This is a genomic window from Psychromicrobium xiongbiense (genome assembly GCF_030271165.1).
Lineage (GTDB): Bacteria > Actinomycetota > Actinomycetes > Actinomycetales > Micrococcaceae > Renibacterium > Renibacterium xiongbiense.
In genome coordinates this window covers 56,814-113,958 of record NZ_JASSZH010000014.1, presented here as the reverse complement: position 1 = coordinate 113,958, position 57,145 = coordinate 56,814, and the positions used below count along the sequence as shown (strand labels likewise).

The window sequence follows — 57,145 nt, the reverse complement described above, 5'->3', positions numbered from 1 at the left end:
AAGAACCCGGGTGCTCCGTCGATCCGGCCCGAGGGTGCGGCATACTGTGCCAGCTGAGCGGCGGTGAATTCCTCCAATGGCAGTACGGCGTGATCCCAGTCAAAAGTCATCCGCTGGTTGATCAGCAGGCCACCCAGAATGCCCTTGGCCTGGCCCAGCAGGTGGCCGTAGTTGATCCGGCCCAGGTTTTCCACCAGAATCTCCACGGTGGCCCGCTCACCGGTGCCGGTCAGCGTCAGCGGTTCATGCACCTCGGCTTCGAAGACCCCCACGCGGGTGCCATTGACGAAGATCGTGGCCCGGTCATGCAGCCCGGCAATACGCAGAGTGAATTCGCCCGCCGGGAGGATCGGCCGGGCACGGTAGAGCACTGCACCGCGCGGACAGTCCAGTTCCTCAAAGCTGAGCGGGGTGCGGTGATTGGCCGCCACCGGAAGGCTCCGCAGGAACTCCAGCAAGCTCACGCCGGGGACCACCGGCAGACTCTGCGCGGGAAGGACTGCCTGCGGTGCGAGCAGCGCCTCAGGAATCTCGGGCAGCTCCCGTACCCGGCCAAACACTTCGCGAATCGCATGGAACTTTGGGGTCAGCGTCCCGTCCTCCGCAATCGGAGCATCCGAGTCATAGCTGGTCACCGTCGGCTGGAGGACGCGGTCATGATTGGCCCCGGCGCTCAGGCCGAAGTTTGTCCCGCCGTGGGCCATGTAGAGGCAGACCGAGCCGCCGCCATCGATGATCTCCGCGACGGAGGAGGCCGCTTCTTCCGGGTTGCGGGTGTGGTGCTCCTCGCCCCAGTGGTCAAACCAGCCGTTCCAGAATTCTGCGGCGATGAAGGGCTCGCCTGGCCGACGGCGACGCCAGGTCGCTAGGGCCTCGGTGCCGCCACTGCCCAGCGTCCCGGTGGCCAGCATGCTCTCGATCGAGCCGCCGTCGAGGTAGAAGTCGTTGGCGCCATCGGCGCTGAAAACCAACTCGGTGACTCCGCGCTCCAGAAGCACTTCCCGGCTCCAGACGACGTATTCCGGATCGTCGCCATAGCTGCCGTATTCGTTCTCCGCCTGGAAGGCCACGATTGGGCCGCCCTGGGAGGCCTGCAGAGACGTCAGCCGGGGCAACAGCACATCAAGCCAGCGTTCCACGGCGGCTTGGTAATGCTCATTCGTGCTACGCAACTCCACCCCCGGCATCGAGGTAAGCCAGGCGGGGAAGCCGCCGTTGTCCCATTCAGCACAGATGTAGGGCCCGGGACGCACCATGACGTCCAGCCCCCGTTCACCGGCCATCTCGATGAAACGCACCACGTCCCGCCAGCCGCGGAAATCCGGCTCCTGGGCCTTGCGCAGCTGGTGGAAGTTCCACGCCACATAGGTGTCCAGCGTGTTCGCGCCCAGTGCGACGAGCCGGTCTAGCCGGTCCGCCCACTGGCTGGGATGAACGCGGAAGTAGTGGATGGCGCCACCGAGGAGCCGGTGCTCGGTTCCGTGACGGAGAAGCCGCCCATCGGCATAGCTGAGCGCGGGAGTGGATTCAGGCATGGCACGATGCTACCGGCTTACCGGGCTCCCGATTCAACGATGCACCACCGGCATGCCGTCGCCCGGAGTGGCGGGCTCGAAGGTCTCATCGAAGGGCATGTCGTCGAGGTCCAGATGCGGGTTGTCATCCTGAGTGGCCACCAACTCGCGCGCCTCCTCCACTGTGTCCACACTCGGCATCGACCCCGGGAGCGGGCGCTGCGCTGATTCCTGCAGGAAGAAGATGGCCACGCCGCCCGCCAGGGAAGTCGCCATCAGGTAATACGCGGGCATCATGTCGTTGTGTGTCAGCTTGAGCAGACTCTCGATGATGAACGGTGCGGTGCCGCCAAAAATTGCCACCGCAAAGTTGTAGGCGATGCCCATCCCTCCGTAGCGGCTGGACGTGGGGAACAGTGCAGGCAGCGCGGACGCCAGATTGGCCACGTAAAAGGTGACCGGAAAGGCGATGAGCGCCAGGCCAAGCACCGTGGACCAGATCTCGCCGATGCCGATCAGCAGGAAGGCCGGGATGGCCAGCACGATGGTGGAGATGGCGCCGATCCACAGGACGGGGCGGCGGCCGATCCGGTCCGAGAGCCGGCCGGTCAGTGGAATGCACAGGCTCATGATCACCAGTACCGGGATGGTCAGGAGTGTTCCGTGCAGTTCGTCGTAGCCCTTTGCCGTGGTCAGGTAGGTGGGCATATAGGTGGTCAGCGCGTAGCCGACGGTGTTGGCGGCGGCGACCAGAATGATGGCCAGCACGATCTGGCGCCAGAAGGCCTTGACCAGACCCACCGGGCTCTTGGCGGCATCGTCGGTGTTCTCTTCAGTGGCGGCCTCATGGGCGTCCAGAGTGGCCTGGAACTGGGGAGATTCCTCAATTTTGAGCCGGAAGTAGATGGCGACGGCACCCAGTGGCCCGGCGACCAGGAACGGGATGCGCCAGCCCCAGTCCTCCATGGCGGCCTGGCCTACGGTCAGTTGCAGCGCAGAGACCAGGGCGGCGCCGATGGCGAAGCCCAGGTAGCTGCCCATGTCCAGGAAGCTGGCGAAGAAGCCGCGGCGTTTGTCCGAGGCGTATTCGCTGACGAAGGTGGTGGCACCGGCGTACTCACCGCCCGTGGAGAAGCCCTGGATGAGTTTGACCAGCACCAGCATGATGCAGCCCCAGATGCCGATGGTGGCATACCCCGGGATCAGGCCGAGGACGAAGGTGGAGGCCGCCATCAGAATCAGTGTGGCGGCAAGGACCTTCTGCCGTCCGATCTTGTCTCCGAGCCAGCCGAAGAACACCCCGCCGAGCGGTCGGGCGAAGAACGTGGCGGCGAAGGTGCCCAGCAGGAACAGGTTCCGTACGGTGTTGTCCGCCTCAGGCAGAAAGACCGGACCCATCGTGGTGATCAGGTAGCCGAACACGCCGACGTCATACCATTCCATGGTGTTTCCGACGATGGTGCCGCCGAGTGCTTTTCTGAGCATGGGCTTGTCCACCACGTTGACGTGATCGACCGACAGGCGCCGCTTTTTTAACCGGGGAAGGCGCCGGGATTTAGTGGCATGCCCCGCTTGAACGAGCGGTGGCATCGTGCTGTTGTCTGTGGGCATTTGGGCATCTCCTGGGGAGGTCATTTGCTTGCGACTCTGAGCCGTACTGCATCGGGGAGGCCCCGGGCAGGCCTTCAACTTTAGTCATTGCTGACGTTCGGCCCGGGAAAAATCAGTGGTTGAATCGCTTGCTTTGAGCAACCTGTGATGGCTACATCCCAGCAGTCCCAGTGCCTGTAGCGTCGTTATCTGATCGTTATAAAACGAGGCCTTCGGGCACTGGGCTTGGACGCATGACATCCTTTGAGCCCACTCTCCACAGTGCGCCCTCCGGCCACCCTGTGGAACACCCGCAGCTACGCCGCCGACGGCTTTGGCCTCTGGATCATAGAGACGCTCGATGGCGAATTCATCGGGGATTGCGGGCTGACCTGGCAGGAGGTGGACGGCGTGCGCGAGGTCGAGGTGGGGTACCATGTGCGGGCTGATCTCCAGGGGCAGGGCTATGCCACGGAAGCGGCTCAAGCCTGCGGACTTCGCCCGGGAGCGGGGCGCTATCGAGGGACTATCACCCACAATGCGAACCACAACGGAAAAAGCACCCGCAATCGCAGGTGCTTTTTCCGTTGTGGTTCGCGAAAACACATTCGCGAAAACGTGCTGGCTCAGGCGTCGTGGTCCGTTTCGAGGATCTTGACCAGGGTGTCCAGAGCCTCATCGGCACCGGCGCCCTCGGCCCGGAGCACCACACGGTCACCGTGTGCGGCACCGAGGCCCATCAGCGAAAGGATCGAGGAGGCATCGAGTGCTTCCTCCGCGGGCGTCCCCTCCGGGGCGATGGTCACCTCGACCGGAAGTTCTGCTGCGGCCTCAGCGAAGATCGCTGCGGGACGGGCGTGCAGACCGACGCGGCTGGCAACGGTGGCAATACGTTCTGACATGGGTTCTCCTCAGTGCTGGATGAGTGGGGATGAATGACGTGGTGAAGGGGCTTCAGAGGCCGAGTTCGTCCAGGATGGGCAGCTCGGCGCGGGCAACTTCCCGGGCCTCGGCAGCGCTTTCTGCCGCCAGAGCCAGGGCGGCGATCTCCTGTGCGCGCGGCAGCGTTACAGTGGCCAGAACGGCGGCCACGGCAGGCAGCGCCCGGGCGGTCATCGAGAGGCTGTTGACGCCCAGACCGGCCAGCACGACGGCGAGTGCCGGGTTCGCGGCGGCCTCACCACAGACGCCCACCGGGCGGTTGCTGCCCAGCTCGGCGCTCGCCTTGGCGGCCCCCGCCGTGCTGGCCGCAATCAGGGCCAGAACCGCCGGCTGCCAGGGATCGTTGAGCTCGGCGAGCGGGCCGAGCTGGCGGTCCGCCGCCATCGTGTACTGGGTCAGATCATTGGTCCCCAGGCTGGCGAAGTCCACCCGGTGCAGCATGCTCCGCGCGCTCAGCGCAGCGGCAGGAACCTCAATCATGACCCCTGGGGTCCGGAGACCAGCTTCCCGACAGAGTTTGGCGAACATGGCGGCCTCGGAGGCGATCGAGATCATCGGGGCCATGACCCAGACGTCTGCCTGTGCTCGCCCGGCGGCCGTGGTAATCGCGGAGAGCTGGCGTTCCAGTACTCCGGGCGAGGTCAGATCGGTCCGGTAACCGCGGACGCCCAGAGCCGGGTTCGGCTCCTCCGAATTGGTCAGGAACGGCAGGGGCTTATCAGCACCTGCGTCCAGGGTGCGCACCACGACCTTCTTGCCCGGGAAAGCTGCGAAGACGCCGTAGTACGCCTCAACCTGCTCCTCCACGGAGGGCTCGGAATCCCGCTCCAGGAACAGGAACTCGGTGCGGAACAGGCCCACGCCCTCGGCCCCTGCCGCAGCGGCATCGCGCGCCTGAGCGGCATTGCCCACATTGGCCAGCAAGGGCAGCACCGTGCCGTCAGCCAGAACTCCAGGCCCTTCGAACTGCGACAGGCTCGCGGCCCGCTCGTGCCACAGGGCTGCAGCCTCGTGATCGCCCGGGTTCGGCTGAGTACGGAGCAGCCCGGCCGCGCCATCGACGTAGACCTCCGTGCCGTTCTCCACGTCGGTGACACCGGCGGCGGCCACCACGGCGGGCAGGCCCAGAGAGCGGGCAATGATCGCCGTATGCGACTGGGGGCCGCCACCGGAGGTGACCAGTGCGAGGACCAGCGCCGGGTCGAGCGTCGCAGTGTCAGCGGGCGCGAGGTCCTCGGCCACCAGCACGTAGGGCTGGGGAGAGTCCGGGATGCCAGGAGCAGTGACACCGCGCAACGCTGCCACGATCCGGGCTCGCACGTCGTAGACGTCGTGGGTGCGCTCTGCCATATAGCCGCCCAGATTGTGCAACATGGTGGCTACTCCCTCGGCAGCCTCCCACAGTGCACGCTCTGCTGAGAGCCCGGCATCGAGCTTCTTCACAGCCGACTTGAGCAGCATGGGGTCGGTGGCCATCAGCGCTGTGGCCTCCAACACGGCCTGGGCGTCAGCCTTGCCGTTGGCAGCGGCCCAGGCGGCACGTTCCCGCAGGCTGGTCTGCACCTCCGCTGCGGCGGCTTTGAGGGCTGTGGCGGCATCCTCCGCAGAGGTACCGGCAGGTAGCGGCTCGCCGACAGGCGGTTCAGCGATGGGCGGAGGCATCCGGAGCACGGTCCCCACCACCCGGCCGGGGTTGACACCAACCCCCTGGTACAGCGTTGTTTCCTCGGTCATCTGTGACTCCTCCTCAGGCGCTCACGCTAGCAGCCTCAGCCGTCGTCGTGCCATCTGCGTCGGCGCCGATCGCGGATGGGTCATCGTCTGAGGACCGACGAACGGCCCAGCGCTTGAGCGCCAGCAGAGCGAAGGCGCTGACCACCATGCCGGCCAGGATTGCGAGGACGAACATCAGCACATTACCGATGGCGAAGAAGACGAAGATGCCACCGTGCGGGGCCTTGGACGTGACGTTGAAGGCCATGCAGAGTGCACCGGTGAGCGCACCACCGAGCATCGATGCCGGGATCACCCGGAGCGGGTCGGCAGCGGCAAACGGGATGGCACCCTCGGAGATGAAGGAGGCGCCGAGTAGCCAGGCTGCCTTGCCGTTTTCGCGTTCGACGGCGGTGAAGGACTTCGGACGCAGACTGGTCGCCAGTGCCATCGCGAGCGGCGGAACCATGCCTGCTGCCATGACGGCGGCCATGATCTGCCACGGTGCCTGGTTGGCCATCGTTCCCGCACCCAGACCCGCAACGGCGAAGGCGTAGGCCACCTTGTTGACCGGGCCACCGAGGTCGAAGCACATCATCAGGCCGAGGATGATGCCCAGCAGGATCGCGGAGGCTCCGGTCATCCCGGAGAGCCAGGCACTGAGCGCATTGGACAGAGCGGCGATCGGGCCACCCAGCACCAGGAACATCAGTCCGGATGCGATGATCGAGCCGAGCAGCGGGATGATCACCACCGGCATCAGACCACGCAACCACCGCGGGACCTGCCAGGAACCGATCCAGTAGGCGGCCAGACCAGCCAGCAGACCGCCCACCAGACCACCGAGGAAGCCGGCGCCCATGAAGGATGCCACCGCGCCGGCGGTGAACCCGGGGGCAATGCCGGGCCGGTCCGCGATGCCGAAGGCGATGTAACCTGCCAGCGCCGGGACCAGGAAGCCCATGGAAAGGCCACCGATCTTGAAGGCCACAGCACCCAGGTACAACGCCAGATTGCCATCCGGCAGGTTGAACAGCGTGTTCTGCGCCAGGATGTCATTGGCCTTGGTGCCGAGCGCGATGTCGTAGCCGGCCAGCAGGAAGCCGAGGGCGATCAGCAGACCTCCACCGGCCACGAAGGGAATCATGTAGCTGACGCCGGTGAGCAGGACCTTCTTGATCTTCTGGCCCAGGTGCTCATTCGCCACGGCGGATTCAGAGGCGCCCTCGGATCCGGCGCTCACCCGAGGAGCGTTGGGATCCTCGGTGGCGGCAAGAGCTTCGCTGAGCAACTGCTCCGGTTCTTCGATGCCACGCTTCACGGGCGCGTTGATCACCGGTTTCCCGGCGAATCGTCCTTTGTTCCGCACATCGACGTCGACGGCGAAGATCACCGCTTCGGCATCGCGGATCACAGCCGGGTCCAGCGGGGTCACGGCCCCGGAGCCCTGAGTCTCCACCTGCAGCTCGATGCCTGCCTCCTTGGCGGCAGCGAGCAGCGAGTCAGCGGCCATATAGGTGTGCGCGATGCCGGTGGGGCAGGCGGTCACGGCAACCAGCTTGCGGACTCCTGCCGCGGCGGGCGCGGCGTCAGCGGCCGGAGCAGGGGCTGCCGGAGCCGGGTTGACGGCCGCCAGGACCAGGTCAACCACCTCCTGCTCGGTGCTGGCTGCGCGCAGGGCCGCGGTGAAGTCCTTGCGGACCAGGGCGCGGGCCAGGGCGGAGAGCAGCTTCAGGTGTGCCTGGTCGGCGCCTGCCGGGGCGGCGATGAAGAAGACCAGATCGGCCGGGCGGTCCTTGGCCCCAAAATCCACCGTCGCGGATTCGGGCAGCCGGGCCATGGCGAAGGTCGGCTCCAGGACTGCGGCGGAACGGCAATGCGGGATGGCGATGCCGCCGGGAACACCGGTGGCCGTTTTCTGCTCGCGTGCCCAGGCATCGGCGAAGAGGTCCTCGGCAGCGGTGGCGCGTCCGGCGTCCGTGATGCGCGCGGCCAGCGTGCGAATCACTTCTTCCGGCGTACTCCCGACTGCTGTGTCGAGACTGACCAGCTGGGGTGTGATGAGTTGGCTCATGAGAGTTCTTTCAGGGAGTCGGTCGCCGCCGTGGCGAGCGGGGTGGAAGGGAGGGGTGTGACGGTGATGCTCTGTGGTGCGGTCTGCTCCAGCGTCGGAACGGTGGAGCCGGGCAGCTGAGTGGCAGCCGCCCCGTGGGCGACGGCCTGGGCCAGGCAGTCCAGGGGTACTTCGCCCTGAGTGTGTGCGTAGAGGTAGCCGGCAAGGGCGGAATCCCCGGCCCCGACGGTGCTGCGGGCAATGATCGGCGGCCCCTGGGCGAGCCAGCTCCCCTCACCGGTCACCAGGAGGGCGCCGTGTGCGCCGAGGGTGACCAGTGCTGCGCCGACGCCATCGTCGATCAGTCCGCGCGCGGTCTGTGCGGCCAGGGCGGGGTCTGCCTCGAGGTCTGCGCTGGAGCCGGTCAGTTCGGCCAGCTCTTCCGCATTGGGCTTGAGCAGATCCGGGCCGGCAGTGACCGCCTCACGCAGTGGAATCCCGGAGGAGTCGACGGCGATCCGGGGAGCATCGGCACCCCAGGCCTGCCGGACGGCGCGGATCACCGTGGCGTAGAAATCGGGTTCGATGCCGGGTGGCAGCGAGCCGGCCAGGACCAGCCAGGAGGCACCCCTGGCCTTGTCCACGCAGAGCTGCAACAGCCCATCGCGCTCTGCAGCGCTGAAAGTGGGGCCGGGTTCGTTGATTTTCGTGGTGGTGCCATCGGGCTCGGTCACCGTGACATTGGAACGCAGCGGGGCGTCCAGTGGCAAGGTCTGATGCGGGATGCCGCTGCCACGGAGGGCGACGATGACGGCATCCTGATCAGAACCCGGCAGCAGGGCCAGGGTGTCCACCTCGGAGGCAACCAGCGCCCGGGAGACGTTTACGCCTTTGCCGCCCGCCTCCTGCTGGGCACCGACGGCGCGCTGCACGGCTCCGCGGCGAAGCTCGGCATCGAGCTCAATGGTGCGGTCCAGGCTGGGGTTGGGGGTAACGGTCACAATCATGCGATCACCACGTCTACTCCGGTTTCTTTGAGGGCGGCGGTCAGGGAAGGTCCGGGTGTCTGGTCCGTGATCAGGACGTCGATCTGGTCCAGGCTGGCAAAGCGGACCAGGGTTTCCTGATCCAGCTTGGAGGAGTCCACCAGGGCGACGACCCGCCGGGCGGACGTCACCATGGCGGTTTTGACGGCCGCTTCGAGGGAGTCGGGGGTGCTCAGACCGAACTCTGCATGAATGCCATTCGCGCCGATGTACGCAATGTCTGGCCGGAGCCCGGAGAGTTGGTGGGTGACACTGGAGCCGACGGCGGCACTGGTCAGCCCCCGGATTCGGCCGCCCAGAATCTCCACGGACCAGGCCGGATTGCTGCTCAGTCGGTAGGCGATGGGCAGCGCATTGGTGATGGCGAGCAGGCTCGCCCGGTGCAGCGTGAAGGACGGGGCGGCGAGGCGGGCGGCGAGAAGTTCCGTGGTGGTGCCGGCGTCCAGAATGACCGAAACGGAGGATGCCGTCGCGGCGGTATCGGTCGAGTCGCTGGCCGGGATGTAGGCCAGTGCAGCCTCAGCGATGCGGTTCTTCTGCTCGAGATTGCGGCTCTGCCGTTCATCGAGGCTGGGCTCGGCCAGGCTGAGTCGCTCGGGCGAAATAGCGCCACCATGCACCCGCCGCAGCACTCCGGCGCTTTCCAGCTGGTCCAGATCGCGGCGCACCGTTTCCTGGGTGACGTCCAGCAACTGGGCAAGCTCCTGGACGCTCACCTGGCCCTGGCGGGCCGTCAGCGCGGCAATGCGTTCCTGACGTTCGTGCGCGAACACTCATCCTCCTTGATGATGATCGGCAATCCCTGGTCATCATTATGATCCACATCACAGGTATGTGGATTTCCATGACTTTATCTGTGTTTATCTTTGATTGTCAAGAAGATATCTGTGAAATTCTGTGGTTTGGCGTGCCGGGGGTTCTCTGATCCGCCACCAGGTCCCGGTTCACGGGGCATTCCGCCGGGATCTGCCACCAGATCCCGGTTCACGGGCCCATGAAGCGGGACCTGGTGGCCGGGTATGCTGCAGAGCGCGGTGAACCAGTGCGATGAATTCCATGGGGTGGTGAACTACCAGCGCATACCCGACCCGGAGAACCGGAATCCCGGAGACTGTGTACTGGTTGAACCGACGGAGGTCCTCGGTGAATGCCTCGGAGGACAGGTGGTAGGCCTTGCCCATCAACTCGATGGCCAGCACGCCGTCCACCAGCTGGTCTGCGCGTCCCAGGCCTGGAATATAGACCTGGGATGCCACCTGATAACTGGCTTCCTCGAGATGAAAACGGGACACCACCTCCAGTGCGGATTCAGAGTGGACATCCAGCCGAGCCAGTACCTGCCGCGCCTTTGTGTGGTTGCGGCCCGTGAGTTGCTCGCGCACCTGAGGTACTCTCACCTGCCCGAAGCGAACCACAGAACAGAGGACGACGAGTGCCTCCAGCACTGAAGCACAGTGCAGAACCTGGAGGACGACGTCGAGGTCGGTCAGCGGTAATCGGGCTCGATGCCACCGGATGGGGCTGCGCAGGAGCGCCTCCAGGCAGGCCTCGCGATAACCGTGGTTGGCGGCAAGATGTGGCCGGTCCGGAGTCTGTAGCACCCACATTCCGCGGGTGGCGGCCGCGCTCAGACAGGCTGGGGCTGCGCGAGAGCGGGCGATGGCGAGCTGGTGGACACCAGCGTCTGGCAGGCCGTAGATTCCGTAGCCATAGCGGCGAATGGTCCCGGTGCGAACGGCAGTTCTGATGGAGGGTGCAGGAATCCCCTCGTCAATCAGCGTGCGCCATCGAGCGACGCCGCCGTGCCGGGCAAGAACGTTCAGAAGATCAGTCAGGCCGTGAGTTAACTACCCCTGAGTGTGGTGGAGTGCGGCCAGGGGCAGCCTGGCAGCATCTTGTGGGGAATGCCCCCAAGTTGGCGGCGTGGGGAGGAAGACACTCCTGGCCTGCGGGTGTTGACCTGTCACCAGGTCCCGGTTCACAGCGTGCTCAGGTGGGAGCCGCCACCCGGTCCCGGCACAAAGGCTCGTGAAGCGGGACCTGGTGGCGGAACCCTTAGGCTATTGGCATGCTTACTGCGATCTGGTCCCGGCCCGAAGCGGAACGCACGGGCACCGACCTGCTGGTCATGCTGCACGGTTACGGTGCGGATGAGACGGCCATGTCCCGGCACTTCAGCGCGATGCCGCCCATGATGACCTGTGTGGCGCTCCGGGGGAGCTTCGAGATGGACGATTCCTACGGCTGGTTCCTGCTGGATTACTTCCTGAACAACGACTTCGCTCAGGTGGTGGCCGCGGCCACTTCCGTGCTGAGTTGGCTGGACGCCGCCCAGGCCCGCTACGGTTTCGCAACCACCAGCCTGCTGGGTCACTCGCAGGGCATGGCGATGGCCAGCACCCTGCTGAGGCTGCGTCAGGACCGCTTTGCCGCCGTCGTCGGCCTGAATGGTTTTGTGCTGGCCAACCCGCTGCTGGCCGCGACCGAGCCGCTGGCCAGCCGTACCCCATTTTTCTGGGGCCGGGATCGGGCAGACCTGGTGATTCACCCCGATGCCGTGTCATTCACCCGGGAGTGGCTGGAGGCTAATACGGCTCTGCAGAGGGAAGAGTATCCGGGCATGGGGCACGGGATGGGCGCTGCTGAACTGATGGATGCCAGCGCCTTCCTGAGCATGCGTTTACCGTTCCGCTCAAGTATGTAGAAACTGCTAAAGTACAGCCATGATTGTCTGGTCTCGGTGGGGCATTTTTGTGGTGTTGTGTGCAGGCGTCGGGGCGCTGATCATGATGACCGTCTTTTCTCTGGTGGATCGTCAGCCCTCGCACTCCGGCATCTGGGCCGGCCTCGGGCTGGTTCTCGGTGCCGTGATCAACTGGCTCTTCGCCAGCTATCTGCTGCCCAGGATGGACCCACCCAAGCCGGTGCTGTTCCGTCAGCCACTGGCGCAGCCTTATGCCAACGAGCACGGGCAGACGGTGACGTTCCATGTGGTTCAGGCTGTTGACCCCGCGACCGGTCAGCTGGCTTTCTACACGCCGCGGTCCTCGCTGTTTTTCATTCCGGTGAAGTACTGGACCTGGATTCTGGCAGCCGTGGGCCTATTGATCGCTACGCTGTCTCTTGTGGGCAGTCTGGTGGCCAGGCACTGATCCCAGCCGCTGGAGACCCACTCAAGGTTCGGAAACCGAGTAGAGGAGCGATACCCATGGCCCGACCATTGACGAATCAAGCTCTGAAGATCGCCACGGATGCTGCCATCACACCCCAGGGGATGCCGCAACCTTTTCTGAACGGTCTGCTCGAGCGGGCCATTGAGAGCCAGCGCCCTCTGGTCCGGGCCAATCTGCGACGGCTGCAGAAGCGTCCGGACGTTTCTGTGGCACGCGTGGCCCGAACTCTGGACCGGGACTACCTCAGCGCGGTCAGTGGCACGGGTGCGGCGATTGGTGCGGTGGCCGTGATTCCTGGCCTGGGTACCGTGGCCTCTCTGGGTGTTTCTGCAGCGACCACGTTGGTGTTCCTGGAGGCGACGGCCCTCTACGCCCTGTCCATGGCTGAGCTCCACGGGGCTCACCTTGATGATCCGGACCGGGCCCGCGCCGCCGTGATGGCGATCATGCTCGGCGAGGAGGGCGCGGTGCTGATGCAGTCCCTTGCCGGGCGCGCGATGACGGGAGCAGGGACCCCGATGACGGCCTGGGGCAATGCACTGGGCAAATCCTGGGGGCGGAAGGTGCCGGCGAGTGCGGTGAAGCTGGTGGTCTCTCAGGTGCAACGCAGGTTCATTCGCCGCTTCGCTGTTGAGCAGGGTGGCGCAGCGCTGGGACGATTGTTGCCCTTCGGCGTGGGCGCGGTGATCGGGGCCGGTGCCAATTACCTGATGGGCCGGTCTGTCGTGAAGGCCACCAGACTGGCCTTCGGTGAGGCGCCGATTGTCCTGGAGGCTCCCGGGGTGCCGGAGGGGCTGACCTAAATTCTCTTGTTGAGAGGTAGAAGATGATGCGCAGGTATCGATGGCTGACGAGCTATCAGTCTCTCGATGTCAGACTATCTCTTGTGCCTATCCATTCTTAGGACTAGCTTGGCTGATACATACTTAAATTTTGCTGGAGGTGTCAAGAATGATCCTTTCAGATTCTTTAGGAGTGTTGGCGTGACTCCTAGACGGGTGACTCGTCTAGGGCTGGTCGCAGTGAGCCTGGCAGCGCTGTCGCTGATGGCTAGTGCTGGGGTGGCTCAGGCGGGAAGTACGACTAGGGCAGTTGGGTACTGCAGCGCAGGTGGAATTGACTATAACGACTACGTGGGCCTGTAGACGTCCACTGGACACGTGTATGCATTCACCAACAATGGCCCCACTTCTCAGACTGTGGGTGCAGGTTATGTGGCGCAGAGGGCACAGATATTCGATGCTGGTGGGTCTCTGACCACCGAAGGTGCAACAACCTACAACTCATACGACATCGGCCCGAATCAGTACTGGAGTGCAGACATTTCAATTGATGCCTACGGCACTTGGTATAGCTGGGGTGTGGTCTATGGCTGGAACGGCGGCGGCCATGATGCGTGGTACACGTTCCGGACTCCCGATCAAAGTTCGTAGTGGTACAGGAGGCTGAACGATGAAAATTTCTTCGACCAAGGCTCGTTTGATTATCGGAGCCGTAGGGCTGGCGGTGCTTCTGAGTGCAGGTGGATTTGCCGCGGCGAACGCCTCAGGGCGGTCTGATGCCGTAGCTGGTCAACAGCAGGTCAAGCCACACTTTGCACAGAACCAGTCAGGGAAGACCTATGGCTCTGCAGCTTCTGCCTCAGCTCCGAATGAAGAACCAGATTTGATTCAGGTCAAGGCAAGTAACGGTCGCGTCGGCTATGTCTATAAGACCGAGTTGGACGCAGCCTCCGGGGACCCTCAGCAATTGCATTTCAAATCCCCCGCGGAGGCCCTGGCGTGGCAGGCCAAACATGCAGGAAAGACTGAGCATCTTGCGGTCTATGAGGCAGACGGGACCACCAAGATCGGTGAGTTTGTGATCAACCCCAGCCAGGGGCAGTTAGCCGGAAAGCCCTGAGCATTCGCCCGCCTAACCCAACACCAGCTGGGCCAGCGTAAAGATCGCCAGACCGGCCAGGGCGCCGACTACCGTGCCGTTGATCCGGATATATTGCAGATCCCGGCCCACCTGAAGCTCGATTTTCTGCGAAGCCTCCTGGGCGTCCCAACGCTCCACCGTGTCCGTGATGATCGAGGCGATGTCGTGCCGATAGGTGCGGACCAGGTATGCCGCAGTCTCGGTGATCCAGCCGTCCACCTTTCCCGCCAGCTCGGCATCGTCGGCCAGACGGTGCCCGAAATCCAGGATGATCGCCACGAACTTCTGCCGGAGCACTGAGTCAGGATCATCCACCGCGGTCAGCAGGGCATTCTTCACGGTGGCCCAGGTGCTCCCGGCGAGTTCGCGCACCCTGGGGGAGTCCAGCACCTGTTCCTTGATGCCCTCCGCCCGCGCGATCATCGCGGGATCATGCTGCAGATCATCGGCAAGTTTCTTCAGATATTCATCGAGCGCCCGCCGCACCTGGTGCTGCGGATCGGCCTGAATGGCACGGACGAACCCGCGCACCTCGGCGTAGATTCGGTCGCCGACCAGATCATCGACAAAGCCGGGAACCCACGATGGCGAACGGTCGGACACCACGCGGGTCACCGTGGCGCGGTTCGCGTCCACCCAGTCAGAGGCCCGGTCCACCAGCAGATCCACCAGTTTGCGGTGGTGACCGGCAGCGAAAATCTGCTCGGCCAGCCGGCCAACGGGCGGCCCCCACGGCGGGGCGAGGACGTAGTGCCGGACCAGGGACTCGATGACTGCCTGGACGTCATCGTCCCTGAGTACCGCCATCGCGCCTCGAATCGCGGTGGCGCCTTCGCTGGCGAGCCGCTCCGCGGAGCCGGGTTTGAGCAGCCAGAGGCCCAACCGGTGGCTCATCCGGAGGCTGGACAGCTTCTCCCGGATAACGTCTTCGGAGAGGAAGTTACTCTCCACGAAGTCGCCCAGGCTGGCCCCGATGGCATCCTTGCGCTGCGGAATGATTGCGGTGTGCGGAATCGGCAGGCCCAGTGGACGGCGGAACAGCGCAGTGACGGCGAACCAGTCAGCCAGAGCGCCCACCATGGCGCCCTCGGCGGCAGCACGCACGTAACTCAGCCACGGGTACCTGGCTTGCAGGGCGAACGACACGGCAAAGGCGATGGCGGCCAGCACCAACAGCGCCAGGGCGATGGTTTTCATCCGACGCAGCCCGGCCCGTTTGAGCGCATCCCCGCTGGCTGCGTCCGCGCTGACTGGGCGCGTGCTTGCCGGGGGTGCAGGGCTCAGATCAGCGGACATCATGGTTCCACTCTTTCACTGCCCACCGACATTTGCCTGCACGTATCCTCTGGTCCCGGCCAGGCCTCCCTTCGCAACCCCTCGGTCAGTTGCTGTTCATGCGCGCGTCGTGTGGGTTTTGGCCCGGTGTCAGCCATCGGGGTTAGCGTGGTGTCATGACAGCAACCAGGCCCCTGATCTACGCCCATCGTGGTTCCAGCGCGCAGTACGCCGAACACACCCGCTCCGCCTATCTGCAGGCGCTCGCCGATGGCGCCGATGGCGTGGAGTGCGATGTCCACCTGACCGAGGACAAACAAGTGGTCCTGCTGCACGATTCGACTCTGGACCGGACGTCCAACGGCACTGGCCCGGTGGCTGAACACACCCTGGAACAACTGCGGGATCTCGATTTCAGCTCCTGGAAGGGTACGGAGATTCCTGAGGAATTCGGCAGTCTCTCCCAGCAACTCCTGACTCTGGATGAGCTGTTGGATCTTCTGGAGGAGGCCGGGCGGCCAATCGGCCTGGCAATCGAGTTCAAACATCCCACTCCCTTCGGGAACCAGCTGGAAGAAGAGACGCTGAGATTGTTGGTGGCGCGGGGATGGCTGCCTCAGAGTTCGACCCTGAACGAAATTGCGATCTCATTCATGAGCTTCGATCCTGAGGCCATTGACTATCTGCGCGAGACCGTCCCTCCGCGCCATCTGTGCCAATTGGTGGCCGAAGTGGAGGTGGAGAACGTCCGCAACGATCTGGGTCTGGGGCCTTTGGCTGCCGCTGGGGTCGCTGTCGCGTTGCGCAATGCACTGGCTGAGGGGGAGAAGAACCTGGATGAGGGCGATGCGGAACTCGCCGGTCCGGGGGTCGATTACCTCCAGGCGCAGCCTGAGCGGGTGGCGTCCTGGATGGCTGCTGGCCGGATTTTCCGGGTCTGGACGGTGGACAGCCCAGAGCAATTGCAGGCCTGCCTGGATGCTGGGGTGCAGGAGGTCACCACGAATCGGCCCGCGCAACTGCGTGCCCTGCTGGACGGACGGTTCGCCGCTGTCTGAGCTGTCTGCCCGGCATCGCTACAAGAATGGGTGTCAAAGATTTAGACATTTACCACTCGGCGATGCGAGCGAATTGCCGGATTCACGGGGTTTTTCTGCGAGCGGGCCCCGGTAAGTGCTTAAAACGTTGACGCCGTCCGGCTGCTGGCTAGCCTTCTGAGGCTTCGATGGCTCGCTCGAGACGCTCCACCTTGCCGGTCAGTTCACCGGTGAAACCTGGACGGATGTCGGCCTTCAGTACCAGAGAAACCCGGGAGCCGTACTCGGCGACGGCCGCGGTGGCGCGTTTGACCACGTCCATCACCTCGTCCCAGTCCCCTTCGATCTCGGTGAACATGGAGCCGGTATGATTGGGCAGGCCTGACTCGCGGACCACTTTCACGGCAGCCGCGACGGCATCGTGCACCGAGCCGTCTTCGCGGCCATTGCCGGACGGGGACAGGGAAAAAGCGACGATCATGAGTTCTCCTGAGATGGTGGTGGTCTTCTCAGTCTGGCCTATATATGGGGAGTTGTCCCCATTGCCGGACGCCCCGTGCGCCATCTAGGTTGTACGCATGCCTTTTCGCGATGCCCTGAGTTCCCTGCTTCTTTCCGGCGGGATGCTCGGCCTGCCTGCTGTCACCAGCAAGCCACCAGTTGATGCCGGAATGCTCGGACTGATCATTCTGCTGTACTTCATCTTCGTGCTCTTCATCTACCTGATGAGTGGCGTCATCTGGATGGGGGTCTTCCGGAAGGCTGGCTATCCGGCCTGGGTCGGCTTCGTCCCGCTCTACAACACCTGGGTGATCGTCAAGATCGGTGGCCGCCCGGAGTCGAACTTCTGGCTGATGTTCATCCCCTATGCGGGTCTGTACTGGATGGTTCTCTCCGTCAACAGCATGGTCAAGTCCTTCGGTAAGGAGTCGTCCTACACCGCGGGAGTCATCCTGCTGCCCTGGATTTTCGTCTCGATGCTCTCCTTCGGTAAGGCCCAGTATCTTGGCCCGAGCTATGTCGATCCCTACCCCGGCTACCCCGGAGCCAACGGACAGCAGCCGATGGCGCAGCTGCAGTCATACCCGCAGCAGGCACCTCAGCCGGGAGGGTATGCGCAGAGCGACGCCCAGCCCGCCCCACCCCAGGGCTACTACGCCCCGGCAACCCCACAGTCCGCGGAGCCGCAGGCCACAGCCCCCCAGCCCCCTGCGGCTCCGCAACCCTTCGGCCAACAGGCACAGCAGGCCCAGCAACCCTACGGTCAGCAGACCCAGGGTCCCTACGGATGGCAGCAGCCCTACGAGCAGCAGCCGAATAACCAGCAGCTTGGCGGACACGGCTACTGAGCCGCGCGGCCTGGAGCCGCGTAGCCTAGAGGTATGGACCTCGCCCCGACAGCCACGCTCGTGGTGAACTTCGTGGTGAACACCGTATGGTGAAGCCCGTACCTCAGCCTGTTGCTGGCCAGTACGCCATCGAATCCGGGCTAGCGGAGCTGGAGCCGGAGCCGGGCAACTCCCTCGGCTGGCTGCTGAAGATCAATGGCATGCAGTCCTCCCACGTAGATCTGGGCGATCCGTTCCGTTTGGACTTTGAGTACATGCGCTGGATCATGGCGCTGGTGGAGGACCGCTGGCCGCTTGCCGGCTCACAGAACGCCGGCTCACCGAACGCTTCCGAGCGGCTGCGTGTGCTGCACCTCGGGGGTGCCGCCTGCTCGATGGCCCGCTACCTCGTCGCCCGGTACCCGCAATCGCGCAATACGGTGGTGGAGATCGACGGCCGGTTGGCCACCCTGGTTCGCGAATGGTTCGCCCTGCCGCAGGCACCGCTGCTGAAAATCCGGGTGGGGGAGGCCCGCCAGGTGACGGAAAGCCTGAATGCCGGGAGCCGCGACGTCGTGATTCGGGATGTCTTTTCTGGGCGTTTCACCCCGGTCCCGCTGACCACGGTGGAGTTCGTTCAACAGGTCAAACGAGTGCTCTCCCCGGACGGCATCTATCTGCTCAACTGTGGGGACAGCCCGGCGCTGGGCACTGCCCGTCGCGAGGCCGCGACCCTGCTGGACGCCTTTGCGCACACCGCCATCGTGGCAGATCCGCCCATGCTCAAAGGGCGTCGCTACGGCAATATCGTGATGGCCGGTTCGGATGTGCCGCTGGCGCAGTCGCCGCAGCTGGCCCGGGCTCTGCTGGGGGGCGGACTTCCCGCCACGCTGTGGACCGATGCCCAGGTGCGCGATTTCGCCCGGAAAGAGCCCGTGCTGAAGGACTGACCGGACTCAGCTCAGGTGCAGGATCTGTTCGATCGGCCCGATGCCGAAGAACACCACGAAGGCCGCGGCCACCACCCAGAGCAGTGGGTGCACCTCCTTAGCCCGGCCCTGCACCGTGCGGATGATGACGTAGGAGACGAACCCGGCACCCAGGCCGTTGGCGATCGAGTAGGTGAACGGCATCAGAGTGAAGGTCAGGAATGCCGGGATCGCCACGCCCCAGTCGGACCAGTCGATCTTGCCGACCTGCGACACCATCATGAAGCCGACCACCACGAGCGCCGGCGCGACCGCTTCGAAGGGCACCAGCGACACCAGCGGAGTGAAGAACATCGCCACCAGGAACAGCAGCCCGGTCACCATGGAGGCGATGCCGGTCCGGGCACCCTCACCGATGCCGGCACCGGACTCCACATAGATCTGGTTGGAGGACACTGAGGCCCCACCACCGGCAATCGCGCCGAGGGCATCTACCAGCAGCACCCGGTCAACGTTGGGGATATTGCCGTCCTTGTCGATGCTGCCCGCCTCGCTGGCCAGGCCGACCATGGTGCCCATGGCGTCGAAGAAGATGCTCAGCAGAATGGAGAAGGCCAGCAGGGTGGCCGCAATGCCGCCCAGATGCGTGAAGGCTCCGCCCAGGTTGACCTGGCCGATGATCGATACGTCCGGCAAGCCGAAGCCCTTGAGGGTCGGAACCACCAGCGACCATCCGCTGGGGTTGGCCGTCTTGCCGTCAAAACTCGGGCCGATGTGGAAGATCGCTTCCATCACGTTCGCCAGGATGGTGGAGACCACTACGCCGATCAGGATCGCGCCCTTGACCTTGCGCACCACCAGGGCGATGGTGAGCAGTAGTCCAACGATGAACACCAGGGTGGGCCAGCCGATCAGCTTGCCGTCAAAGCCCAGTCCCACCGGCACGGTCGTCCCGGCGACATCGGGAATTCTGCGCACAAAACCGGCATTGACCAGGCCGATCAAGGCGATGAACAGGCCGATCCCCACCACGATGGCGGTCTTGAGTCCTTGGGGGACCGCCTTGAAGACGGCGGTGCGGAACCCGGTGAGCACCAGGATCAGCATGGTGAGACCGGAGATCATGATCAGGCCCATCATGTCCGGCCAGGTCAGGCCGGGATGGCTGGCCACCGTCACCGCGACAAAGGCATTCACGCCGAGCCCCGTGGCCAGGGCGAAGGGGTGTTTGGCCCAGGCACCCATCAGAATGCTCAGCACCCCGGCCACCAGAGCGGTCACTGCGGCGACTCTCTCGTTGCCCAGCACCGCGCCGGTGGAGTCCGCACCACCCAGGATCAGTGGATTGAGCACCACGATGTAGCTCATGGCGAAGAAGGTGGCCAGACCGCCACGGATTTCCCGGAACACAGTGGAACCGCGTTCGGTGACCTTGAAATAGTGATCGACGACGGCGGGCAGAGCCATAACAGGGGACCTTCCGGACTTTTCCTCCAGGGGGTGCTGCGCCCTTAGGGGACGCTGCGGGGACACCATCGATCCTATGCCGCCCGGATAACGACGGTGGTATCCGGGCGACAGGACTCAGCCCACCGGGCTGAGAACCGGTGTGGATCAGGCGGTCGCCAGGTGTGTGGCCTGATAGCGGGCCGAAATGGCCTCGCCCACGTTTTTGGCTTCCCGGAGTATCTGCCGGGTGGAGAGGGTCAGACTGTCGCCGACTTCCACGAAATAGAGTCCCATGGCTCTGATGGCACTGGCCAGATCCTGACCGACCGCGAGGCCTAGTGAGGCGAAGAGCCGTCGCAGATGCACCTGAGCACATCGGGTCAGGACCAGGGTGTCCGCTGTGATGATTCCTTCCGAGGTTTGCACGATCCACTGGGCTCCGGTGGATGGAGCGCTCAGGCTCACCGCAGTGGCTTTAGCCTGGCTGCGCACATCCATTCCGTGACTACGGGCGTAGTGGCGCAGGACGCGCATCACTTCATTGCGCTCAGCGAGATGGGCAGTTTCCGCAAGCCCGAGACCGGAGGGGGATCGTGTGCCCAGATCGGGGCCGAAGAGTTCGGTGGAGTCGATCACCACGGAGTCGATTCCCTGCCTGCTGAGTTCACTCGCGACCGCCAGACCGGACAGACCGGAACCAATGACCACGGTGTTAACGCGCTCTGGGGGCATGGCAGCACTCCTCACTTAAACGGTCAGCGGTGACGTATGCGGACGTCGTGAATGCCTTCGGAGGAAACCCCCAGTTTCTCCAGAACGAGGCACTGCTGTGAGCCTAGCGAACAAATTGCGGGTGCGGTAGAGGCATCTGGAACTCCTCTCGAAGGAGTAATCTGAAGGTGTTGTGAGAGCCCAATAACGTGCCGCACACTGAGAGCCCACAGGAGGAGCGGATCATGACTGAGCCAGCGGCTGAACAGCCAGATGTCCAGGACACTGACGGTGCATCAGAAGGGCAGGAGCTTGCGCCTCCCACGGGAATCGTGGTGGGTGTGGATGGCTCCGATCATGGCTATTGCGCCCTGCGATGGGCGGTGCGGGAAGCAAAGCGTCGGCAACGGCCGCTCCATCTGGTGACGGCGTATTCTGTGCCAATTTTTGCTGCCTCCGGCCTGGACGGCGGATTCGCCACGGTGGATGACGATCTGATTCGCCAGGGCGCTCAGGCCGTGATCGACCAGGCGGTGGAACGGATCGCTGATGCCGGGATTGACTATGATGCGCGCATCGAAAAAGGTGACGCCTCCGCCGTATTGCTGGAGTTCTCGCTCACCGCGGAACTGCTGGTTTTCGGTTCGCGGGGTCGAGGTGGCTTCGTCGGCCGTCTGCTCGGTTCCGTCTCCTCTGCCCTGCCGGGACACGCGCATTGCCCCACGGTGACCGTCCCGCTCAAATGCGCTCCCAGGCTCGATGACGCCCAGCCCGAAGCCGCGCAGCTCCGACCGCTGATCACCGTGGGCGTGGACGGTTCAAGCCAGTCCCGCTTTGCCGTGCTGGTCGCGGCGGAAGAGGCACAGCGTGCCGGGAAGGAACTGCGTATCATCTGCGCCGTTCCCCCACTCAATACCGCCGTGGGCTGGCTACCCACACCGATTGACCGTAATGCCCTGTTTGAGGAGATCGAAACCCAGCTCGATGCTGGGCGTGCCTGGTTGTCCAGTCATTTTCCCGGGTTGCCGATCAGCTCGGAGCTGGTCGACGGTGTCCCGATCGAGGTGCTGATCGAGTCCAGCGCCAGCAGCGAACTGCTCGTTCTGGGCACCCGCGGACACGGTGGCTTTGCCGGGATGATCCTCGGCTCGACCACGGACGGTGTGCTGCACCACGCCCGGGGCCCGGTCATGGTGGTCCGTGACCGGGAAGACCCCAGACTGGCCGATCGCGGCGACTTCGGGCCGATGCTCAGCTACGTCTGAGGGCTCATCCACGCGTGAGCTGATTCAGCCGGGCACCTTCCACATCGACATCCGGCAGGATGCGCTCCAGCCAGCGCGGAAGCCACCAGGCGCGTGCGCCGAGGAGGCGCATGGCCGCAGGAACCAGGGTCATCCGGACGATGAAGGCATCGATCAACACACCGAAGGCCAGCGAGAAGCCGATGGGCCGCACCATCGTCAGGTGATTGAAGATGAAGCCGGCAAAGACGCTGGTCATGATGATCGCGGCAGCGGTGACCACGGTGGCCGCATGCCGGAAACCGATCCGCACGGCGACCTTCGCCTCCGCCCCATGGACAAACGCTTCACGCATACCGGAACCCATGAACACCTGGTAGTCCATGGCCAGTCCGAAGAGCACGCCAATCAGGATGATCGGCAGCATACTCATGATCGGGCCCGGGTGGGCGACGCCGAACACTGCCCCCAGCCAGCCCCATTGGTACACCGCCACCACGGCGCCGAAGGAAGCAGCCAGCGACAGCAGGAAGCCCGCGGTGGCCAGCACCGGAACCCAGATCGAGCGGAACACCAGCAGTAGCAACACGAGGGACAAGCCGACCACAATGGCCAGGTAGACCGGCATCGCCTCGGTCAGTTTGGTGGAGACGTCGATATTGGCCGCCGTCTGCCCGGTCAGACCGATCGTGACGCCCTGATCCCGGGAAATATCCGCACCCTTGGCCCGGAGGTCGGCAACCAGGTGCTCGGTGTTGAGGCTGGAGGGGCCGTCATCGCCGATCACCTGGAAGATGGCGGTCCGACCATCGGCACTGAGCTTGGCCGGGACGGCAGCCACCACATGGGACACCTGACGGAGCTGCTCCGCCACATCGAGCTGCTTGACGGTGGCCTGCTCGCTGCTGAGACCTGCAGGCATCTCGCCGACGACGGTGATGGGGCCGTTCATCCCGGCACCGAAGGCGCTGCCGATCAGCGCATAGGACTGGTAGGCGTCCGATTCCGGCGGTTCTGAGCCGCCATCGGGCAGGGCCAGGCGCAGGGTCAGAGCCGGAACCGCGACGACGGCCAGCAGCAGGACCGAGCCGATCACCGCCAGCCAGGGACGCCTGGTGATCCAGCTGCCCCAGCCGGTGGCGCCGTCATCGCTCGCGTGGTGGGTGGTGTGCTCCTGATGTTTTGCGGCTCGCGCCCAGGCTCGCCGGGAGAGCGCGCGGCGGCCCATGAAGCCCAGAATCGCGGGGGTCAGTGTGAGCGAGACCAGCACCGAGGCAGCCACGGTCCCGGCGGCGGCCAGCCCCATCAGAGTCAGGAAGGGCAGCCCCGGAACGGCGAGTGCGGCCAGGGTGATGACGACGGTGACGCCGGCAAAGAGGACCGCGTTGCCCGCTGTGCCGGTGGCGCGGCCAATCGATTCGCCGAGTTCCATGCCGCTCAGCAGCTGGGTGCGGTGCCGGTTGACGATGAACAGGGAGTAGTCGATGCCGACGGCCAGGCCCAGCATCAGGGCCAGTACTGGGGTCATGGAGTTCATGTCGATCACGCCGGAGAGGGCGAAGGTTGCTCCCACGCCGACGCCGACGCCGATGATCGCCATCAGCAGCGGCAGCCCCGCCGCGACCAGGGTGCCGAGCATCAGGATCAGCACCAGGACCGCCACGGCGAGGCCGATGATTTCTGCGGGGCCGGCCAGGCTGCCGAAGTCCTCAGAGAGTTCCTTGCTCGGGTAGACGTTCAGACCCTGATCCTGGAGGGACTTGAGTGCGGAGATGACATCAGCCCGGTCCCCGGCGGAGAGGGCGCTCATGATGACGGAGAAGGAGATCTGCGAGACCGCGACGGTGCCGTCGGTGGAAACGAAACGGATGCCGCTGCTGGCATCGGCCTGCCGTTTGGCCAGATCCAGCGCGGCCTGTTTCGTGGCCAGATCTTTCGCGGCAGCCGCTGCCTGAGCAGGGGGCATCAGGCCAGCTGCCTGCGCCAGCTGAGCCTTGCCAGCATCGAGCTGCTTCTGTCCATCCACCAGTTTGGCGCTGGCCGCATCGATCTGCTGCTGCACCGCGAAGGGGTCGGAAGCGTTCTGTACCTGGTCTTTGCCCTGGAGCCGTGTCAGGACATCGGCCACACTGGTCTTCTGGGCGGCCGTGAAGGCCTTGCCGTCCTTGCTCTGGAAGACCACCGAGGCGCTGCCTCCGCTGGCCTCAGGCATGGCCGCCTTGAGGTGATCGATGACCCGTTGGGTTTCGGTTCCCGGCAGTTTGAAGTCGTTGCTCAGCTGGCCGTGGAAGGCGCCAGCTGCACCGCCGACCGCCAACAGAATGACCAGCCAGAAGCTGAGGACCCACCACCGCCGTCGGTAGGCGAAGCTGCCGAGTCTGAAGAGCATCAGTGCCATGGAGTAGGCCTCTTTCGGGAAATTCTCAGTGGATCTTGTGGGTAGGGGAGTTGGGGGGAAGCTCAGGCGAAGCCGGTGCGGACGTGGTGGAGCGCCGCGGTGATCAGGGCGCGCAGTTTCTCGCTGGCCTGGTCATCGATCTCGCTCTGTGCCTGTCCTTCGAGCCAGAGTTCCACGGCGACCCGACCGCTGGCGATGATGGAGGCGACCAGGGCTCGCAGGAAGAGGGGGTTGGCATCCGGGCCCAGACGCTGTTCCGCTGCGGCAGTGACGCTCTGCGTGGCCTGTTCCCAGGCAGCGAGTTGCCAGCGCTGCACCTCATCCTGTGTCTGCGTCAGATGACAGACTTCCGCCATCCTGGCCAGCGCCGTGGGCTCGACAAAGCTTTCCACGGAGGCGATGGCGGAATCGAGAAGGCTTTCATTCGCCGGCCGATGTGCGAATTCGGCGATCACACCCTCCAGGAAGTTCTCCAAGGTGGCAGAGAGGGCCGCCTCCGGGCTGGAGAAGTAGTTGAAGAAGGTGCGTCGGGAGATCCCGGCGGCTTCGGCGACGTCCTCCGCCGTGAAGTTGCCCAGCCCGCGGGCCCGGAGCAGCTCGACTGCGGCATCGATGATGGCCATGCGGGTGGCGCGCTTGTTGAGCTCACGTCGGGACGTCTTCGGGGAGCCGTCCTTCAGGGATCCGTCATCGAGGGCCATTCCTCAAGCGTAGCTAAAAATGCACCTAGTGCAAACTTGCCTTGAGTGAATGTTTGATGAACGGCAGGTACGGGAACGTCCAGAGCGTCAGTAGCGGCCCACCACGGGGTAGAGGTCCAGGCCGTAGAGCGAGGACAATGAGGTGACCAGAATGCCTTGGGCGGGGTTGAGGGCATGCACCACCTGGCCGTTGCCCAGGTAGATCCCGATGTGGGTGGCCATGGCGCCGTCATAGTTGAAGATCAGCAGGTCCCCGTACCGTGCCTGGGAGAAGGGCACATGAATCGGTGCCTGGCGCCACTGATCGGTACCGCCACGGGCCACATTGACGCCCACGGAGCGGAAGGCTGCCCACACCAGGCCTGAACAGTCATAGCCTGGCCCGGTGCCACCCCACTGGTAGGCACCGCCCACCTTGGAGAGTGCGAAGTTCACCATTCCGGAGGTGTTGATGCCCGATGCCGGAGGTGCAGGGGCGGGAGCGGGTGGGGCAGGAGCTGGTGGAGCCGGCTGGGCTGGAGCGGGTGCTACCGGTGCCGGTGCTGGCTGAGCTGGGGCCGGAATCTGCGCGGGCGGATTCTGAGCTGGTGCCCCGCCGATGTTGTTGTTCTGAGGGGCGGCCTGCTGACTCTGCTGGGCGCTCTGCGCGGCTGCTGCGGCCAGGGCGGCGGCCAACTTGGCCTCCTCCTGTTGCTTCTGCAGCCCGGCCAGCCGGGCATCTTCCAGTGATGCTGTGGTGTCTTTGAGGGTCGCCAACTGGTTGACCAGGGTGGTGCGCTGATCCTGCGTCTGCGTGACGACCGTGTTCTGAGCCGCCAGCGCGGAGGTTGCCGCGTCCTTGGCGCTCTGGGCGGCGGTCGTGGCGTCATCGGCCGCTTTCTGGGCCTGAGCGGCAGCATCCTTGAGTGAAGCCGCTGTGGCGGCGGCCTGCTGTGCGGTTTCCAGAGCGCGAGTGCGGTTCTCGCCGACCGCCTGGAGCGTGGTGGCCTGGTAGGCGGCATCGCCCGTGCCGAAGAAGGTCTGGACCGTCGGATCGACCGTTCCGGTCTTGTATAGAGTGCTGACGATCTGGCCCAGGCCCGCCTGCGCTTTCTGCTGAGCTTTCTGGGCGGCCTGTGCGGCATCCTGCGCGGTCTGTGCTGCGGCCTGTTTGGTCTGCAGGGTCAGCAGTGCCGAGGAGTAGGCATCGCTGGCTTTGTAGCTGGCGGCAGCGACCTGATCGAGGCGATCCCGGGCGCTGGAAATGATGCCCTCGATCTTGCTGATTTCGCTGTTCTTGGAGCTTTCGTTCTGTTTGGCCGCCGCGATGTCCTGATCCGAGGGGATCGGCTGATCGGCGGGCAGGATGGCGGTGCTGAGGCTGGAGGAAGGAGTCTGAGGGAGTGGAGTTGCGCTGGCGGGAAGGGCTGTGCTGGTCAGAAGAAGCGCCGCGCTCGCTGCTGCCGCTACGCCTGTCGTGGCGATGCGACGGACCAGGGGCGATCGCTCGATCGAATTCCTACTCATGCCTCGTAACCTCAATCATCCGGGGGCGCACGGCAAAAGAGCCCGTGCAGCATTCACGAGGTTACATGCCCAAATGTCACTTTGGCAACACTGGTCACATCGTTAACATAAACAACACTGTTGTCATTCTTGAGCAGGCGGCGCGGCGTGTCGCGGCGCATTGGGTGGGAATCGTTCAGCCCCAGCCGAGGTCATGAAGCTGGGCATCATCGAGGCCAAAGTAATGCGCAATCTCATGAATGGCCGTGACCAGGATCTGCTCTACGACCTCTTCGCGGCTGCGACACTGGCTCAGAATCGCCTGGCGGAAGATACTGATTTTGTCCGGAAGTGCGCCAACCTCACTCCATTCGGTCTGCTCAGTGAGCGGCACCCCCTGATACAGCCCCAGCAGAATCAGCCCTGGGTCCTCACCCGGCTGAGGTTCGTAGTGTTCTTCGACCACGATCGCCACATTCCTGATCGCGGCGGCGAGGTCGGCGGGGATCCGGGCGACGGCATCGTCCACGGCGGCCTCAAATTCCGCCAGGCTCATGGTGTATCTGGCCTCGGAATGCCGGAAATGCGGCATCCCTGCGAGTGGGTCGATCATGGGACCAGGCGCAAGGCGCGGCTGGTCTGCATGGCGTCGGTCTTCGTGGGGCTGGCGGCTGTCGCGTCGCTGATCGATGACCAGATCTCATCGAGTGACAGGCTGAGTACAGCCGCAATCGCGGCGACCGTGGAAAACGAGGGAGTGGCGACGCGGCCCGTCTCGATTTTGCGCAAGGTCTCCGGTGAAATACGCGCACGGAGCGCCACCTCCAGCAGGGATCGCTCCGCGCGGGCACAGCGCAACAGCGAGCCGAGGCGCTGGCCGCGCTCGACGTCGGCGGCGGAGAGGGGTGATCGAACCATGGACCAATACTAATACCGGGATAGTATTACCGAGAATGGTGAACGAAATTCAGGAGGGGTTGAGCCGATGATCGAGATCTTTGGTCCCGCGGAACTTCCGCGAGCGCAGGCCAGTGGACGCTTTATTGCCGGTGTTCTGCAGCAGATGCGGGAGCGGGCCGACGTGGGGACAAACCTTCTGGAGATCGACGAGTGGACCGGGCAGCTGATCGCCGAGGCCGGTGCCGTGTCGAGCTATGTGGACTACGCGCCCTCCTTCGGCCGCGGGCCCTTTGGACACTTCATCTGCACATCGGTCAACGATGCGGTGCTTCACGGGCGCCCGTACGACTATGCGCTGCAGGACGGCGATCTGCTCACGCTTGATCTCGCGGCCTCGCTGGACGGCATCGTTGCGGATTCGGCGATCAGTTTTGTGGTCGGGGAGGCCGTCCGCGAGAAGGATGTCCGGATGATCGAGATCACGCAGCGCGCGCTCGATGCCGGCATTGCCGCGGCGCTGCCCGGCGCCAGGGTGGGGGATATCTCCAGTGCAATCGGCGCTGTTCTGCGTGGTGCGGGCTATCCGGTCAATACGGAGTTCGGCGGGCACGGGGTGGGCTCCACTATGCATCAGGATCCCCATATCGCCAACGCCGGTACGCCCGGCCGTGGCTACACGCTGCGCCCGGGGCTGCTGCTGGCCATCGAACCCTGGATCATGGCGGATACCGACCGGCTTATTACCGACGCTGACGGCTGGACGTTGCGCAGCTCCACAGGGGCCCGGACGGCGCATAGTGAGCACACGATCGCTGTGACGGAGGATGGTCCCCTGGTGTTGACCAGTCCCGCCAGCTGAGCCGGGTTCGGTGGGTCTTCTCTGGATCGGGGGCCAGTTTTGCACATCGGCCTCTCTACCCCTATCATTTTAGAGGTCCACTTCGGGAAGCGGACATGTGTTGATGCCCGCAGCTGGGGATCTTCTCGTGTTCGTCGAATGTGTCCGATGCCCCCATCGTCTAGCGGCCTAGGACACCGCCCTTTCACGGCGGCGGCACGGGTTCGAATCCCGTTGGGGGTACAGCAGGAGAAAATGGCTGGTAAGCTGTAACTCTTGTAAAAGCAAGGCCCTGTAGCGCAGTTGGTTAGCGCGCCGCCCTGTCACGGCGGAGGTCGCGGGTTCAAGTCCCGTCAGGGTCGCTAGGTTCCTTACCAGGGAACCCGGTGACTAGTGCACCACGGCTCTGTAGCTCAGTTGGTAGAGCGTTCGACTGAAAATCGAAAGGTCACCGGATCGACGCCGGTCGGAGCCACCAGCTTCAAGCCCCGCATTCAACGAGTGCGGGGCTTTTTGTTTGCCCGGCCCATGTTCCTTCGGACCCCTGGGAAAAGGGGAGGTACTTTTGTGTGTGCTCGGGGAAATCAGACCGCGCAGGGATCCACGGATGCAGTTCCGTAGGCTTCCGCCCAGACTGCGTCGAGTGGATGGGTTTTCGAGTTATGAGTTGTTTTCCGCTTCCACCCGCCATGTAGGTGATCGCTTGCGGCGTCAACCTGATGTAATCGATGGATCCCACGACACTGTGTCGTAGGAGGGCGTTGCCCCGGAACTGACCACGAATTGAAGCCGGTCCCCTGTCGCGGCAGAAAGTGTCACCAGGAACGTCTTCTGCGAGGTGTCTGTCAGCGCCTTAGGGCCGCCAGAGGCTGGCCACACCTGTATATCGTTTTTGAGGATGCGAACCGTGACCCCATCACCTCCCGAGGACTGCTTTCCGACCACCCCGCTGATCGTTGCCGCACCTGAAGCTCCAGCGACGTAAACCCGGGCGGAGTCGGCCGAGACATCTGGATGTTGCCACCCGGCTCCGATGAGAGCGTAGGTATGGGTGCCCTGCCATCGCGAGTTCGTGACATCCCAGGCCATCGGAAGGATGGTGCGGACGCCTGCGGAGTAGTTCCACTCCTCGTAGGACCACCCATTCGCCGTCTGAACGCTTGAGAAGCCAGCAGAGGCTCGGTGAACCGCAGAGGGGCTCTTGAGCTGATTGACGAAGTCCTTAGTCATGTTCCAGTACATCGCGTTGTCGATCACGCCGTCAGTGTTGTACCACTTCTCTGCGGGGGCAACGAGCTGGCTGGTATCTGCTACCTGGATTCCGGTCTCCTCAGCGAACTCGTTGAAGGAATTAATGACCACGACACGAGGCTTGACCGCGCGGTTGAGCACCTTGCTCCAGCAGTCGGCCGCATAGTACAGACCGTTTTTTCGCGACACGGGGGTGTAGCCCGAGACGTTGTTGTTCCAGCCAGGCATCGTCAGCATGACTTCGTCGTTGGACGGCGTTCCATTTGCATCAAGCTGCCAGCCGTATTCGCCAGGCTGTGCTGGGTCTGAGGACGCGAAACGCACTGTGAAGTGGCTCGTTGATGACTTGTCCCCGGTGTAGCTGAGCCAGGCGTTCTGGATGGTCTTCGTGGCATAGACCACGAGAAGTGGCTTGTTATCGAGTTGGTAGTAATAGTTCGCCCCGCCGATCGTCGAGTTGTTGGCGAACTCCGACCAGGTCTGTGCTGCTTCCTGTTCGATCGTGAGGGGGTTCCCGGTCCACTGAACACCGCCGATCGCGAATGCGTAGCGGAGCTGGCGTTTGGCCGGATTGTCGTTGTTCACCTTGAGGCGCTGGGCCACATCTTTCGCGCGGTTGAGAATCGCTCCACTGACATTATTCAGTGAGTTGGTTTCGTCCATCAGGAGCCAGTCAACCTTTGCATCGGTGATTGTCGCGATATGTTCGTCGATCACCGCGGGGTCACCGCTGTCGTAGGTCTGGTAGGAGCCGAGCGTCAACGGGAGATACCGGATTGCAGGCTTACCAGGGAAACCTGCCCAGGTGTTGGTCGAGACCGTGTCGGCGCCACGGTACCGCTCGACATTCCAGGTGCCGCCACCCACTCCTGCGTAGAATGCAACGCTGGCCTTCCATCCGTAGCGATCTCCGGTCACGTTGGCCTGCATGAAATTGCTGGCGTTGAGACCAAAGCCGGAGTTGAACAGGATGTTGTCAGCCGCGATCTTCCCTGTCGATCGGTCGTACTCCCGGCCCACGAGGTCTCCCGACTTGCCGTCGGGGGTCGGGAGGCCGATGTCGGCATTGAAGTAGACGTAAGGTTCGGCATAGGAATCACCGTTGCCGTCGGTCACGAACTGACGCACTGAACCAGCGCCATGCCCAGTCGTCCAGAGGCTCGCAGCTCCGAAGCCTGATCCGGTCGAAGGCGTGATGTACCACGACCCGTCACTGGCGACGTAGTAGATGGCGTCCGCCTTGCCGTCGCCGGTGGCATCGGCCAGAAACTGATTGTTCGTGTTTCCGCCGAACCCCGTCATCCACACTGTGAAATTCCCAAACCCCGATCCGGTGGAGGTCGCAACCGCCCACGTTCCCCCGGCGTCGTTCCCGAAGAAGGCAGCAACGTCCGACTTCCCGTCCCCGTTCACATCGGCAAGAAGGCGCCGTGTGGCGTTGAAGCCGGCACCCGACTTCCATAGGGTCCACTGTTGGAATGAGCTTCCGGTCGACAGTGCGATGTACCAGTCGCCCGCGAAGCCATCGCCGTTGACGTCGCTGTTGAAATAGACCACCGCGTCAGCTTTGCCGTCACCGTTGACGTCTGCAAGGAACTGTTCTGTTGAGCCCAGCCCATGATTCGTCGTCCACACGGTGGGGGAGCTGAAACCGTTGCCGCTTGAAAGCGCCACCTGCCATGTGCCGTTCGAATCGAACGTCACCGCATCGGCTTTGCCGTCACCGTTGACGTCAGCGACGAATTGGTTGGCGCTCGATCCGCCGAAGTTGGTGAGCCAGGTGGGGTTGATCGCTGGCGTCTTCGAATACCAGGTTGAATACCACATCCCGACGTCTGTGGGGGCTGTCGCTGAGACTGTACTGCGCATGGTCGATGCGGCGGGTGGGTGCGTCGATGTGGCGTGTGCAGCCGTTGACTGCGGCAGGATTCCGGAAAGGGTCATTGCTGCCACCATTGCGATGATGAGTGCTGTCAGCCTGAGACGCGTCACGATGCTCTCCTAGAGTTCGCCATTGAACCGTTTCAATCTTAGGCAATAATATTCCGGTTAATTGAATGCATGTCAAGCATTCAGAATAGTGAAACCGAGTTATCGGGTACGGATGTCGAATTCGGCGGCGAGCGTTCTGATCTGCGGGATGGACTCGACGAGGCGGCTCAAAGGTGTGCGGAAGGACAATCCACTCACACTGACGGCACCGGTCGGCTCATGTGGTGAGTCCAGGAAGATTGGGAGAGCTACACAATTCACGCCTGTCTCGTTCTCCTGATCGTCGACGGCGAATCCGTGTTCATGAGCGGCTATGAGCGTGTCAACCAAGGCGTCAGGGTCGGTGATCGTCTTCGCTGTCTTCGCCGTCAGTGTCTGGGTCATCACCCACTCGAGAGCGCTCTGTTTCTCTGGGTATCGGTAGGCAAGGAGAAGTTTGCCAACCGCAGTACGACGGGCCGGATTTCGCCCCCCGATCGTCGATGTGAGCCGGATTGCACCTTCCACTGGGTCGCTCTTCGCCTGGTAGACGACTTCGTCGCCGTCGAGGATGGCGAAGTGGCTCGTCTCCCCGAACTCGCGGGTAAGCGCTTCAAGGAACGGCTCAACTCGCGCGACGCTCGATCGTCGCCCTTGATGCAAGTAGGCAAGACGCACGAATTCGTCGCCGAGCACGTAGGTTCCTCGGCCCAGTTGATTGGCGAGTCCGAGCTTTCGCAACGAAGCAAGGGCGCGATGTACTGTCGGCTTGGCGCTGCCGATCCGCCGGGTGAGTTCGTCCAGCGAGAGCCCATCAGGCTCCTCGGCAAGGGCGATCAGGACCGAGAGAACACGCTCAGCGCCAACCAGGTTCTTATCGTCGGTAGCGACCATGGTAGACACCTCTCAAGTAGGTATTCAGTCTAGCAAATTTACATTCAGACTGTCGGAACTTTCGGCAGCTGCTGCGGAGTTTGCTCGAGATTCACCCCTTTGCGCGCGGTTCACCACCCGGTTCGTATTGTGTTGGTGCCGGGACACAAAATCGCAGCTGGGGGCTCACCGATCGGTGAGCCCCCAGCTGTAATGCAGCTACTTTTTCAGTTCCGCCTTGTAAGCCGTGTCCATCTTCTCTGCGGCCTGCGCGGGGGTGGCCTTTCCAGCAAACAGTTCCTGGACAACCTCATTCAGTGTCTCCTGGACGGAGCTTCCTGGCCAGTCCTGGTCTGGCCAGGGGCCGACCTTGTTGTCGGCCTTGAACTTGGCAACGACCTCCTGCTGGGTGTTCTGCGGTTTGAACGAATCGTTCGGGATTGCCGGCGCACCTCCAAGAGCGTTGGCGAACGCGTTCTGCGCTTCTGGGGTGGCGAGGTAGGCAATGAATTTGGCCGCAAGCTCCGGCTGCTTCGCCTTCGCGTTGATACCGAATCCGGTGGAATCTGCGACCGCCATGTAGTTGCCTGCAGGGTTGTCACCGGTCGGCATCGCACTCATGGTCCATGTTGTCTTAGCTGGGGCGGTCGCCTGAAGGCCACTGATCTCGGAGAAGGCGATGATTCCCAGGGCACCACCATTGCCGACCAGCGTCGAGGCGGCCGGCCAATCGGTTCCATTGACCGAATCGTTGAAACAACCGGCTTTGTTCAACTCAAGCTGCTGCTCGAATGCAGTCTGCCACCCTGATCCGGCGAAGGTAGCGCTACCCGTGCTCTGGTCTTTCGAGAAATTCGGGTTCTTGCCGTAAACCAGTGACGCTACCTGGGAATAGCTCTGAACGACATTGCCGCCCTTCTGGAACAGCGCGAACGCGACCTTGCCCTTCTCTTTGGCTGTCCGGCAGAGGTTGAGCAGCTCGCTGTATGTCTTCGGAGGTGTAGCGCCAACAGACGCCATCGCCTGGTCGTTCCACAGCACGCCGATGCCTGTTGCCCCCAGCGGCACTGAGTAGACCTTGTCGTTCTGCCCGAAAAGGCCCACCTGCTGTTTCGTGAGGTTCTTAGCCCAGCTGTTTCCACTCAGATCAGTGAGCACCCCAGCCTTAGCGAGGATATGAATTCCCATGGTGTTTCCGCTGCCGGGGAAGGTCCTGATCACATCGGGAGCAGTGCCTGCCGCGATCAGGGTCTGCATATACTCGGCGTACGAGTCGGCGTTCGCGGTGACTTTGACCTTGACGCCAGGATTCGCCGTTTCAAAGTTCTTGATGATCTGAGTGAGACGGTCCTGGACGTCAACGGAAACCGTGAGTATCTTGTCACCGCCCCCGGTATCTGCGCTCGTCGAGCATCCGGCGAGCGCACTCGCAAGCGCGGCGACCGCGAGAATAGCGGCACCTCGTTTTCTGTGGGTGAGTTTCATCTTTGAAACGTCCTCTCTCTTCGGAGCGCTGCTCCTGATGGTGATTGCAAACGTGGTTGAAGGATGTGCGGGCGAACGACCATTTAGCCTTTTACTCCACCGGCGAATCCCTGAATGATGTTCTTCTGGAGGAACAGATAGGCAAGCAGGATCGGAATTGACGTCAGCGTGAGCGCCGCGAAGATCACCGGGTAATTTGCGGTGTACTGGCCGACGAAGGAATGAATCCTCACCTGAACCGTTTCCTGACCGCTCCCACTCAGGTAGAGCAGAGGAACGAAGAAGTCATTCCAGATTGCAAGGGCGTTGAGGATTGCCACCGTCCCGATAGCTGGCCGTAGGAGCGGGAAGACGATGTGCACAAAAGTCAGTACGGGCCCGCACCCATCGATCAGGGCAGCTTCCTCGTACTCGCGGGCCGACTCCCGGAGGAAGGTCGTGAAGATGAACACAGTGAAAGGCATTCCACCTCCGATGGCGAGGAGAATGACTGACCACGGCGTCCCGACCAGACCCAGTCCGCTCACCGCGCGGTAGAGCGGCAGGAGGCCCAGCTGGGCTGGAATGACGAGACCGAGCAGAAACAGGTAGAAGACCCAGCGCGACCACCGCTGGCCGATGCGGGCAATGGGGTACGCCGTGAATGCGCCGATCAGCACGATGACGGCCACGCTGACAGTGGTGATGAAAACGGTGTTGGCGATGGCGGCTCCCAGGAAGCCTTCGCGCCATGCCGTGGCGTAGTTTTCGAGAGTGTAGTTGCCAGCTATGACAAGTGCTTCCGAGTTATTGCGCTGATCCTTGAAGGACACGTTGACGAGCCCGATGATCGGAATCATGGTGATCAAGGCTGCGATCGCGAGCGCGGCCTCCAGAGTGAGAGTGCGCCAGGTGTATCGATTAATCATTCGGTCACCCGCCGTGTGGTCAGTCGATATTGGAGGATGGCGAAGGCGCCAACGATGATTGCCATGATCACTCCCAGGGCGGTGCCATAGGGATAGTCGCCCGCCTGGAAACCCTTCTTCAGGATCAGCGTGGAGATCGTCTCCGTTGCATGGAACGGGCCACCCTTCGTCATGACGTACACCTGTGCGAACTGATTCAGGCTTCCGATCATGGTCAGGAGCAGGACGATGACGACCGATCCGTTCAGAAGCGGGAAGGTTACTCGCCAGAACCGCTGGAAGGGGCCAGCGCCGTCGATGATCGCTGCCTCCATGAGTTCATCGGGGATCGCCTGCAGCCCGGCCAGGAATATGACCATGGAGTACCCAGAGAACTGCCACACGATGGTGACGCAGATGGCGCCTAGCGCTGTCGAGGGATCTCCCAGCCAGTCGTGGGAAAGAACTCCAAGCCCAACACTGTCGAGCAGAGAGTTCAGGGCACCCCGCGGAGCAAGCAGGTAGCTCCAGACGTATCCGGCGACCAGAGGAGTGAGGACGACTGGCATGAAGAAGATGGTGCGCAGTAGGTTGCGGGTCTTGAGTCGCTGATTGAGGCCGAGTGCGAGGAGGAGACCGAAGAGGGTCTGGAACAGCGTGACGACAAAGGCGAGCACGAGGGTGTTTTGGATCGCGGAAATAGCGTCCTTGTCGCCGAGCACTTTGGTGAAATTCTCGAAACCGACGAAGGAGAAGTGAGATGAGAGGCCGTTCCAGTCGGTGAAGGCAAAGCCCATTCCCTGCAAAGTAGGCCAGATCACCACGAAAATGTAGACGGCAAGACCCGGAACAAGAAACCACCAGGGGACTCTCAGCCCGGCTCGATGAGGAGCCCGACCTGCTTGCGTGCGACCCAGGGCCGATGCCGGTAGTACTGCCACTGTCGGCCTCCTTGCCTCCGGGTGATTTTTGTGAGCGCGGTGAACGATGAAAGTCGGAGCCGAACCCCGATTGAAACGTCTCAGTAGAGGCTACAATGATTTCAGATAGTCGTCAAATCGATCCAATTAATGGAATATGACGAAAGGTTGGTGTGTATTTTGATACTGCACCGCGACCCGCAGGTTCCCCTCTACGAGACAGGTAACGCCACTATGAAGGTACGCTTTAGCCCCGGCGGCGATCTTGGCCACCGGCTCCACCGAAATTTCGATCGACTCGAATCGGAGCAGTATGCACCGCGGGCGGCTGACAGCGAGCGTCGTGGCCTCTTCCAGGACAGGGACTACGAATGGCCGGCGGACACTGAGGGTCGCGGGTTGCTGGCCTGGGTGCTCCTCGAGCGGGCAACCGGCCGTAGCGCCCTCCACCTACCGACCGCGCTCGCGCTCTTCGATGAGTTCGCGAATTCCGCAGGATACTTCGGTGCACTGGCAAAACCTTCGCTCCATGACGAACAACAACTTGCCGGGCACGGTTGGTTGCTCCGGGCCTTGTGCGAGATCTACGCAGACGGTGGAGACCCTTCCATCCGTGCTCGCATCGAAACCATCGTTCGAGAACTAGCGCTCCCTACCGCTGGAGCACATGCCGAATATCCGATCGATCCGGCCGCCCGCAATCGGGCTGTGGGTGGTGTGATCGGCGAAGCTGCAGAGGTCGTAGGCTCTTGGTGGGTCTCCACGGACATCGGATGTGACTTCATCTTTCTCGACGGCCTGGCCCACGCCGCGACCCTCCTCAATCTTCCCGCGCTCCACGAACTGGTTGAGGAGGTTATTGCGCGGTTCCTGCAGGTGGATCTCCTGGCCATCGAGGCGCAGACCCATGCAACGCTCACCGGGGTCCGCGCACTTCTGCGTTGGCACCACTACACGGGACGTCCGGATCTCCTCCTCGAGGCCATCAGACGTTTCGGAATCTACAAGACTGTGGGCATGAGTGAGAATAGCGGCAACTGGAACTGGTTCGGCCGGCCGACTCACACGGAGCCGTGCGCCGTCGTCGACTCCTTCATGATCGCGTGCCAACTGTGGGAACTCACGGACGATGCCTTGTGGCTCTCCGATGCCCACGAAATCTACTACAACGGGCTCGGGCACGCTCAACGCTTCAATGGTGGGTTCGGTTGCGATACGGTGCTCGGCGCAACTGATCCTCACCCTGCTGTCCTGACTGTCGCGTTGGATGAGGCCTGGTGGTGCTGCACCATGCGGGGTGCGGAGGGGCTGGCCACGGCGAACGACTTCAGCGCACGCCTGCGCCAGGGTGAACTCGCTTTCCCATTTTTCTTTTCCGGTCTGCTGGACGTTGATACTACGGCAGGTCAGCAGGTCTGGCGATGCGAAAGTGCCTATCCGCAGGAGGGCCGGATGTCGCTCACCTACGAATCGGGGCCCGACGAAGCGGTCACCCTCGCCTTCTGGGCCCCTGCGTGGGCCGATGGCGCAACGGTGAAGGTCCGCGGAGAGCTCATTGATGTCACGCCCGACCACGACGACTTCATCCGCTGCACCCTCATCCCCGGGCAGGGGGACACGGTGGAATACGAGTTCGGGCTCGCTCCTCGCTGGGCTGCTCCGCGTAACGAATCGACCTTGCCATGCTCGCGACGCCTCATGCGCGGCCCGATCATGTTCGGTGCAGAAAGTGCCCAAGGTGCGAGGCTCGACGTCGTGCCAGGATCGCCACTGCGCTGGGATGCCAAGTCCCGTAGCGTCATCGACCTTAACTCCATGACGACCTTGTCTCCACTCACCGACATGATCGACCGTTCAAGCTACATCGACTACGCCCGTCAGGCGCTCTTCTCCGCACCGCCGCTGGCCGTGTGAGCTCGAGATCCGTAACCTCTCATGAGTCGCCGGCTGGCCGAAGGCTCAGCCAGCCGGACTGTGGCACCATCAACCTGCTGACCCCGGCGGATACCCGGTGCGTGGCGGCGGTGACACCGTGGATGTCGTAGGCCGTTGCGACATAGTTGCCCGAGCCTTGGATATCGACGACCACTGTTTCCTCGGTGGTTGCATTGACGACGACCATCTCGCTCACATCGTCGACTGGCGCGACGAACCCCGGCTCGTATATGACGGCAACGGAGCGTGCTCGATTCGCATCCATCGCTCGTACGATGGGGTAGTTCGAGTGGGCGAGGGATGGGAGGAGTGCCCCGCCTAGCGTCGTGGGCTTGAGCGTGTTCCACAGGCGAATCCAACTTCGTACGGCTGCAAGCTGCTCCTCAGTAGCTCGCTGTAGCAGAACCGAGATTTGCGGTGTACCAAACAAGGAACTGTGCAGGTGCCTGGCGACTGCAGCGCCATCCAGAGAGTGATCCCACATCATCATGTCCGAATGCACTGGCTGCGGCGTCGTGAAGCGGGCATCGATGATTGATGTCCGATTAGTGACCGCATCGCCCGCGCAGTCACCGGCCCGAACGATGTTGGCGTAAGCCGCCATCGCCGGGCTCACATAAGGTTGGCGGAATTCGATCATCACATCGTCCCGTCCTCGCAGTCGCAGCTGCCCGATCAGATCGGACAGCAACAGACGGGTTGCCTCCCCGACATCGTGGATGTCGCCGGCACTGCTCGTGCCTGCATATTCCATTGCGGTATCGAGAAAATCAATCTTTAATCCGTCGAGATGGAAGTCTTCGATCAGCTTCAGACACGATTCGATAATGAAATTTCGCACTTCCTCGTATCTCGGGTCCAGGATGTATGCGTCGAGGACCGGAATGTAGTGAGGAGCAAACCGTGAAAGTTTCATGAACACGCTGCTCTTCCTGCCGAGGAGGAGCGGACCGATCCAGCAAACGGTCGCCATGCCGTGATCGTGCAGCTCGTCCACGAACTTCATCAGGTCAGGAAACCGTTCAGTATCCGGGACCCAATCCCCGCAACCCTCAAATCGTCGGCCGTCTGCATTGACCTGCCATCCGAAGTCGAGAAAAAGGGTGCGGCAGCCCAATGAGGATGCGAGCCGGGCTTCAGCCGCCACAGCCGCCTCACTGACCTCAGCGTGAAACGAATACCAGGTCGAATACACAGGTTCGGTGGCAGCGGCCGGGACGGCAAGCAACGGAATCGTGATTTTTGAGATGCACCACTGCTTGAGGTAGTCGAGCGTTTCGACCATGGTCAGGCCGTTCACCAGTGCGATATCTGTGGTCTCGCCTAGACGAAAGCCGTTCCAGTCAATTCTGATGAGGAAGGTCGCTTCCTCTTCCAACACCCCGTACTGGATCTTCGTCTCGTCGATCATGCGGTCCAGCGCGAAGCCCAGAGTGGAACGACCGCTGTGTTGATAAACACAGCCCAGCGGCACGGAAGAATTCAGGCTGGTGATGGAGGTGTGGAAGAACCCATCGGGGGGTAGCGGACGGCCCCAACGCCCAGTCGGATGCCAATATGCCACGGAGTCGCCGAGCGGAACAGAGAGCAGCACTGTTACCTGTGGTTGCCCGCTGCCAATGCATTGAACACCCGCCAGCCCATCACGTATTTTGAGCTCGCAATTGGCCAGAACGGTCACCGCCGCGTCGGTGAGTGGAATGGTGATGGTGTATTTCGGCCCATCGAATTCTTCAAGCATCAGTCGTGAACTCCCACTCTCCCGAGCCGACATCGAATCGCTGCGCTGCACCGGCGAGCGTATCGATGCGCTCGCCAGTGTGGGGCGAACCGACCATGTGTGGTGTCTGCGATCCGTCAATAGGTACGTCGACAGTCGCGGTTGCTCCGGCTGGCACGCAGACCTTTAGACGAAATGACGGGGCGCTCGACCAGTTCACGGAGAATTCGCCGCGCACCGAATGGTAGGTGGCGCTCGCCTCCGTGACACCGTCTATGACGGTCGGTCGAATGTGCGCCCTTCGCCAGGCTGTGGAGTCAGGTGCCTGTGCGAGCCCAGCGATATTCTCTTGCATCCAATCATCGATCATCCCCAGCATGAAGTGGTTCTGCGAATTGTCGAAATCGACTCCTGCGGCCCCATACCAACTCTCAGCCAGGGCTGTTGCGCCGAGTTTTATCTGCCATCCGTAACCTGGGCCGTCCTCGTTTCGAACGAGACGATTGATGATGTCGTCTCTTCCATAGTGATGCAGGACGCGAATCATCGACGGCCAGGTGTTTTCGCCAACAGTCACCTGGGTTCCCGCTCGTTCGATGGTGGCGAGGAGTCGGTCGAACACCGCCGCGCGTTCGGCCTCCGGAACGATGTTGAGATCGAGCGCAAGTGAGTAGGAGCCTTGGCTATCACTACCCCAACGCCCGTCGTCGTTGCGGAATGCGGTCGCGAACGCCTTGCGGGCGGATGCGGCACGCGACCGAAACTCCGATGCTGCTTGGTGATCGCCGACTAACTGGCCAACCGTCGCTGCGTCCTCCAGGAGTCGGATGTAGCCGAACGATGCGACCATCGACCGCGGAGTCGAGGCATCGATTGCGATCCAATCGCCCAGGCCGAAGTCCAACAGCCCATCGGCCGAGCGCGAGAAGAGATGCTGGATGAAGCGCGTGATCGGTTGCCAATTCTCCTGAAGGACTCGCTCATCCCCATATTCTCGGTAGTGAGCCAGGGTCAGGAACACGATGGCGCCACCCCAGTTTGGATCATCTCGGAAAGCGGTCGGATCGTCATTGAAGGGGATGCCATTGAAGTCGGCAGATTCAGGAGAGATGCTCGTCACGAGGCCATCCTCGGTCTGGGCGTCACGAAGCTGTTGTAGCTCATCCCGGAGATGGGCTTCTACATCGTAATTTCTTGCTATCGCACCAAAGCAAAGGTAGAGCTGTTCTATCCAACCGAGCTTCTCCCTGTTGGGGCAGTCCGTGAATACCGAATACATGTTCCCTTCGACCGCTCGTCTGATAATGGCATGGAGCGTATTGAGGAAGGAGTCGTCGGTGGTCAGCGATCCTGCTGGCTTGTTGTCGACCCGGATGATCCGCGCTTCGAACGATGCCTCTGTGTCACCCAACCCTCGTACATCGAGATAGCGGAACCCGTGATAGACGGTCTCCGGACTCCAGGTCTGTGCCCCATGTGTCGTGACGTAGCTGTCATATGTGGGTGAGCCTATGCTGTGCTGGTTGATAGTGCCCTCATCATTGACGACCTCGGAAGGCCACATCTCGATTCTCCGGCCAGCGTCCATCTGGGAAAACGAGACGGCCGGCCAGCCAACGATGTTCACTCCGAAATCGACGAGGGCGTCGCCATTCGCTTGCTTTACCACCGAAATTGCCGGCTTTCTCTCGACGACGGCCAACTCCGGTCGAAGGTGCCACCAGGTCTGGTGTAGTGAGGCAGGTCCGAGGCTCACCGCCTGTTCCCATTCATCAGGTTCCTCTGCGATGGAGGCCGTGAGCGCCGACCTGCGTGCGTCTTGATCTTCACCGCCATACCAGTGAGACGAGAGCACGCGCCCGATTGCCGCACTCCACAGTTCGTTGGTCGCGATGGTACGCATGCGTCCGTCCTCGAACTGCAGCTCGAGTTGGCCGAGAACCCGCGGGGGCAGAGCATCGGTGGTGAATTTCGTATAGCGGCTGTGTGGCTCGCGTACCCAAGAGATTCCAGGGGCAAGAGATATTCGGAGGGAGTTGTGGCCTTCTTTCAATAGCGATCCAACCGACCGGGCCTGCGCAGGCAGCCTCTGAGACGTCGTCGAATAACCGGGGGCGAGCACGCCGTCCCCGGCAGCCATGGCGTTGATCGTTGCCTGATAGACGCCGGCCCCTGAGGAATACCAGGTGGCACTCGTCGGGAGGTCATCGAGAGTGAAGTCGAATCCGAGAACCGGGCAGGGTAGATCCGCATCGGGCGATGGGTTCGTCCACCATGAATGTGTGAGCCATTCCGCTGACCACTCCTCGGCGGCGAGGAGGCCGACTGAGAATTGCGCAAGCTCGGACCACGTGACCGTATTTTCGCGCCGTAGGCCAACCCGCCAGACCACGGAACTTCGGCTATGCAGAGGCGCTCCCTCCCAGAGAGCTGACCCAACACTCTCGCCGGAAAGTTCAGTAGACCAGAGATCTGCAATCCCCGAGATGAGTCTGTCGGCACAGGTCGCGGCCTCGATGACAACCGACGTAGGCAATTGCGGCCTTTCGAAGTGCCAGGACAGTCGAGGGCGTACTGTTCCGATGCCGAATGGATCGGCTGTGCCTTCGGTCTTCAGCCCCGTAGGGCGGTTTGGTGAGGTTTCCGGGAGTACCGTCATCCGTTGTTCCTTGATCGTGAGGGGTGTCCTGCTGTCAGCAGGAAGCGGGAACTTTGGTGCCCACCTGGCTAGGGTGTGACGTAGGAGAGCACCGGATCCCATGTGGTCGCGTCATAGTAGTTCGTCCCACCTTTCGAAATAATGAAGGCAAGTTGATCGCCAGCTTTGACAGCGAATGAACCATCGATCGGAATTCCTGCGGTGTCCGTTCCTCCGAGAGCCCAGACGCCGCTCGCCGGAAGCGCTGCGGTGCCGTTCTGGGTGATTTGGTAAAGCACACCGTCGCCCCCACTATCTCGCTTAACGATGAGCGTAGTGACTTCGACGATGCCGTCGCGGGGGGCTGTCCACACGCGGGCAGTCGGTACTGCGTCTGGGTGCTGCCAGGTGCTTGCGATCAGGTTGAACTGACCAATTCCTTGCCAGCGTCCTTGTGTCGGGTCCCATGTCATGGGTTGGAATTGGCCGCTCACGACAGATGCATAGCTCCACTGGTTCGCACCCTGGGTGGAGCTGAAGCCGCTTGACGCAGCGTAACTGTCGTAGGTGATGACCGGTGACCAGGTCGTGGTGTCGAACTGGACTGTCTGATTCTCGTTCACGACGAACCGGAGGCGGTCCCCCGCAGCAACTTGCATCGTGAAATCGTGACTGACTCCGGCGGTGTTATTCGCCGCGAGATACTGCCAGCCCTGGGTTGGCCACACCTGGGTGGTGTTCTTCAGTACAGCCACGTTTACGCCGTCGCCCGATGTCGCATCTGCTGCTTTCGCAACTCTTCCTGTCACGCGGATGGTGCCTGCCTTTGGGGCAGTCCAGGTTCGTACTGCATTCGACGCGTCCGGGTGCTGACCGGTGGATGTGACGATGGTGTTCGGGTCCGTGCCCTGCCACCTTTGCTGTGCGTCGTCCCATGTGAGATTGCTGAAGGACCCATTCGGGTTCTGCTGCTCGTAGGACCACTGGTTCTGTCCCTGAGTGGATGAGAAGCCAGCCGAAGCGTTGTACGCCGCCGACGGGTTGGTGTTAATGGTGATCTGCGATCGATAGATGTTGTCGACGTTGTAGTCACCGCCTGTGTTTGGACACCCCTTCTCATCGAATTGCAGCCAGAAGGAGCCATCGGTGGAACTCATATCGGACGAGGGGCCATTCGGATCGACAAACGCCGAATATGGGTTCATGTACCCACTCGGAGCTTGATCGACCACCGTCTCCATAGCCCATCGGAGCCCGTCGGAGGAGGACCAGAGTTCCAGCCGGCCTGTCAACTGATCCTGAATCGTCATGAGATATTTGCTGATTGCCGTGTTGTACACAGCATCCGAGTGGGTGTCGGGGCTTCCGAAAACGTTCGGCAGGATGGCGTCCCCGGGTGGCGCCATCCAGTTGGGACCGGTGGCTGGGCTGGAGAAAGTTCCGTTCACATACTTCTTCCAGGTGGTGACGGTTCCCTGCTTGGCGGCAGCGATGACGTCGGTGATGGGGGCAGACATCACGGACGGATGCCTGACCCAGGCAAGTGGATCTGACGACTCGCCTTGGGTTCCATCGTTGAAGTAAACGTAGAAGTTTCCGTTGACCATGACGTACGGCACACCACCGATATTGAGTTTCGGATTTCCTGGCATGCCGATGGTGCCCAAGAACTTCCAGCTCTGCCCGTTGTTAGAGGAATAGGCGAGCCCGATCGAGAAGTCCGGTGTAACGCTGCCTTCGTAGTAGTGGTTCGCCTCGTTGTGGGTGAAGGCGAGTTGTTCCGTTGCACTCACCTGATACACGTTCTGGACCCACACGTGGAAGAAGCGATAGTTCACAGTGTCGACGTTCGTCATGTCGAGCCAGTCGGTCTGATTGGGTGCGTCTGCTGTCTTTGTGGCCAGTGGGGCATCGTCCGGACCGGAGTAGTGTTCGAGTTCGACGGAGTTCTTGACGAGGGTGGTGTTGACTTGACCGTTGCTGCCTTTGGTGGTCACGAACGAGCTGTCGATCGTCTGGTCAAGGCGACTGTCCGAGTAGAGAAGTTGCTTCCGTCCGACATCGATCGTGTATGGCAGCTGGTTCGCCGAAATCGTCACGTTGTCGAAAGCCCAGGCCGAGGAGAATGACGCTAACCCGAAAGAGCCACTAGCAAACGTAGAGTCATTTGCTGAGATGATCGGCGACGTCTGCGAATCAACGAACACCTGGATCTGCGCACCGGTATTCTGCACTGTCAGCCGGTGATACTGCGTCATGTCCAGACCTGTGTGTGCTGTCGCGAGAACGGTGTTCACACGATAGAGGTCTACGTCCCCATTGGCGCGGATATAGACGGTGAATCCACCATCGAAGGGTGAGTTGGAATCGGCCATTTTCTTGAACTGGATGCCTGCCCAGGTCATGTTGCTGCCGTCGTTGTTCATGACACGGAGGTCCACGCTGTAGGTTGCGTCCCCGAACCGGCGTCCCGTTAGCGCCGTCGCTGCCACACCTTGGTTGATTTGAGACTGTTGATACTCCCCACCACCGACAGCCCAAACCCCGGACATGGGGTTCCAGTTCGCTGCTCCCATGGTGAATGTATCGAGATACCCATTCGTGCCGCTTGCAAGAAACGAGGCCTGAGCGGGAGTTGGCTGTATCAAAGCAGTCACACCGACAGCTGCCATCAATGTGGCTGCAATCAACGCAATGCTTCGTCGAACTGCGGTCGATCTCATGACGCGAATCTCCTTGGGTGAAGATGGTCGACACTATGTCACCTTGCATCCTAGATTAATGTCGAATATTGGACAAGTATTCCATCTATTGGTAATCAGGCAAGTTGCCCTGATCGCGGAAGCGGTCTGCGATCAGGGCGGGGCGGTTGGGTCAATGGGATTCGCGGCTAACCTTCCATCCGCTCGATCCCACCAGGAAGTCGAGGTCGGCTCCCTGGTCTGCTTGCAAAACATGGTCAACGTACAGCCGTTCCCACCCCCTGTGTGGGTTAGCAAATCCGTTCAGGGTTGCCTCGTTTGGCTTTCGCTTCGCGAGCTCCTCAGTGGGGACCTCCAAGTCGAGGCATCGGTTGTGCGCGTCCAGAGTGATCCAGTCGCCGGTTTGCACTAAGGCGAGTGGCCCACCGGCCGCGGCTTCCGGGGTGACGTGGAGCACCACCGTTCCGTAGGCGGTTCCGCTCATCCGACCGTCGCAGATGCGAACCATGTCTCGCACGCCTTGTTGGAGAAGCTTCTTCGGCAGGGGCATGTTCGCTACTTCGGGCATTCCTGGGTAGCCCTTCGGGCCGCACCCGCGGAGGATCATCACCGAATCGGCGTCGATGTCGAGATCGGGGTCGTCGATGCGGTTGTGGAAGTCCTCAATGCTGTCGAAGACCACGGCGCGTCCGCGGTGTTTGAGCAGATGCGGTGACGCGGCGGCGGTCTTGATAATGGCTCCGCCCGGTGCCAGGGATCCCCGCAGAACGGTGATGCCGGCAGCTGACAGCATGGGTGATTCCCGTGGTGCGATGACCTCCTTGTCCCAGATATGAGCGTCACTCAGATGGTCGACCAAGGGCTGACCCGTGATCGTGAGGGCCGAGGGGTCGAGAAGGTCGTGCACCTCGCGCAACACAGCGCGGAATCCACCCGCGCGCTGGAGATCGTCCATGAGGAATTTTCCGGCCGGTTGCAAATTGACCAGAAGGGGCACCTTCGCGCCGATTCTGTCGAAGTCGTCAATCGTGAGGTCGATGCCGAGGCGGCCGGCGATTGCGAGCAGGTGGACCACGGCGTTCGTCGACCCGCCGATGGCTGCCAGGGCGACAATGGCGTTGTGGAAACTCGATTTGGTGAGGATGGAACTCAGTCGCCGCTCCTCTCTGACGAGTTCAACCGACAGTCGCCCGGTTTCATGCGCCGCTTCGAGAAGTCGGCTGTCTGGAGCTGGTGTTCCTGCCAATCCTGGAATCACCATGCCCAGTGCTTCCGCGACCAATGCCATCGTGCTGGCTGTGCCCATTGTGTTGCAATGTCCCTTGCTGCGAATCATGGACGATTCTGAGGCGGTGAACTGCTGTCGGCTGAGCGTGCCCGCGCGGACTTCCTCGCTGAGGCGCCATACGTCGGTGCCGCAACCGAGTGCTTCCGCGCGAAAGTGGCCAGTGAGCATCGGGCCGCCCGGGACGATCGCTGTTGGGAGATCCACCGAACAGGCGGCCATCAGCAATGCGGGGATGGTCTTGTCGCAGCCTCCAAGCAGGACGACGCCATCAATCGGGTTTGCCCGCAGCATCTCCTCGGTTGCCATTGCGGCCATGTTTCGCCAGAGCATTGCCGTTGGACGCACCTGCGTCTCGCCCAGCGACACCACGGGTAGCTCAAGTGGAATGCCGCCCGCTTCGTAGATTCCGTTCTTCACCGACTGTGCGACCTCGGTCAAGTGGGCGTTGCACGGGGTGAGATCGGAGGCGGTATTCGCAATGGCGATTTGCGGACGGGTGTCGAAATCGTGTGGCAATCCACGACGCATCCATGCTCGATGAATGTATGAGTTGCGATCGTCCCTTGAGTACCACTCTGAGCTTCGGAGATTCATTGTGTGTTCCATTTCCTGGAAAAGTGGTTCAATTGATGAAACTATGATTGAGTGTAAGCGATCGAGAGGAGGAGGGTACCAATGCCCCGAACATTGTCACTCATTGATGGCGGAGAACGTTTGGTCGCGCCGCGTCGTGCCCTCTTCGCGCTGATCCGTGCTGGCTTCACGGTCCTCAAGGGCACGGACGCATGTGCCGTCAGCGATCAGGCTGGGTGGCGGGAGATGACGGCGTGATCGGGAGCCTTGTAGTCGCCAGCGAGGAAGCGTATGTCCTCGGCGAAGGGCCCGTGTGGGATCCGTTGCGGGGCCGACTTCTGTGGGTGGATATCTGCCGTGGCTCCGTGCTCAGTGGTGAGCTCGAACCGGATGGCAGGGTACGGGTCGTCGAGCGCATCAGACTCGACGAGACTGTCGGTGCAGTTGGTGTGGCCGCAAACGGTGAGTGGATCATTGCTGGCGCAGATTGTCTGTGGGTCCGTTCGGCTGGAGGGCGGTTGTCTCCATGGCAGCCGATCATTTCGTCACCTGGAGGGCACCGACTCAACGACGGTAAGGCCGACCCCGCAGGGCGCTATCTGATCGGGACTCTGTCGCTGAGCGGGCCGTCTGCCGTCGAAACCCTTGTATCAGTGGCTGTGGACGGAACAGTGCGCACCATCGATGACGACCTCACGCTCTCCAATGGTCTTGTCTGGTCTGCCGACGGTACCGTCCTCTATTCCGTGGACACCGAGCGTCGGACGGTGTATCGACGGCCTTACGACGTTAGGTCCGGCGAGGTCGGACAGCGTGAGACCTTTGTCAGGCTTGAGGCCGGCCACCCCGACGGCATGACGATCGACATCGAGGGCTACCTGTGGATCGCCATCTGGGGTCTTGGTCAGGTGCAGCGCTATTCGCCACCGGGAAATCTCGTGCAGGTCATCGACGTCCCCGCGCCGCACACCTCAAGCGTGGCTTTCGCAGGGCCCGACCTCGAAACGCTCGTCATCACGACAGCCACACAAGACCTCACCGAGGATCAGCGAGCGGCTTATCCGGATTCCGGCCACCTCTTCACCCTCAGACCAGGAGTCCGTGGACTTCCCCAGCCGCTCTGGTGCGGCTCTCATCTGCCCGATAACCAACCATGGGGGAAAGCATGAAGCTCCTTCGTCTCGGTCCTGCCGGCGCCGAAAAACCCGCAGTGCTTGCCCGAGCTGGAATGTACGTCGATCTGGCTGACGTTGTCGCGGACTTCGACGAGTCCTTTTTTACCCAAGGAGGTATCGATCGCATCCGGCCCCTCGTCGAAGAACGGATCGCCACCGATGCCGTCAAGCCCCTAGGCGACCAGCGCATTGGTGCGCCCTTCGCCCGTCCACACCAGATCATCTGCGTCGGCCTGAACTACTTGGACCACGCAGCTGAAACCGGCCAGGCGGTCCCGACGGAACCCATCCTCTTCTCCAAATCGCCGAACACACTGATCGGGCCGACCGATGACGTGCGTATTCCGCGCGGTGCCACCAAGGTCGACTGGGAAGTCGAACTCGGCATCATCATTGGCAAGCGCGCCAGCTACCTCGACTCGGTGGAAGCGGCGCGCGACCATATCGCCGGGTGGACGCTGGTGAACGATGTCAGCGAGCGCGCCTTCCAACTGGAGCGCGGTGGTCAGTGGCTCAAGGGGAAGTCTGCCGCGACTTTCAACCCGGCAGGGCCGTGGCTGGTTACGCAGGACGAAATTCCTGACGTCCTCGACTTGGGCATGTGGCTCGATGTCAACGGCGTTCGTCGCCAGAACGGCTCAACCGCGACGATGATCTTCGACCCGTTCCTGATCGTCCATTACATCAGTCAGTTTCTGGTTCTTGAGCCTGGCGATCTCATCAACACCGGAACCCCGCCAGGGGTCGGGATGGGCTCTCGTCCGGAGATCTGGTTGCAGCCACGGGACGTGATGGAGCTCGGCATCGACGGGCTGGGAACGCAGCGACTGACCGTGGTGCCAGCTTCATGAAGGCGTTCGTGATCCGAGGGCCCCGCGATGCTGCCGTCATCGAGGTGCCCGAACCGGAGGTGGGTGCCGGGCAGGTGCTCATCGACGTCCATCGCGTGGGAGTCTGCGGCACCGATACCGAGCTGTATACCGGGGAGATGCAGTACCTTCACGACGGCAACGCTTCCTACCCACTCCGCCCCGGTCACGAGTGGATGGGTGTGGTTGTCAGCGCCGGTGAGGGCGTCGATCCGATGTGGATCGGGCGGCGCGTCACGGGCGACACCATGATCGGTTGCGGGCGTTGCGTCCGCTGCCTGGCTGGCCGTCATCACGTCTGCGAGGATCGGCACGAACTCGGGGTCCGCGGGGGTATGGCGGGAGCGCTCGCCGAAAGACTGGCGTACCCAGCGCGTTATTTACATGCGTTGCCGGACTCGGTGGATGATGTTGCCGGAGCCCTTGTCGAGCCGGCGGGCAACGCGCTGCGCTCTGTCTGGGCAGCAGCTCTCGAGTCAGGAGGTCGGGTCCTCATCCTGGGCGCTGGCACCATAGGCCTGCTCGCCGCCATGTTCGCGCGTGCGGCAGATCTCGAGGTCCACATCATGGGCCGCTCCGAGAGGTCTGTCGAATTCGCTCGTTCGCTGGGGTTTGACTGCGCCTGGGCGGAAGGGGCCCTGCCCGAATTGCCATGGGATGCCGTCATTGACTGTTCCAACGATCCGAGCCTCCCGGCGAAGGCCCTCGGCCTCGTGGAACCAGGTCGGCGAGTGGTGTACGTAGGGCTCGCCGGGAGTCCGAGTCTGCTCGATAGCCGCACGCTGGCGCTGAAGGATGTTACGGCCGTCGGCATTCTCGGGGCAAGCCAGGCGCTCGATGACGTCATCGCTGCGTTTGCAAACGGCTCGGTGGATCCGCGCGGCATCGTTGCAGCGGCGGTGGAACTTGACCACCTGGGACGGATCCTCGACGGTGCGCGCCCCCAGCCTGCAGGGCTTGGCCCCAAGATCCATATCACGATTCCACGGGCAGAGAGGCCCTCGAAGGATGGAGATGTCTGATGAGAACTGCGGTTGTAACCGGCGGGGCCAGCGGGCTCGGAGCGGCAGCGGCCGCACGGCTGCGGCATGACGGCATGCGAGTGGTGACTCTCGATGTGGCAGGGAACGCTGACTACCGCATTGATGTCAGTGATGAAGCTGCACTTTCTGGCGTCGAAGCCAGTATCGGCCCGGTCGACGTCCTGGTGAATTGTGCAGGAATCGTCGGACCCAATAAGCCTTTGCTGGATACGACCAACAGCGAGTGGCGGAAGGTCTTCGAGGTGAATGTGTTCGCCACCATCAACGCTATGCGGGTATTTATGCCTGGAATGGTGGAGCGCGGATGGGGTCGGGTGGTCAACTTTGCCAGTATGGCGGGGAAAGACGGCAACCCTAATCTGTCGATCTATTCTGGGTCCAAAGCTGCCGTGATTGCGCTCACCAAATCGGCTGGTAAGGAACTGGCAACATCCGGTGTCCTCATCAACGCGATCGCCCCGGCCGTCATCGCTACACCGATGAACAACGACACTGCGCCCGATGTCCTCGCCCACATCACCAGCCTTATCCCCATGAAACGCGTCGGGAGGGCTGACGAGGTTGCCGCTCTCGTTGCATGGCTTACCTCCGACGAGGTGAGCTTCTCCACCGGAGCCGTCTATGACATTAGTGGTGGTCGAGCTACCTACTGAGGATCAAAAGCGCCCGCTTTGGAACGCTCGCCCTCCCCTCTCACCCAGTTGGGAAAAGGGGGAGGGAAGGGGAGAGTTGGCCTTAGCCCAGGGTAGAAGCGCGGGCGATCAATTCCGGCTTCAGAACGATCTGCTCCGCGGGAAGCCCACCCTCCTGCTCGGCTCGCAGCAGTAGCCGCATGGCGGTTTCTCCCAACAATTCGCTGGGCTGGTGGATCGAGCTCAGTGGAACCATGGCGGATTTGGCAAAGTCGATGTCGTCGTATCCCACCAGAGCAATGTCCTCTGGCACTCGCACGCGCGGTTGCGCCAGCATGAACGCCTGGAGAAGGCCGATGGCGACCAGATCGTTCGCAGCAAAAATGGCCCTCGGGCGCTCGGCGGCTGGCCTGCGGAGGAGCTCCTCGCCCGCAGCTCGCCCAGCCCGGACCTCCAGTCCACTGGTGGGGATCACCTCCAGGTGGATGCCGGATGCTGGATCAGCGCTCAGAGCTTCTGCCAGCGCCCGGCGCGCCCCGGCAAGCCGATCCGATACCTGGGTGAGTTCCTGCGGTCCGCCGATAAAGGCGATGCGGTGATGGCCCAGTGCCAGAAGGTGGGCCACCGCAAGCTGGCCGCCCAGAGCGTCATCGACCGCTACCGAGCTGACCGCGGAATTGTCTGAGGGGGAGTCCACTAAAACCACGGGGACTCCGCGCTGCCGTATCCTTTCGATGCGTTCGGTGAACTGCTCATCGCGGCGACTGGGGGAGAGCAGCAGACCCCGAACTTGCTGCTGCTCGAAAAGGTCAAGGAAGCGCAACTCCCGCTCCGGCCGGCTGTCGCTGTTGCCCAGGCTGACGCTGAGCCCGGCCTCGTCCGCCACCCGCTCCACGCCGCGAGCCACATCGGTGAAAAAGGGGTTTCCAGCATCGAGGACCACCAGTCCGATCATCCGGCTGCGGCCCTCTCGAAGCTGCCGGGCGGCATCATTGCGGACGAATCCCAGCGCATCGATCGCTCCCTGGACTTTGGTACGTACTTTGGCTGAAACGCGCTCCGGATGGTTGAGCACATTGGAGACCGTGCCCACCGAGGTGCCGGAGAGAACTGCGACATCGCGCACGCTGACCATGGCAGGGTTTCCTTCCGGAAATGATTGACACGCTTACAGCATGTAGCCTATGTTTGAAACGTTAAATGAAACGTTTCAAACAATCATTTGATGCCGATTCCCTTTCGTCGGTCAAGGAGGATCCGATGGACCGCGTGTGTTTTCGCCTTCAGGTCAGGCCGGAATGCCTGGGCGACTACCGTCGCGCCCATGAAGAGGTCTGGCCGGAGATGCTGGATGCGCTGCGGGATTCCGGGTGGGCCAATTATTCGCTCTTCCTCGACGAGGATGGCCTGCTGATCGGCTATGTCGAGACGGAGAATCTGCAGGCCGCACAGGAGGCCATGGCACGAACCGAGGTCAACGCCCAGTGGCAGGCCCAGATGTCTGCCTTCTTCCAGGATCTCGACGGTGCGCCGGACACCGGGTTTACCCAGCTTCCGCAGATTTTCCATCTTGAAACCCAACTGGCAGAAGCCCAGAGGCAAGAAATCCACGCCGAGACGTCCCAGGAGCAGCCATGAGCACCCCCGATCTGTCACCCATCGCCCCGACCCTGGACCGGCTCGCCATCGAGCTTCCCTCCTGGGCCTTTGGCAACTCCGGCACCCGCTTCAAGGTTTTCGGCAGCCCGGGCACCGCCCGCACCCCCTATGAGAAGGTCGCGGATGCCGCCGAGGTGAACCGGCTCACCGGGCTGGCTCCGACGGTGGCCTTGCACATTCCCTGGGACCTGGTGGATGACTTCGCGGATCTGCGCCGCTTCGCCGAGGACCACGGCGTAGCGCTGGGCACCGTGAACAGCAACACCTTCCAGGCGGAGGAGTACAAGTTCGGCTCCCTCACGCACCACGATGCCGCCACCCGGCAGAAGGCGATTGACCATCACCTGGCCTGCCTGGAGGTGATGAACCAGACTGGATCCCGGGATCTGAAGATCTGGTTGGCGGACGGCACCAACTATCCCGGCCAGGCCGATCTGCGAGGACGCCAGGACCGGCTGGCGGATTCGCTGGCCGCCATTTACGCCCAGTTGGGCCAGGAACAGCGCCTTGTCCTGGAATACAAGTTCTTCGAGCCGGCTTTCTACCACACCGATGTTCCGGACTGGGGCACCAGCTACGCCCAGGTCACAGCGCTGGGAGAGCGTGCCATGGTCTGCCTGGATACCGGACATCACGCGCCTGGCACCAATATTGAGTTCATTGTGATGCAACTGCTGCGCCTGGGCAGACTCGGCTCTTTTGATTTCAATTCCCGTTTCTACGCCGATGACGACCTGATCGTGGGCGCGGCCGATCCCTTCCAGCTCTTCCGGATCATGCATGAGGTGATCCGTGGCGGTGGCCTCGACGAGGGCAGCCCCGTGGCGTACATGCTCGATCAGTGCCACAACATTGAAAACAAGATCGCCGGGCAGGTCCGCTCGGTGCTTAACGTGCAGGAGATGGCCGCTCGAGCACTCCTGGTGGACCAGGCAGCGCTGGGCAAGGCGCAGCAGGCGGGCGATGTGTTGGGTGCCCATGCCGTGCTGATGGATGCCTTCTACACCGACGTACGCCCCGCCCTGGCCGAACGCCGCCTGGCACAGGGTTTGCCCGCCGACCCGGTGGCAGCCTTCTGGGCCAGCGACTATCAGGAGCAGATCACCGCCGAACGGGCCGACGGACAGCAGGCCAGCTGGGGCGCCTGAGGCGTTTGCCGCGGACCCCTATTCTCATTTCTTGATCCCTTCTGGAGGAAGCATGACCAGCACTACCCACCAGCCCACTGCGGTGGCGGAGCTCCTGGAGCGCTCGCACCGGCTGGGCGCCGATCCACGCAACACCAACTATGCGGGTGGCAATACCTCGGCCAAGGGCGCGGGCCTGGATCCGGTCACCGGTGAAGTGGTCGATCTGCTCTGGGTCAAGGGTTCCGGTGGGGATCTGGGCACCCTGAGTGAATCTGGCCTGGCCGTGCTGAGGCTGGATCGGGTCCGCGCGCTGGAAGCGGTGTACACCGGTGTGGAACAGGAAGATGAGATGGTCGCCGCCTTCGACTACACCCTGCACGGCAAGGGCGGGGCGGCCCCCTCCATCGACACCGCCATGCATGCCCTGGTGGACGCCGCGCATGTGGACCATCTTCACCCGGATTCCGGCATCGCCGTGGCCACGGCGGCCGATGGCGAGGCGCTCACCGGGCAGATCTTCGGCGAGAAGGTGGTGTGGGTACCCTGGCGTCGGCCGGGATTCCAGCTGGGCCTGGACATCGCTGCGATCAAGGCTGCCCATCCGCAGGCCATCGGGACCATCCTGGGCGGGCACGGCATCACCGCCTGGGGCGAGACCAGCGCTGAAGCCGAGGCCAACTCCCGGTGGATCATCGACACCGCCGAGCGCTACATCGCCGAACGTGGCAGGTCTGAGCCCTTCGGCGCACCACTGCCCGGCTACGAGGCTCTGCCCGAGGCGGAGCGGGGGGCCAAGGCTGCTGCCCTGGCCCCCCATCTGCGCGCCATCGCCTCCCAGGACGCCTTCGCGGCAGGGCATGCCCTGGTGGGCCACTTCACGGATGATGCACGGGTGCTGGATTTCCTGGCCTCCGCAGAGCACCCCCGGCTTGCCGCTCTGGGTACCAGCTGCCCGGACCACTTTCTGCGCACCAAGGTCCGGCCGCTGCTGGTGGATCTGCCCGCCGCCGCCAGCGTGGAGGAGGTCGTGGAGCGCCTGGAGACCCTGCATCGGGCCTACCGCGAGGACTATGCCGACTACTACAGGCGCCACGCCCACGCGGATTCACCCGCGATGCGCGGTGCGGACCCCGCCATTGTGCTGGTGCCGGGAGTGGGCATGTTCTCCTACGGCAAGGACAAGCAGACCGCGCGGGTGGCCGGGGAGTTCTATCTCAACGCGATTAACGTGATGCGTGGCGCGGAGGCGATGTCTCGTTATGCGCCGATCGACGAGGCGGAGAAGTTCCGCATTGAATACTGGGCTCTGGAGGAGGCGAAGCTGGCGCGCATGCCAGCCCCGCGACCGCTTCAGGGCCGCGTGGCACTCGTGACCGGGGCGGCATCGGGCATTGGCAAAGCCATCGCCACCCGGCTCGCGGCCGAGGGTGCCTGCGTGGTCATCGCTGATCTGGACCAGGAAAAGGCACAGGCGGCTGCCGCGGAGCTGGGAAATGCCGACGTGGCCCGAGGTTTCCGCGCCGATGTGACAGACGAGGCCGCGGTGCGCACCGTGATGGAGCAGGCGCTGCTGGCCTTCGGCGGCCTGGACCTCGTGGTGAACAACGCGGGCCTCTCGCTCTCCAAATCCCTGCTGGACACCACCACCGCCGACTGGGACCTCCAGCACCAGGTGATGGCCAAGGGCTCCTTCCTGGTGTCCCGGGAGGCCGCCCGGATCATGATCGACCAGAAACTCGGCGGTGACGTGATCTACATTTCCTCGAAGAACTCGGTCTTCGCCGGCCCGAACAACATTGCCTATTCGGCGACCAAAGCGGACCAGGCGCACCAGGTGCGGCTGCTGGCCGCGGAGCTGGGCGAGTACGGCATCCGGGTCAACGGCATCAACCCCGATGGCGTAGTGCGTGGTTCCGGGATTTTTGCCGGCGGGTGGGGGGCCAAACGGGCCGCCGTTTACGGCGTGGAAGAGAAAGATCTGGGCCAGTTCTACGCTCAGCGCACGCTGCTCAAGCGTGAGGTGCTGCCAGAGCACGTGGCGAATGCGGTCTACGTGCTGTGCTCCTCCGATCTGTCCCACACGACAGGCCTGCACGTGCCGGTCGATGCGGGTGTCGCGGCGGCCTTCCTGCGATGAGCGGCGCGCCAAAGCCGGGCCCGGACCGTCACGGCGGCCTCTTCGTCGCCGTCGACATCGGCGCTTCCTCCGGGCGGGTCATGCTGGGCCGGGTGGGCGAGGGCGTCGTCTCGCTGGAGACGGTGCACCGTTTTCCCAATGCCGTGCTGGAGCTCGATGGCGCCCTGCGCTGGGCGCTCAACCGGCTTTTCGCGGAGGTGCTGACCGGCCTGACGGCTGCTGCCGGGATCGCGACCGCGCAGGCGGAGCGGATCACGAGTATCGGCATCGATACCTGGGCGGTCGATTACGGGCTGATCAACGCTGATGGTTCGCTGAAGGAACAGCCGCACAGCTACCGGGATGATCGCAGCCTGGCCGCCGTTGACCGGGTCCACAGCGCTGTCCCGCCCGAGCACCTTTACGGGGTAACGGGGTTGCAGTTCCTGCCGTTCAATACCATCTACCAGTTGGCGGCCGAGCCCACTCTGGATGCGGTGCAGGCCCTGCTGATTCCGGATCTGCTGGCCTTCTGGCTGACCGGTCAGCGGCGGACCGAAGTCACCAATGCCTCCACCACCGGGCTGCTCGATGCGCGCAGCGGCCAGTGGGCTGACGCACTTCTTGAGCGGCTGAGGTTGCCGCTCGATCTGTTCCCGCCCCTCATTCAGCCGGGCGAACGGATCGGCACACTGCTGCCGGAGATCGCGCAGCGCACCGGGCTGGCCGCGGATACCGCCGTGGTCGCAGTCGGCTCCCATGACACTGCCTCCGCGGTGGCAGCCGTGCCGGCGCTGTCTTCCCCAGCGTCGTCGGCTTCAGAACCCCAGGACCACGATGGCTTCGCCTATATCTCCTCCGGCACCTGGTCGCTGGTCGGGGTGGAGCTGGCGGCACCGGTGCTGACGGAGGCCAGCCGTGCAGCCAATTTCACCAATGAGCGGGGCGTGGACGGCACTATTCGCTACCTGCGCAATGTGGGTGGCCTGTGGCTTCTGAGCGAATGCCTGCGCAGCTGGGCCGAATCCGGGGAGCATCCTGATCTTCAGGCCTTGCTCGATGCCGCAGCCGGGCGGCCCGCCGGCGGCCCGCAGATCAATCCGGACGACGCCGGATTCATCGCCCCGGACGGGATGCCCGAACGGATCCGGGCGGCTGTCAGCGCGGCCGGGGCGCCGCAGGGCAGCGGAGGTGGGCTGGGTGCCGACCCGGTCGGCATCGTGCGCTGCATTCTGGACAGTCTTGCTGCGGCCTATGCCAGAACGGTGGCCCAGCTGGAAGAGCTGTCCGGCAAGCGAACCTCCGTGGTCCACATTGTGGGTGGCGGTTCGCAGAACGCCTTGCTGTGCCAGCTCACGGCCACCGCGACCGGCAAACCCGTGATTGCGGGACCGGTGGAGGCGACGGCGCTGGGCAATGTATTGCTCCAGGCCCGTGCGGCGGGGGTGCTGTGTGGCGGTCTGCCGGAACTGCGGGCACTCGTGGCGGCGAGTGTGGAACTCCGGCGCTACGAACCATCTGTTCTGTGAGCCCGCGCTTCATTCGGTGCGGAGGCTCGCAGTAGGCTGGACGTACAGTTGCCGGAACATCGGGTGGCTGGGAACCAAGGCCGCCGTAGGAAACCGAGGAACCACGTGAGCATGAGCGCGGAGCAGGGCCGGATGCCGGCAACGGAGACTCCCTCTGGTCGGACGAGCATCGCGGAAGCGGCCGTGGCCAAAGTCGTGGGTGGAGCGGCGCGCAGTGTCCCGGGGGTTTACTCGCTGGGCACCGGGCTCGGCGCGGGCCGGGCGATGGGCGCGCTTCGTGAAGTGGTGGGTGCCGTCGACCTGACGCAGGGCATCCGGGTAGAGGTCGGCGAGACCCAGGTGGCCGTGGACTGCGAACTGGTGGCCGACGACGGCTTTCCACTGCAGGCGCTGGCTCACGAGGTAAGGGTGGCCGTGTACCGAGCGGTGGCCGAGCAGACCGGCCTGCAGGTGGTGGAGGTCAATGTGGAAATCATGGACGTTCACATACCCGATCCGCT

Annotated in this window: 47 protein-coding genes, 3 tRNA genes and 2 pseudogenes (2 of these 52 only partly in view); 25 read left to right on the top strand and 27 right to left on the bottom strand. The window is 62.9% G+C overall.

The annotated features are described in order from the left end of the window. Window positions 1-1,535: the 5' portion of a glycoside hydrolase family 35 protein gene (locus QQM37_RS05925; protein WP_285725664.1), read on the bottom strand. The gene continues 238 nt to the left of window position 1, outside the view; only the first 1,535 of its 1,773 coding nucleotides appear in the window; it begins with the start codon at window positions 1,533-1,535; its stop codon lies off the left edge, out of view. Between the two features lie 33 nt (window positions 1,536-1,568). Further along, entirely contained in the window at window positions 1,569-3,125 is a 1,557-nt protein-coding gene (locus QQM37_RS05920) for an MFS transporter (RefSeq protein WP_420030124.1), read from the bottom strand. Window positions 3,126-3,407: 282 nt separating this feature from the next. Here QQM37_RS05920 and QQM37_RS05915 point away from each other — a divergent pair. Then, window positions 3,408-3,596: pseudogene (locus QQM37_RS05915) on the top strand (GNAT family N-acetyltransferase); the annotation flags it as partial. A gap of 134 nt (window positions 3,597-3,730) precedes the next feature. On the opposite strand, the gene QQM37_RS05910 reads toward QQM37_RS05915, so the two are convergent. From QQM37_RS05910 to QQM37_RS05885, 6 genes are all read right to left on the bottom strand, one after another. Further along, window positions 3,731-4,006, bottom strand: coding sequence for an HPr family phosphocarrier protein (locus tag QQM37_RS05910; RefSeq protein WP_285725662.1), 276 nt, complete (start codon window positions 4,004-4,006; stop codon window positions 3,731-3,733). A gap of 52 nt (window positions 4,007-4,058) precedes the next feature. Next, window positions 4,059-5,780, bottom strand: a complete 1,722-nt coding sequence (locus QQM37_RS05905; RefSeq protein WP_285725661.1) for a putative PEP-binding protein — start codon at window positions 5,778-5,780, stop codon at window positions 4,059-4,061. Window positions 5,781-5,793: 13 nt separating this feature from the next. Further along, window positions 5,794-7,833 (bottom strand): PTS fructose transporter subunit IIABC, encoded by a 2,040-nt coding sequence (locus tag QQM37_RS05900; RefSeq protein WP_285725660.1) that lies wholly within the window; start codon window positions 7,831-7,833, stop codon window positions 5,794-5,796. Continuing rightward, complete coding sequence (locus tag QQM37_RS05895; RefSeq protein ID WP_285725659.1) at window positions 7,830-8,819, bottom strand: 1-phosphofructokinase family hexose kinase; 990 nt, start codon at window positions 8,817-8,819, stop codon at window positions 7,830-7,832. The genes QQM37_RS05900 and QQM37_RS05895 overlap by 4 nt, the downstream gene beginning before the upstream one ends. Further along, window positions 8,816-9,631, bottom strand: a complete 816-nt coding sequence (locus tag QQM37_RS05890) for a DeoR/GlpR family DNA-binding transcription regulator (protein WP_285725658.1) — start codon at window positions 9,629-9,631, stop codon at window positions 8,816-8,818. Before QQM37_RS05890 ends, QQM37_RS05895 begins: the two co-directional genes overlap by 4 nt. A 171-nt stretch (window positions 9,632-9,802) precedes the next feature. Further along, the gene (locus tag QQM37_RS05885; protein WP_285725657.1) at window positions 9,803-10,459 is read right to left on the bottom strand and encodes a hypothetical protein; all 657 of its coding nucleotides are present in this window, start codon (window positions 10,457-10,459) and stop codon (window positions 9,803-9,805) included. A 467-nt stretch (window positions 10,460-10,926) separates the two neighbouring features. Between QQM37_RS05885 and QQM37_RS05880 the strand changes: the two genes are divergently transcribed. The 5 genes from QQM37_RS05880 to QQM37_RS05860 all read left to right on the top strand — a co-directional run bounded on the left by QQM37_RS05880 (window position 10,927) and on the right by QQM37_RS05860 (window position 13,933). Beyond that, window positions 10,927-11,562 (top strand): alpha/beta hydrolase, encoded by a 636-nt coding sequence (locus QQM37_RS05880; RefSeq protein ID WP_285725656.1) that lies wholly within the window; start codon window positions 10,927-10,929, stop codon window positions 11,560-11,562. A gap of 19 nt (window positions 11,563-11,581) precedes the next feature. Then, window positions 11,582-12,010: a hypothetical protein gene (locus tag QQM37_RS05875; RefSeq protein WP_285725654.1), complete on the top strand. Its 429-nt coding sequence runs from the start codon at window positions 11,582-11,584 to the stop codon at window positions 12,008-12,010. Between the two features lie 56 nt (window positions 12,011-12,066). Then, window positions 12,067-12,834 carry a hypothetical protein gene (locus QQM37_RS05870; protein WP_285725653.1) on the top strand — a complete coding sequence of 256 codons (768 nt, stop codon included), beginning with the start codon at window positions 12,067-12,069 and terminating at the stop codon, window positions 12,832-12,834. A gap of 357 nt (window positions 12,835-13,191) precedes the next feature. Further along, the gene (locus tag QQM37_RS05865) at window positions 13,192-13,464 is read left to right on the top strand and encodes a hypothetical protein (RefSeq protein ID WP_285725652.1); all 273 of its coding nucleotides are present in this window, start codon (window positions 13,192-13,194) and stop codon (window positions 13,462-13,464) included. Window positions 13,465-13,483: 19 nt separating this feature from the next. Then, window positions 13,484-13,933, top strand: a complete 450-nt coding sequence (locus QQM37_RS05860; RefSeq protein ID WP_285725651.1) for a hypothetical protein — start codon at window positions 13,484-13,486, stop codon at window positions 13,931-13,933. A gap of 12 nt (window positions 13,934-13,945) precedes the next feature. Here QQM37_RS05860 and QQM37_RS05855 read toward each other — a convergent pair whose 3' ends face one another. Beyond that, window positions 13,946-15,250 carry a DUF445 domain-containing protein gene (locus tag QQM37_RS05855; protein ID WP_285725751.1) on the bottom strand — a complete coding sequence of 435 codons (1,305 nt, stop codon included), beginning with the start codon at window positions 15,248-15,250 and terminating at the stop codon, window positions 13,946-13,948. A 155-nt stretch (window positions 15,251-15,405) separates the two neighbouring features. Between QQM37_RS05855 and QQM37_RS05850 the strand changes: the two genes are divergently transcribed. Then, window positions 15,406-16,287: a glycerophosphodiester phosphodiesterase gene (locus QQM37_RS05850; protein WP_285725650.1), complete on the top strand. Its 882-nt coding sequence runs from the start codon at window positions 15,406-15,408 to the stop codon at window positions 16,285-16,287. Between the two features lie 148 nt (window positions 16,288-16,435). Here QQM37_RS05850 and QQM37_RS05845 read toward each other — a convergent pair whose 3' ends face one another. Next, complete coding sequence (locus QQM37_RS05845) at window positions 16,436-16,747, bottom strand: thiamine-binding protein (protein WP_285725649.1); 312 nt, start codon at window positions 16,745-16,747, stop codon at window positions 16,436-16,438. Between the two features lie 97 nt (window positions 16,748-16,844). Here QQM37_RS05845 and QQM37_RS05840 point away from each other — a divergent pair, with 97 nt between their 5' ends. Further along, window positions 16,845-17,615 carry a DUF5684 domain-containing protein gene (locus tag QQM37_RS05840; RefSeq protein ID WP_285725648.1) on the top strand — a complete coding sequence of 257 codons (771 nt, stop codon included), beginning with the start codon at window positions 16,845-16,847 and terminating at the stop codon, window positions 17,613-17,615. An 86-nt stretch (window positions 17,616-17,701) separates the two neighbouring features. After that, window positions 17,702-18,544, top strand: a complete 843-nt coding sequence (locus QQM37_RS05835; protein ID WP_285725647.1) for a spermidine synthase — start codon at window positions 17,702-17,704, stop codon at window positions 18,542-18,544. A 6-nt stretch (window positions 18,545-18,550) separates the two neighbouring features. Here QQM37_RS05835 and QQM37_RS05830 read toward each other — a convergent pair whose 3' ends face one another. Further along, the gene (locus QQM37_RS05830) at window positions 18,551-19,990 is read right to left on the bottom strand and encodes an NCS2 family permease (protein WP_285725646.1); all 1,440 of its coding nucleotides are present in this window, start codon (window positions 19,988-19,990) and stop codon (window positions 18,551-18,553) included. A 147-nt stretch (window positions 19,991-20,137) separates the two neighbouring features. Then, the gene (locus tag QQM37_RS05825) at window positions 20,138-20,704 is read right to left on the bottom strand and encodes an FAD-dependent monooxygenase (RefSeq protein WP_285725645.1); all 567 of its coding nucleotides are present in this window, start codon (window positions 20,702-20,704) and stop codon (window positions 20,138-20,140) included. Between the two features lie 224 nt (window positions 20,705-20,928). Between QQM37_RS05825 and QQM37_RS05820 the strand changes: the two genes are divergently transcribed. After that, window positions 20,929-21,948: a universal stress protein gene (locus QQM37_RS05820; protein ID WP_285725644.1), complete on the top strand. Its 1,020-nt coding sequence runs from the start codon at window positions 20,929-20,931 to the stop codon at window positions 21,946-21,948. 4 nt (window positions 21,949-21,952) lie between these two features. Here QQM37_RS05820 and QQM37_RS05815 read toward each other — a convergent pair whose 3' ends face one another. From QQM37_RS05815 to QQM37_RS05795, 5 genes are all read right to left on the bottom strand, one after another. After that, window positions 21,953-24,325 (bottom strand): MMPL family transporter, encoded by a 2,373-nt coding sequence (locus tag QQM37_RS05815; protein ID WP_285725643.1) that lies wholly within the window; start codon window positions 24,323-24,325, stop codon window positions 21,953-21,955. A gap of 62 nt (window positions 24,326-24,387) precedes the next feature. Next, on the bottom strand, window positions 24,388-25,026 hold the full coding sequence (locus QQM37_RS05810) for a TetR/AcrR family transcriptional regulator (protein WP_285725642.1): 639 nt from the start codon (window positions 25,024-25,026) through the stop codon (window positions 24,388-24,390). 87 nt (window positions 25,027-25,113) lie between these two features. Further along, window positions 25,114-26,532 carry a C40 family peptidase gene (locus tag QQM37_RS05805; RefSeq protein ID WP_285725641.1) on the bottom strand — a complete coding sequence of 473 codons (1,419 nt, stop codon included), beginning with the start codon at window positions 26,530-26,532 and terminating at the stop codon, window positions 25,114-25,116. Between the two features lie 175 nt (window positions 26,533-26,707). Beyond that, window positions 26,708-27,124 (bottom strand): metallopeptidase family protein, encoded by a 417-nt coding sequence (locus tag QQM37_RS05800; RefSeq protein WP_285725640.1) that lies wholly within the window; start codon window positions 27,122-27,124, stop codon window positions 26,708-26,710. Next, window positions 27,121-27,429, bottom strand: coding sequence for a helix-turn-helix transcriptional regulator (locus tag QQM37_RS05795; RefSeq protein ID WP_285725639.1), 309 nt, complete (start codon window positions 27,427-27,429; stop codon window positions 27,121-27,123). The genes QQM37_RS05800 and QQM37_RS05795 overlap by 4 nt, the downstream gene beginning before the upstream one ends. Window positions 27,430-27,496: 67 nt before the next feature. Between QQM37_RS05795 and map the strand changes: the two genes are divergently transcribed. The 4 genes from map to QQM37_RS05775 all read left to right on the top strand — a co-directional run bounded on the left by map (window position 27,497) and on the right by QQM37_RS05775 (window position 28,727). Further along, a complete protein-coding gene (map, locus tag QQM37_RS05790; protein ID WP_285725638.1) occupies window positions 27,497-28,270 on the top strand; it encodes a type I methionyl aminopeptidase in 774 nt (257 codons plus the stop codon). A 149-nt stretch (window positions 28,271-28,419) separates the two neighbouring features. Further along, window positions 28,420-28,492, top strand: a tRNA-Glu gene (locus QQM37_RS05785). A gap of 45 nt (window positions 28,493-28,537) precedes the next feature. Then, window positions 28,538-28,611, top strand: a tRNA-Asp gene (locus QQM37_RS05780). A gap of 40 nt (window positions 28,612-28,651) precedes the next feature. Further along, a tRNA-Phe gene (locus tag QQM37_RS05775) sits at window positions 28,652-28,727 on the top strand. A 233-nt stretch (window positions 28,728-28,960) separates the two neighbouring features. Here QQM37_RS05775 and QQM37_RS05770 read toward each other — a convergent pair. From QQM37_RS05770 to QQM37_RS05750, 5 genes are all read right to left on the bottom strand, one after another. After that, window positions 28,961-31,492: an FG-GAP-like repeat-containing protein gene (locus QQM37_RS05770; protein ID WP_285725636.1), complete on the bottom strand. Its 2,532-nt coding sequence runs from the start codon at window positions 31,490-31,492 to the stop codon at window positions 28,961-28,963. A 99-nt stretch (window positions 31,493-31,591) separates the two neighbouring features. Next, window positions 31,592-32,365 carry an IclR family transcriptional regulator gene (locus QQM37_RS05765; RefSeq protein ID WP_285725635.1) on the bottom strand — a complete coding sequence of 258 codons (774 nt, stop codon included), beginning with the start codon at window positions 32,363-32,365 and terminating at the stop codon, window positions 31,592-31,594. Window positions 32,366-32,563: 198 nt separating this feature from the next. Then, the gene (locus QQM37_RS05760; RefSeq protein WP_285725634.1) at window positions 32,564-33,829 is read right to left on the bottom strand and encodes an extracellular solute-binding protein; all 1,266 of its coding nucleotides are present in this window, start codon (window positions 33,827-33,829) and stop codon (window positions 32,564-32,566) included. Window positions 33,830-33,912: 83 nt separating this feature from the next. Beyond that, window positions 33,913-34,737 (bottom strand): carbohydrate ABC transporter permease, encoded by an 825-nt coding sequence (locus QQM37_RS05755; protein ID WP_285725633.1) that lies wholly within the window; start codon window positions 34,735-34,737, stop codon window positions 33,913-33,915. Further along, on the bottom strand, window positions 34,734-35,657 hold the full coding sequence (locus QQM37_RS05750; RefSeq protein ID WP_285725632.1) for a carbohydrate ABC transporter permease: 924 nt from the start codon (window positions 35,655-35,657) through the stop codon (window positions 34,734-34,736). Before QQM37_RS05750 ends, QQM37_RS05755 begins: the two co-directional genes overlap by 4 nt. 213 nt (window positions 35,658-35,870) lie before the next feature. On the opposite strand from QQM37_RS05750, the gene QQM37_RS05745 reads away from it, so the two are divergent. Next, the gene (locus QQM37_RS05745) at window positions 35,871-37,550 is read left to right on the top strand and encodes a glycoside hydrolase family protein (protein ID WP_285725631.1); all 1,680 of its coding nucleotides are present in this window, start codon (window positions 35,871-35,873) and stop codon (window positions 37,548-37,550) included. Between the two features lie 19 nt (window positions 37,551-37,569). On the opposite strand, the gene QQM37_RS05740 is transcribed toward QQM37_RS05745, so the two are convergent. The 4 genes from QQM37_RS05740 to QQM37_RS05725 all read right to left on the bottom strand — a co-directional run bounded on the left by QQM37_RS05740 (window position 37,570) and on the right by QQM37_RS05725 (window position 46,513). Beyond that, on the bottom strand, window positions 37,570-39,312 hold the full coding sequence (locus QQM37_RS05740) for a glycoside hydrolase family 36 protein (RefSeq protein ID WP_285725630.1): 1,743 nt from the start codon (window positions 39,310-39,312) through the stop codon (window positions 37,570-37,572). Then, window positions 39,305-41,950 carry a family 78 glycoside hydrolase catalytic domain gene (locus QQM37_RS05735; protein ID WP_285725628.1) on the bottom strand — a complete coding sequence of 882 codons (2,646 nt, stop codon included), beginning with the start codon at window positions 41,948-41,950 and terminating at the stop codon, window positions 39,305-39,307. The genes QQM37_RS05740 and QQM37_RS05735 overlap by 8 nt, the downstream gene beginning before the upstream one ends. Before the next feature lie 68 nt (window positions 41,951-42,018). Next, window positions 42,019-44,652 carry a hypothetical protein gene (locus tag QQM37_RS05730; RefSeq protein ID WP_285725627.1) on the bottom strand — a complete coding sequence of 878 codons (2,634 nt, stop codon included), beginning with the start codon at window positions 44,650-44,652 and terminating at the stop codon, window positions 42,019-42,021. 151 nt (window positions 44,653-44,803) lie between these two features. Continuing rightward, window positions 44,804-46,513, bottom strand: coding sequence for an IlvD/Edd family dehydratase (locus tag QQM37_RS05725; RefSeq protein ID WP_285725626.1), 1,710 nt, complete (start codon window positions 46,511-46,513; stop codon window positions 44,804-44,806). A gap of 81 nt (window positions 46,514-46,594) precedes the next feature. Here QQM37_RS05725 and QQM37_RS05720 point away from each other — a divergent pair, with 81 nt between their 5' ends. From QQM37_RS05720 to QQM37_RS05700, 5 genes are read left to right on the top strand one after another with little or no spacing between them, the layout of a single operon-like run. After that, window positions 46,595-46,750, top strand: a complete 156-nt coding sequence (locus tag QQM37_RS05720) for a hypothetical protein (RefSeq protein ID WP_285725625.1) — start codon at window positions 46,595-46,597, stop codon at window positions 46,748-46,750. Continuing rightward, window positions 46,747-47,661, top strand: coding sequence for an SMP-30/gluconolactonase/LRE family protein (locus QQM37_RS05715; protein WP_285725624.1), 915 nt, complete (start codon window positions 46,747-46,749; stop codon window positions 47,659-47,661). Before QQM37_RS05720 ends, QQM37_RS05715 begins: the two co-directional genes overlap by 4 nt. Continuing rightward, entirely contained in the window at window positions 47,658-48,518 is an 861-nt protein-coding gene (locus QQM37_RS05710; RefSeq protein ID WP_285725750.1) for a fumarylacetoacetate hydrolase family protein, read from the top strand. Before QQM37_RS05715 ends, QQM37_RS05710 begins: the two co-directional genes overlap by 4 nt. Window positions 48,519-48,526: 8 nt before the next feature. Then, the gene (locus tag QQM37_RS05705; RefSeq protein ID WP_285725623.1) at window positions 48,527-49,558 is read left to right on the top strand and encodes a zinc-dependent alcohol dehydrogenase; all 1,032 of its coding nucleotides are present in this window, start codon (window positions 48,527-48,529) and stop codon (window positions 49,556-49,558) included. Next, window positions 49,558-50,232 carry an SDR family NAD(P)-dependent oxidoreductase gene (locus tag QQM37_RS05700; protein ID WP_285725621.1) on the top strand — a complete coding sequence of 225 codons (675 nt, stop codon included), beginning with the start codon at window positions 49,558-49,560 and terminating at the stop codon, window positions 50,230-50,232. Before QQM37_RS05705 ends, QQM37_RS05700 begins: the two co-directional genes overlap by 1 nt. A gap of 82 nt (window positions 50,233-50,314) precedes the next feature. Here QQM37_RS05700 and QQM37_RS05695 read toward each other — a convergent pair whose 3' ends face one another. Then, on the bottom strand, window positions 50,315-51,346 hold the full coding sequence (locus QQM37_RS05695; RefSeq protein WP_285725620.1) for a LacI family DNA-binding transcriptional regulator: 1,032 nt from the start codon (window positions 51,344-51,346) through the stop codon (window positions 50,315-50,317). A 65-nt stretch (window positions 51,347-51,411) separates the two neighbouring features. On the opposite strand from QQM37_RS05695, the gene QQM37_RS05690 reads away from it, so the two are divergent. From QQM37_RS05690 to QQM37_RS05670, 5 genes and pseudogenes are all read left to right on the top strand, one after another. Continuing rightward, window positions 51,412-51,849: an L-rhamnose mutarotase gene (locus QQM37_RS05690; RefSeq protein WP_337250238.1), complete on the top strand. Its 438-nt coding sequence runs from the start codon at window positions 51,412-51,414 to the stop codon at window positions 51,847-51,849. Next, window positions 51,846-53,018: an L-rhamnose isomerase gene (rhaI, locus tag QQM37_RS05685; protein ID WP_285725619.1), complete on the top strand. Its 1,173-nt coding sequence runs from the start codon at window positions 51,846-51,848 to the stop codon at window positions 53,016-53,018. Before QQM37_RS05690 ends, rhaI begins: the two co-directional genes overlap by 4 nt. Window positions 53,019-53,070: 52 nt before the next feature. Beyond that, complete coding sequence (locus QQM37_RS05680) at window positions 53,071-55,137, top strand: bifunctional aldolase/short-chain dehydrogenase (RefSeq protein WP_285725618.1); 2,067 nt, start codon at window positions 53,071-53,073, stop codon at window positions 55,135-55,137. Further along, window positions 55,134-56,645 carry a rhamnulokinase gene (locus tag QQM37_RS05675; RefSeq protein ID WP_285725617.1) on the top strand — a complete coding sequence of 504 codons (1,512 nt, stop codon included), beginning with the start codon at window positions 55,134-55,136 and terminating at the stop codon, window positions 56,643-56,645. Before QQM37_RS05680 ends, QQM37_RS05675 begins: the two co-directional genes overlap by 4 nt. Before the next feature lie 111 nt (window positions 56,646-56,756). Further along, window positions 56,757-57,145: pseudogene (locus QQM37_RS05670) on the top strand (Asp23/Gls24 family envelope stress response protein) (its annotated part continues 10 nt past the right edge of the window); the annotation flags it as partial.

What these genes read in the sequence shown, in the direction of transcription:
- QQM37_RS05920 (WP_420030124.1), bottom strand. Translation starts at nt 3,125, where the DNA reads ATGCCCACAGACAACAGCACGATGCCACCGCTCGTTCAAGCGGGGCAT.
- QQM37_RS05910 (WP_285725662.1), bottom strand. Translation starts at nt 4,006, where the DNA reads ATGTCAGAACGTATTGCCACCGTTGCCAGCCGCGTCGGTCTGCACGCC.
- QQM37_RS05905 (WP_285725661.1), bottom strand. Translation starts at nt 5,780, where the DNA reads ATGACCGAGGAAACAACGCTGTACCAGGGGGTTGGTGTCAACCCCGGC.
- QQM37_RS05900 (WP_285725660.1), bottom strand. Translation starts at nt 7,833, where the DNA reads ATGAGCCAACTCATCACACCCCAGCTGGTCAGTCTCGACACAGCAGTC.
- QQM37_RS05895 (WP_285725659.1), bottom strand. Translation starts at nt 8,819, where the DNA reads ATGATTGTGACCGTTACCCCCAACCCCAGCCTGGACCGCACCATTGAG.
- QQM37_RS05880 (WP_285725656.1), top strand. Translation starts at nt 10,927, where the DNA reads ATGCTTACTGCGATCTGGTCCCGGCCCGAAGCGGAACGCACGGGCACC.
- QQM37_RS05875 (WP_285725654.1), top strand. Translation starts at nt 11,582, where the DNA reads ATGATTGTCTGGTCTCGGTGGGGCATTTTTGTGGTGTTGTGTGCAGGC.
- QQM37_RS05870 (WP_285725653.1), top strand. Translation starts at nt 12,067, where the DNA reads ATGGCCCGACCATTGACGAATCAAGCTCTGAAGATCGCCACGGATGCT.
- QQM37_RS05860 (WP_285725651.1), top strand. Translation starts at nt 13,484, where the DNA reads ATGAAAATTTCTTCGACCAAGGCTCGTTTGATTATCGGAGCCGTAGGG.
- QQM37_RS05855 (WP_285725751.1), bottom strand. Translation starts at nt 15,250, where the DNA reads ATGTCCGCTGATCTGAGCCCTGCACCCCCGGCAAGCACGCGCCCAGTC.
- QQM37_RS05850 (WP_285725650.1), top strand. Translation starts at nt 15,406, where the DNA reads ATGACAGCAACCAGGCCCCTGATCTACGCCCATCGTGGTTCCAGCGCG.
- QQM37_RS05845 (WP_285725649.1), bottom strand. Translation starts at nt 16,747, where the DNA reads ATGATCGTCGCTTTTTCCCTGTCCCCGTCCGGCAATGGCCGCGAAGAC.
- QQM37_RS05840 (WP_285725648.1), top strand. Translation starts at nt 16,845, where the DNA reads ATGCCTTTTCGCGATGCCCTGAGTTCCCTGCTTCTTTCCGGCGGGATG.
- QQM37_RS05835 (WP_285725647.1), top strand. Translation starts at nt 17,702, where the DNA reads ATGGTGAAGCCCGTACCTCAGCCTGTTGCTGGCCAGTACGCCATCGAA.
- QQM37_RS05830 (WP_285725646.1), bottom strand. Translation starts at nt 19,990, where the DNA reads ATGGCTCTGCCCGCCGTCGTCGATCACTATTTCAAGGTCACCGAACGC.
- QQM37_RS05825 (WP_285725645.1), bottom strand. Translation starts at nt 20,704, where the DNA reads ATGCCCCCAGAGCGCGTTAACACCGTGGTCATTGGTTCCGGTCTGTCC.
- QQM37_RS05820 (WP_285725644.1), top strand. Translation starts at nt 20,929, where the DNA reads ATGACTGAGCCAGCGGCTGAACAGCCAGATGTCCAGGACACTGACGGT.
- QQM37_RS05815 (WP_285725643.1), bottom strand. Translation starts at nt 24,325, where the DNA reads ATGGCACTGATGCTCTTCAGACTCGGCAGCTTCGCCTACCGACGGCGG.
- QQM37_RS05810 (WP_285725642.1), bottom strand. Translation starts at nt 25,026, where the DNA reads ATGGCCCTCGATGACGGATCCCTGAAGGACGGCTCCCCGAAGACGTCC.
- QQM37_RS05805 (WP_285725641.1), bottom strand. Translation starts at nt 26,532, where the DNA reads ATGAGTAGGAATTCGATCGAGCGATCGCCCCTGGTCCGTCGCATCGCC.
- QQM37_RS05800 (WP_285725640.1), bottom strand. Translation starts at nt 27,124, where the DNA reads ATGATCGACCCACTCGCAGGGATGCCGCATTTCCGGCATTCCGAGGCC.
- QQM37_RS05795 (WP_285725639.1), bottom strand. Translation starts at nt 27,429, where the DNA reads ATGGTTCGATCACCCCTCTCCGCCGCCGACGTCGAGCGCGGCCAGCGC.
- map (WP_285725638.1), top strand. Translation starts at nt 27,497, where the DNA reads ATGATCGAGATCTTTGGTCCCGCGGAACTTCCGCGAGCGCAGGCCAGT.
- QQM37_RS05765 (WP_285725635.1), bottom strand. Translation starts at nt 32,365, where the DNA reads ATGGTCGCTACCGACGATAAGAACCTGGTTGGCGCTGAGCGTGTTCTC.
- QQM37_RS05760 (WP_285725634.1), bottom strand. Translation starts at nt 33,829, where the DNA reads ATGAAACTCACCCACAGAAAACGAGGTGCCGCTATTCTCGCGGTCGCC.
- QQM37_RS05755 (WP_285725633.1), bottom strand. Translation starts at nt 34,737, where the DNA reads ATGATTAATCGATACACCTGGCGCACTCTCACTCTGGAGGCCGCGCTC.
- QQM37_RS05745 (WP_285725631.1), top strand. Translation starts at nt 35,871, where the DNA reads ATGAAGGTACGCTTTAGCCCCGGCGGCGATCTTGGCCACCGGCTCCAC.
- QQM37_RS05740 (WP_285725630.1), bottom strand. Translation starts at nt 39,312, where the DNA reads ATGCTTGAAGAATTCGATGGGCCGAAATACACCATCACCATTCCACTC.
- QQM37_RS05735 (WP_285725628.1), bottom strand. Translation starts at nt 41,950, where the DNA reads ATGACGGTACTCCCGGAAACCTCACCAAACCGCCCTACGGGGCTGAAG.
- QQM37_RS05730 (WP_285725627.1), bottom strand. Translation starts at nt 44,652, where the DNA reads ATGAGATCGACCGCAGTTCGACGAAGCATTGCGTTGATTGCAGCCACA.
- QQM37_RS05725 (WP_285725626.1), bottom strand. Translation starts at nt 46,513, where the DNA reads ATGAATCTCCGAAGCTCAGAGTGGTACTCAAGGGACGATCGCAACTCA.
- QQM37_RS05720 (WP_285725625.1), top strand. Translation starts at nt 46,595, where the DNA reads ATGCCCCGAACATTGTCACTCATTGATGGCGGAGAACGTTTGGTCGCG.
- QQM37_RS05710 (WP_285725750.1), top strand. Translation starts at nt 47,658, where the DNA reads ATGAAGCTCCTTCGTCTCGGTCCTGCCGGCGCCGAAAAACCCGCAGTG.
- QQM37_RS05700 (WP_285725621.1), top strand. Translation starts at nt 49,558, where the DNA reads ATGAGAACTGCGGTTGTAACCGGCGGGGCCAGCGGGCTCGGAGCGGCA.
- QQM37_RS05695 (WP_285725620.1), bottom strand. Translation starts at nt 51,346, where the DNA reads ATGGTCAGCGTGCGCGATGTCGCAGTTCTCTCCGGCACCTCGGTGGGC.
- QQM37_RS05690 (WP_337250238.1), top strand. Translation starts at nt 51,412, where the DNA reads ATGAAACGTTTCAAACAATCATTTGATGCCGATTCCCTTTCGTCGGTC.
- rhaI (WP_285725619.1), top strand. Translation starts at nt 51,846, where the DNA reads ATGAGCACCCCCGATCTGTCACCCATCGCCCCGACCCTGGACCGGCTC.
- QQM37_RS05680 (WP_285725618.1), top strand. Translation starts at nt 53,071, where the DNA reads ATGACCAGCACTACCCACCAGCCCACTGCGGTGGCGGAGCTCCTGGAG.
- QQM37_RS05675 (WP_285725617.1), top strand. Translation starts at nt 55,134, where the DNA reads ATGAGCGGCGCGCCAAAGCCGGGCCCGGACCGTCACGGCGGCCTCTTC.